Annotated in this window: 59 protein-coding genes, 1 riboswitch and 2 other annotated features (1 of these 62 cut by a window edge); of the genes, 15 read left to right on the top strand and 44 right to left on the bottom strand. The window is 37.4% G+C overall.

Annotated features, from left to right (window positions below):
- The 3 genes from alr to acpS all read right to left on the bottom strand — a co-directional run.
- On the bottom strand, positions 1 to 349 hold the 5' portion of the coding sequence (alr, locus tag MT489_RS13520; protein WP_244682094.1) for an alanine racemase. The gene continues 782 nt to the left of window position 1, outside the view; 349 of the gene's 1,131 nt are visible here — the first part of the coding sequence; the start codon lies at positions 347 to 349; its stop codon lies beyond the left edge, outside the window.
- 314 nt (positions 350 to 663) lie between these two features.
- Positions 664 to 1,680: a LolA family protein gene (locus tag MT489_RS13515; protein WP_244682093.1), complete on the bottom strand. Its 1,017-nt coding sequence runs from the start codon at positions 1,678 to 1,680 to the stop codon at positions 664 to 666.
- Between the two features lie 220 nt (positions 1,681 to 1,900).
- Positions 1,901 to 2,257 carry a holo-ACP synthase gene (acpS, locus tag MT489_RS13510; RefSeq protein ID WP_244682092.1) on the bottom strand — a complete coding sequence of 119 codons (357 nt, stop codon included), beginning with the start codon at positions 2,255 to 2,257 and terminating at the stop codon, positions 1,901 to 1,903.
- A 110-nt stretch (positions 2,258 to 2,367) separates the two neighbouring features.
- On the opposite strand from acpS, the gene MT489_RS13505 reads away from it, so the two are divergent.
- The gene (locus MT489_RS13505; protein ID WP_244682091.1) at positions 2,368 to 2,967 is read left to right on the top strand and encodes a rhomboid family intramembrane serine protease; all 600 of its coding nucleotides are present in this window, start codon (positions 2,368 to 2,370) and stop codon (positions 2,965 to 2,967) included.
- A 469-nt stretch (positions 2,968 to 3,436) separates the two neighbouring features.
- On the opposite strand, the gene MT489_RS13500 is transcribed toward MT489_RS13505, so the two are convergent.
- The 6 genes from MT489_RS13500 to MT489_RS13475 form a co-directional block, all read right to left on the bottom strand.
- Positions 3,437 to 4,921 carry a PH domain-containing protein gene (locus tag MT489_RS13500; protein ID WP_244682090.1) on the bottom strand — a complete coding sequence of 495 codons (1,485 nt, stop codon included), beginning with the start codon at positions 4,919 to 4,921 and terminating at the stop codon, positions 3,437 to 3,439.
- Entirely contained in the window at positions 4,911 to 5,393 is a 483-nt protein-coding gene (locus tag MT489_RS13495; RefSeq protein ID WP_244682089.1) for a PH domain-containing protein, read from the bottom strand. The genes MT489_RS13500 and MT489_RS13495 overlap by 11 nt, the downstream gene beginning before the upstream one ends.
- Before the next feature lie 366 nt (positions 5,394 to 5,759).
- Positions 5,760 to 7,217, bottom strand: a complete 1,458-nt coding sequence (gene cshA, locus MT489_RS13490; protein ID WP_244682088.1) for a degradosome RNA helicase CshA — start codon at positions 7,215 to 7,217, stop codon at positions 5,760 to 5,762.
- A 316-nt stretch (positions 7,218 to 7,533) separates the two neighbouring features.
- On the bottom strand, positions 7,534 to 8,913 hold the full coding sequence (locus MT489_RS13485) for a UDP-N-acetylmuramoyl-tripeptide--D-alanyl-D-alanine ligase (protein WP_244682087.1): 1,380 nt from the start codon (positions 8,911 to 8,913) through the stop codon (positions 7,534 to 7,536).
- A gap of 279 nt (positions 8,914 to 9,192) precedes the next feature.
- A complete protein-coding gene (locus MT489_RS13480; protein ID WP_244682086.1) occupies positions 9,193 to 10,266 on the bottom strand; it encodes a D-alanine--D-alanine ligase in 1,074 nt (357 codons plus the stop codon).
- A gap of 708 nt (positions 10,267 to 10,974) precedes the next feature.
- Positions 10,975 to 11,754 carry a hypothetical protein gene (locus MT489_RS13475; RefSeq protein WP_244682085.1) on the bottom strand — a complete coding sequence of 260 codons (780 nt, stop codon included), beginning with the start codon at positions 11,752 to 11,754 and terminating at the stop codon, positions 10,975 to 10,977.
- 240 nt (positions 11,755 to 11,994) lie between these two features.
- On the opposite strand from MT489_RS13475, the gene MT489_RS13470 reads away from it, so the two are divergent.
- Complete coding sequence (locus MT489_RS13470) at positions 11,995 to 13,296, top strand: hemolysin family protein (protein ID WP_244682084.1); 1,302 nt, start codon at positions 11,995 to 11,997, stop codon at positions 13,294 to 13,296.
- A 166-nt stretch (positions 13,297 to 13,462) separates the two neighbouring features.
- On the opposite strand, the gene MT489_RS22175 is transcribed toward MT489_RS13470, so the two are convergent.
- The 5 genes from MT489_RS22175 to MT489_RS13450 form a co-directional block, all read right to left on the bottom strand.
- Positions 13,463 to 13,612, bottom strand: coding sequence for an Lmo0850 family protein (locus MT489_RS22175; RefSeq protein WP_280518619.1), 150 nt, complete (start codon positions 13,610 to 13,612; stop codon positions 13,463 to 13,465).
- 228 nt (positions 13,613 to 13,840) lie between these two features.
- Positions 13,841 to 14,191, bottom strand: a complete 351-nt coding sequence (locus MT489_RS13465) for an SCP2 sterol-binding domain-containing protein (RefSeq protein WP_244682083.1) — start codon at positions 14,189 to 14,191, stop codon at positions 13,841 to 13,843.
- Between the two features lie 308 nt (positions 14,192 to 14,499).
- Entirely contained in the window at positions 14,500 to 15,000 is a 501-nt protein-coding gene (locus MT489_RS13460) for a hypothetical protein (RefSeq protein WP_244682082.1), read from the bottom strand.
- Positions 15,001 to 15,198: 198 nt separating this feature from the next.
- Positions 15,199 to 15,615, bottom strand: a complete 417-nt coding sequence (locus MT489_RS13455; RefSeq protein WP_244682081.1) for a ferritin-like domain-containing protein — start codon at positions 15,613 to 15,615, stop codon at positions 15,199 to 15,201.
- A gap of 63 nt (positions 15,616 to 15,678) precedes the next feature.
- Positions 15,679 to 16,344 (bottom strand): SOS response-associated peptidase, encoded by a 666-nt coding sequence (locus MT489_RS13450; RefSeq protein ID WP_244682080.1) that lies wholly within the window; start codon positions 16,342 to 16,344, stop codon positions 15,679 to 15,681.
- An 88-nt stretch (positions 16,345 to 16,432) separates the two neighbouring features.
- Between MT489_RS13450 and MT489_RS13445 the strand changes: the two genes are divergently transcribed.
- Positions 16,433 to 16,957 carry a GNAT family N-acetyltransferase gene (locus tag MT489_RS13445; protein ID WP_244682079.1) on the top strand — a complete coding sequence of 175 codons (525 nt, stop codon included), beginning with the start codon at positions 16,433 to 16,435 and terminating at the stop codon, positions 16,955 to 16,957.
- A gap of 79 nt (positions 16,958 to 17,036) precedes the next feature.
- Positions 17,037 to 17,675, top strand: coding sequence for an SDR family oxidoreductase (locus MT489_RS13440; protein WP_244682078.1), 639 nt, complete (start codon positions 17,037 to 17,039; stop codon positions 17,673 to 17,675).
- 49 nt (positions 17,676 to 17,724) lie between these two features.
- Here MT489_RS13440 and MT489_RS13435 read toward each other — a convergent pair whose 3' ends face one another.
- The 9 genes from MT489_RS13435 to trpD form a co-directional block, all read right to left on the bottom strand.
- Positions 17,725 to 18,084 (bottom strand): DUF2512 family protein, encoded by a 360-nt coding sequence (locus MT489_RS13435; RefSeq protein WP_244682077.1) that lies wholly within the window; start codon positions 18,082 to 18,084, stop codon positions 17,725 to 17,727.
- A 136-nt stretch (positions 18,085 to 18,220) separates the two neighbouring features.
- Positions 18,221 to 18,367, bottom strand: a complete 147-nt coding sequence (locus MT489_RS13430; RefSeq protein WP_244682076.1) for an anti-repressor SinI family protein — start codon at positions 18,365 to 18,367, stop codon at positions 18,221 to 18,223.
- 475 nt (positions 18,368 to 18,842) lie between these two features.
- Complete coding sequence (locus MT489_RS13425; protein WP_244682075.1) at positions 18,843 to 19,676, bottom strand: metallophosphoesterase; 834 nt, start codon at positions 19,674 to 19,676, stop codon at positions 18,843 to 18,845.
- A gap of 118 nt (positions 19,677 to 19,794) precedes the next feature.
- The gene (locus MT489_RS13420) at positions 19,795 to 20,073 is read right to left on the bottom strand and encodes a hypothetical protein (protein WP_244682074.1); all 279 of its coding nucleotides are present in this window, start codon (positions 20,071 to 20,073) and stop codon (positions 19,795 to 19,797) included.
- A gap of 62 nt (positions 20,074 to 20,135) precedes the next feature.
- Positions 20,136 to 20,927 (bottom strand): tryptophan synthase subunit alpha, encoded by a 792-nt coding sequence (gene trpA, locus MT489_RS13415; RefSeq protein ID WP_244682073.1) that lies wholly within the window; start codon positions 20,925 to 20,927, stop codon positions 20,136 to 20,138.
- Positions 20,920 to 22,125 (bottom strand): tryptophan synthase subunit beta, encoded by a 1,206-nt coding sequence (gene trpB / locus MT489_RS13410; protein WP_244682072.1) that lies wholly within the window; start codon positions 22,123 to 22,125, stop codon positions 20,920 to 20,922. Before trpB ends, trpA begins: the two co-directional genes overlap by 8 nt.
- Entirely contained in the window at positions 22,103 to 22,735 is a 633-nt protein-coding gene (locus MT489_RS13405; protein WP_307416285.1) for a phosphoribosylanthranilate isomerase, read from the bottom strand. Before MT489_RS13405 ends, trpB begins: the two co-directional genes overlap by 23 nt.
- Before the next feature lie 6 nt (positions 22,736 to 22,741).
- Positions 22,742 to 23,530 (bottom strand): indole-3-glycerol phosphate synthase TrpC, encoded by a 789-nt coding sequence (trpC, locus tag MT489_RS13400; protein ID WP_244682070.1) that lies wholly within the window; start codon positions 23,528 to 23,530, stop codon positions 22,742 to 22,744.
- Position 23,531: 1 nt separating this feature from the next.
- Complete coding sequence (gene trpD, locus MT489_RS13395; RefSeq protein WP_244682069.1) at positions 23,532 to 24,557, bottom strand: anthranilate phosphoribosyltransferase; 1,026 nt, start codon at positions 24,555 to 24,557, stop codon at positions 23,532 to 23,534.
- Positions 24,558 to 24,623: 66 nt separating this feature from the next.
- Positions 24,624 to 25,029, bottom strand: a binding site (T-box leader).
- A gap of 33 nt (positions 25,030 to 25,062) precedes the next feature.
- Positions 25,063 to 25,313, bottom strand: a binding site (T-box leader).
- Between the two features lie 676 nt (positions 25,314 to 25,989).
- Between trpD and MT489_RS13390 the strand changes: the two genes are divergently transcribed.
- The gene (locus MT489_RS13390; protein ID WP_244682068.1) at positions 25,990 to 26,337 is read left to right on the top strand and encodes a hypothetical protein; all 348 of its coding nucleotides are present in this window, start codon (positions 25,990 to 25,992) and stop codon (positions 26,335 to 26,337) included.
- 40 nt (positions 26,338 to 26,377) lie between these two features.
- On the opposite strand, the gene MT489_RS13385 is transcribed toward MT489_RS13390, so the two are convergent.
- The 8 genes from MT489_RS13385 to MT489_RS13350 form a co-directional block, all read right to left on the bottom strand.
- A complete protein-coding gene (locus MT489_RS13385) occupies positions 26,378 to 26,590 on the bottom strand; it encodes a hypothetical protein (RefSeq protein WP_244682067.1) in 213 nt (70 codons plus the stop codon).
- 55 nt (positions 26,591 to 26,645) lie between these two features.
- Positions 26,646 to 27,536 (bottom strand): YitT family protein, encoded by an 891-nt coding sequence (locus MT489_RS13380; protein ID WP_244682066.1) that lies wholly within the window; start codon positions 27,534 to 27,536, stop codon positions 26,646 to 26,648.
- Positions 27,537 to 27,617: 81 nt separating this feature from the next.
- Positions 27,618 to 28,391, bottom strand: coding sequence for a TatD family hydrolase (locus tag MT489_RS13375; RefSeq protein ID WP_244682065.1), 774 nt, complete (start codon positions 28,389 to 28,391; stop codon positions 27,618 to 27,620).
- Positions 28,392 to 28,393: 2 nt separating this feature from the next.
- A complete protein-coding gene (locus MT489_RS13370; RefSeq protein WP_244682064.1) occupies positions 28,394 to 29,128 on the bottom strand; it encodes an ABC transporter ATP-binding protein in 735 nt (244 codons plus the stop codon).
- A gap of 4 nt (positions 29,129 to 29,132) precedes the next feature.
- Entirely contained in the window at positions 29,133 to 29,885 is a 753-nt protein-coding gene (locus MT489_RS13365; protein WP_244682063.1) for an ABC transporter permease, read from the bottom strand.
- The gene (locus MT489_RS13360; RefSeq protein WP_244682062.1) at positions 29,885 to 30,175 is read right to left on the bottom strand and encodes an MTH1187 family thiamine-binding protein; all 291 of its coding nucleotides are present in this window, start codon (positions 30,173 to 30,175) and stop codon (positions 29,885 to 29,887) included. Before MT489_RS13360 ends, MT489_RS13365 begins: the two co-directional genes overlap by 1 nt.
- 12 nt (positions 30,176 to 30,187) lie before the next feature.
- The gene (locus tag MT489_RS13355; RefSeq protein ID WP_244682061.1) at positions 30,188 to 31,165 is read right to left on the bottom strand and encodes an ABC transporter substrate-binding protein; all 978 of its coding nucleotides are present in this window, start codon (positions 31,163 to 31,165) and stop codon (positions 30,188 to 30,190) included.
- Positions 31,166 to 31,260: 95 nt separating this feature from the next.
- Positions 31,261 to 31,370: riboswitch (TPP riboswitch) on the bottom strand.
- Between the two features lie 34 nt (positions 31,371 to 31,404).
- Complete coding sequence (locus MT489_RS13350; protein WP_244682060.1) at positions 31,405 to 32,307, bottom strand: TIGR01777 family oxidoreductase; 903 nt, start codon at positions 32,305 to 32,307, stop codon at positions 31,405 to 31,407.
- 188 nt (positions 32,308 to 32,495) lie between these two features.
- On the opposite strand from MT489_RS13350, the gene MT489_RS13345 reads away from it, so the two are divergent.
- The 4 genes from MT489_RS13345 to MT489_RS13330 are packed head-to-tail and all read left to right on the top strand — an operon-like array spanning position 32,496 to position 36,984.
- Positions 32,496 to 33,083, top strand: a complete 588-nt coding sequence (locus MT489_RS13345) for a TetR/AcrR family transcriptional regulator (RefSeq protein WP_244682059.1) — start codon at positions 32,496 to 32,498, stop codon at positions 33,081 to 33,083.
- Entirely contained in the window at positions 33,073 to 34,350 is a 1,278-nt protein-coding gene (locus MT489_RS13340) for a cytosine permease (protein ID WP_244682058.1), read from the top strand. The genes MT489_RS13345 and MT489_RS13340 overlap by 11 nt, the downstream gene beginning before the upstream one ends.
- Before the next feature lies 1 nt (position 34,351).
- A complete protein-coding gene (locus MT489_RS13335; RefSeq protein ID WP_244682057.1) occupies positions 34,352 to 35,443 on the top strand; it encodes an S-methyl thiohydantoin desulfurase family protein in 1,092 nt (363 codons plus the stop codon).
- On the top strand, positions 35,440 to 36,984 hold the full coding sequence (locus MT489_RS13330; protein ID WP_244682056.1) for a hydantoinase/oxoprolinase family protein: 1,545 nt from the start codon (positions 35,440 to 35,442) through the stop codon (positions 36,982 to 36,984). Before MT489_RS13335 ends, MT489_RS13330 begins: the two co-directional genes overlap by 4 nt.
- Before the next feature lie 55 nt (positions 36,985 to 37,039).
- Here the strand turns inward: MT489_RS13330 and MT489_RS13325 are convergent, their stop codons facing one another.
- A complete protein-coding gene (locus MT489_RS13325) occupies positions 37,040 to 37,243 on the bottom strand; it encodes a zinc ribbon domain-containing protein (protein ID WP_244682055.1) in 204 nt (67 codons plus the stop codon).
- A gap of 200 nt (positions 37,244 to 37,443) precedes the next feature.
- Here MT489_RS13325 and MT489_RS13320 point away from each other — a divergent pair, with 200 nt between their 5' ends.
- The gene (locus MT489_RS13320) at positions 37,444 to 37,875 is read left to right on the top strand and encodes a hypothetical protein (protein WP_244682054.1); all 432 of its coding nucleotides are present in this window, start codon (positions 37,444 to 37,446) and stop codon (positions 37,873 to 37,875) included.
- A gap of 57 nt (positions 37,876 to 37,932) precedes the next feature.
- Here the strand turns inward: MT489_RS13320 and MT489_RS13315 are convergent, their stop codons facing one another.
- Positions 37,933 to 38,883, bottom strand: coding sequence for a phosphotransferase enzyme family protein (locus MT489_RS13315; RefSeq protein ID WP_244682053.1), 951 nt, complete (start codon positions 38,881 to 38,883; stop codon positions 37,933 to 37,935).
- Between the two features lie 510 nt (positions 38,884 to 39,393).
- On the opposite strand from MT489_RS13315, the gene MT489_RS13310 reads away from it, so the two are divergent.
- Positions 39,394 to 40,629, top strand: a complete 1,236-nt coding sequence (locus tag MT489_RS13310) for an ATP-grasp domain-containing protein (protein ID WP_244682052.1) — start codon at positions 39,394 to 39,396, stop codon at positions 40,627 to 40,629.
- Between the two features lie 160 nt (positions 40,630 to 40,789).
- Here the strand turns inward: MT489_RS13310 and larC are convergent, their stop codons facing one another.
- From larC to MT489_RS13280, 6 genes are all read right to left on the bottom strand, one after another.
- Positions 40,790 to 42,199, bottom strand: coding sequence for a nickel pincer cofactor biosynthesis protein LarC (larC, locus tag MT489_RS13305; protein ID WP_244682051.1), 1,410 nt, complete (start codon positions 42,197 to 42,199; stop codon positions 40,790 to 40,792).
- On the bottom strand, positions 42,196 to 43,005 hold the full coding sequence (larB, locus tag MT489_RS13300) for a nickel pincer cofactor biosynthesis protein LarB (RefSeq protein WP_244682050.1): 810 nt from the start codon (positions 43,003 to 43,005) through the stop codon (positions 42,196 to 42,198). Before larB ends, larC begins: the two co-directional genes overlap by 4 nt.
- On the bottom strand, positions 43,002 to 43,826 hold the full coding sequence (gene larE / locus MT489_RS13295) for an ATP-dependent sacrificial sulfur transferase LarE (RefSeq protein ID WP_244682049.1): 825 nt from the start codon (positions 43,824 to 43,826) through the stop codon (positions 43,002 to 43,004). The genes larB and larE overlap by 4 nt, the downstream gene beginning before the upstream one ends.
- Positions 43,827 to 44,112: 286 nt before the next feature.
- The gene (locus tag MT489_RS13290) at positions 44,113 to 45,225 is read right to left on the bottom strand and encodes a DUF4362 domain-containing protein (RefSeq protein WP_244682048.1); all 1,113 of its coding nucleotides are present in this window, start codon (positions 45,223 to 45,225) and stop codon (positions 44,113 to 44,115) included.
- Positions 45,226 to 45,342: 117 nt separating this feature from the next.
- Entirely contained in the window at positions 45,343 to 45,951 is a 609-nt protein-coding gene (locus MT489_RS13285; protein ID WP_244682047.1) for a transglutaminase-like domain-containing protein, read from the bottom strand.
- Positions 45,952 to 45,986: 35 nt separating this feature from the next.
- A complete protein-coding gene (locus MT489_RS13280; protein ID WP_244682118.1) occupies positions 45,987 to 47,126 on the bottom strand; it encodes a glycerate kinase family protein in 1,140 nt (379 codons plus the stop codon).
- A gap of 226 nt (positions 47,127 to 47,352) precedes the next feature.
- Here MT489_RS13280 and MT489_RS13275 point away from each other — a divergent pair, with 226 nt between their 5' ends.
- A complete protein-coding gene (locus MT489_RS13275; protein ID WP_244682046.1) occupies positions 47,353 to 48,468 on the top strand; it encodes a CdaR family transcriptional regulator in 1,116 nt (371 codons plus the stop codon).
- Entirely contained in the window at positions 48,465 to 49,340 is an 876-nt protein-coding gene (locus MT489_RS13270) for an NAD-dependent epimerase/dehydratase family protein (RefSeq protein WP_244682045.1), read from the top strand. Before MT489_RS13275 ends, MT489_RS13270 begins: the two co-directional genes overlap by 4 nt.
- Before the next feature lie 41 nt (positions 49,341 to 49,381).
- Here the strand turns inward: MT489_RS13270 and MT489_RS13265 are convergent, their stop codons facing one another.
- Positions 49,382 to 50,293 (bottom strand): aminoglycoside phosphotransferase family protein, encoded by a 912-nt coding sequence (locus MT489_RS13265; RefSeq protein WP_244682044.1) that lies wholly within the window; start codon positions 50,291 to 50,293, stop codon positions 49,382 to 49,384.
- Between the two features lie 154 nt (positions 50,294 to 50,447).
- Here MT489_RS13265 and MT489_RS13260 point away from each other — a divergent pair, with 154 nt between their 5' ends.
- Together MT489_RS13260 and yiaA are read left to right on the top strand one after the other, a co-directional pair.
- Positions 50,448 to 50,849, top strand: coding sequence for a GNAT family N-acetyltransferase (locus MT489_RS13260; protein WP_244682043.1), 402 nt, complete (start codon positions 50,448 to 50,450; stop codon positions 50,847 to 50,849).
- Between the two features lie 287 nt (positions 50,850 to 51,136).
- Positions 51,137 to 51,607, top strand: coding sequence for an inner membrane protein YiaA (gene yiaA / locus MT489_RS13255; protein WP_244682042.1), 471 nt, complete (start codon positions 51,137 to 51,139; stop codon positions 51,605 to 51,607).
- 130 nt (positions 51,608 to 51,737) lie between these two features.
- On the opposite strand, the gene MT489_RS13250 is transcribed toward yiaA, so the two are convergent.
- From MT489_RS13250 to MT489_RS13235, 4 genes are all read right to left on the bottom strand, one after another.
- Complete coding sequence (locus MT489_RS13250; RefSeq protein ID WP_244682041.1) at positions 51,738 to 53,726, bottom strand: YjhG/YagF family D-xylonate dehydratase; 1,989 nt, start codon at positions 53,724 to 53,726, stop codon at positions 51,738 to 51,740.
- A 6-nt stretch (positions 53,727 to 53,732) separates the two neighbouring features.
- Positions 53,733 to 54,605 (bottom strand): fumarylacetoacetate hydrolase family protein, encoded by an 873-nt coding sequence (locus MT489_RS13245; RefSeq protein ID WP_244682040.1) that lies wholly within the window; start codon positions 54,603 to 54,605, stop codon positions 53,733 to 53,735.
- Between the two features lie 26 nt (positions 54,606 to 54,631).
- The gene (gene gucD / locus MT489_RS13240) at positions 54,632 to 56,077 is read right to left on the bottom strand and encodes an alpha-ketoglutaric semialdehyde dehydrogenase GucD (RefSeq protein WP_244682039.1); all 1,446 of its coding nucleotides are present in this window, start codon (positions 56,075 to 56,077) and stop codon (positions 54,632 to 54,634) included.
- A gap of 465 nt (positions 56,078 to 56,542) precedes the next feature.
- Complete coding sequence (locus MT489_RS13235) at positions 56,543 to 57,391, bottom strand: alpha/beta hydrolase (protein ID WP_244682038.1); 849 nt, start codon at positions 57,389 to 57,391, stop codon at positions 56,543 to 56,545.
- Between the last annotated feature and the right edge of the window lie 280 nt (positions 57,392 to 57,671).

Raw genomic sequence — 57,671 nt, 5'->3', positions numbered from 1 at the left:
CTGCTTCCTGAAGCCAATCTACTTGAAAGACGGTCAAAGAAATATTTTTGCGAGCAGCGATCCACGCATCGTCTGCCCTCGAAGCACCTAACACTAAAATAGGTGCGGTTATTCCAGCTTCTCTTATCGCTAATGCCTCATCCAAAAATGCTACAGCTAGCCCGTGTACACCAGCAGCTAGAACTGTTTTTGAGGTCGGGATATCGCCATGACCATAAGCATTTGCTTTCACAGCTGCAAATATTTTTGTTTCCTCCGGAAGGTATTCACGAATTTGACTAATATTAGAATAAAGTGCATCTAAGTCTATTTCTGCCCAAGTGTCTCTATAAAAAACTTTATCTTCCATGATGGTCACTTCCCGTATGATGTTCAATAATATTATTGATTATCAAACTCAACGGAAGATATGTCAATGAGAAATAATTTAGGTCTCATAGAAAAGCACAATGAGTAAATGCCACTAAGCAAATGTTCTAATCCACCAAAATTGTTCTTTGACTTTTAGTGGAGCAGGTTTCTAACCTATAGCCGATGGCGCATAGAGCTAGAGATAGAAAAAAACTACTCTTATGATATAGACCATCTAAAAAACTTATCCTTATCTCAAAACAAAAGAAAAACAGACCGATTCGGATGGAAAAGGTCTGCCGAATGCATTTATTATTTGATTGCTCCTCCTTGTACCGATTGAGCGACCATTACCATTTCATCCGGAGATAAATCAGAAGAAAGCAACACATAATGAACACCGTCTTCACTCCACGAAATGGAATCTTTTGTCATCGCTCCAATGGAAAATCCAAGGTCAACCATTTCCCCATTCATATCTACCATTTCCATAGAAATAGTTGGAATGACATCTGCCGTTTCTTGGATAAGCGTAAACGATTTTTCTCCACTATATGTTAATAATACCCTTTTCCCTGTATCTGTTTCATACGATTGTTCTTCATTAAGTGTGATTCCTGGAATTTCTGCCATAGAGTACTTTACTGTAAATTCGTTATCCGTATTATTAGACATAACCGGAACTTCCAACTGTGCACTTGTCATATTCTTTTTCGTATCGAATGCACCTTTGTCAAATTTAGCATTAAATTCTACACTAGTAAATTTAACAGTTACTACGGGGGTATGATTCGAATCCATTACTTTTACACTAACTGGCTCAAGTGATCCTTTTTTAAAAGTAATTTCCTGAGTAGGGAGCATTTTATTATTTTGGTAGCGTGTTTTTGTTGTAAACACATAATGATCCTTTGTTGCTTTAAACTTTGCCTCTTTATCCGCTTTTACATCTTTTACTAGAGATTCATACAAATAGGCTTGGCTGCTGTTTTGCGGCCACTCGCTTTGAAAGCGATAGCTCTTGTTTAATGCTGGGGTCAAAACATATACACCACTTTTATTACGAAGGATCATTTGACTTTGTTCTTTCTTTGCATTTTTTAAATGAACACGATAATTGCCCGGTTTATCATGCCAAACATCAATCTCGTAAGTTTGCGGTTCATTGCCAACCGTTAGCGTCATTTGAGCTTTAGCCTTGTACCCTTTTAATTCACCTACCTTTTTGTCCAGCCCTTTTGTCACATCCTCCTGTGACTTTGCCCCGCAAGCAGAAAGTACAGCGATGGAAGCGAGCAGCAACCAAAATAGCCGTAACCCCTTTCTCATTCCTTCAACCCCTTTTTTGTCTCATTTGACCATAAAAGAAGAGAGAAAGCCGGCTGCAGGGAAATTGTCCAGTACCATTGTTACACCCGCGATCCGTTCCGCACAACGTGGCAATCGATCCCACAGCCAAAACCTTGTCTCTCCTAACGCACTAAAAATATATGAGACAAACCTTAACAATAGACCATTCAATTATATATTGTTTTACATAGAATAATATCTAGTCTTGCGATTCGATAATAACTTGAGCTGCTGCATAGGATTTTGTATGGGTAATAGATAAATACACGCGCTCAAATACGGGACTTGTAATTATGGGCTTCCCTTTTCCATCTGTACTAATTTCTATATCTAAGAATGATAGTTCACTTCCAATACCGGTTCCACGAGCTTTAGAATATGCTTCTTTTGCAGCAAAACGTCCGGCAAGAAATTCCGTTTTTCTTTTTTCATTTAAGTTTTCATATATTTCTAATTCTGTTTTTGTTAATATCCGTCTCGGAAAACGTTCTTGCTTTATTCGCAGCTGTTCAATCCTGTCTATCTCAACTAAATCCATCCCTATTCCAATAATCATGTCTTGCTTCCCTTCTAAAAATAAATGATATGACGTACAATCTAATAGTTGTCCTAAGCGGTTCCTTGGACTAAGATTAGGGGAGTAACATCTCCTAAAGGAGCGATACCATGTTTGTAAGAACTGAAAGTTTCGGACAATTTCTTAGATCGTACCCGGTAGTATCTAGTATAATCGCTATTCATATATTGATTTTTCTTATGATGCATCTGCCTATTTTTCCGCATAACTGGATTCTAGAATTATTAGCAGGAGTAAATCTGTATATTCAACAAGGGGAATACTGGAGACTTGTCACCCCTATTTTTGTTCACGTCGCATTTGCTCATTTATTATTTAATTCATTTTCTTTAGTACTATTCGGTCCAGCACTTGAAAAAGCACTAGGAAAAATAATGTTTATCATTGTTTATTTAGCTAGCGGAATTGGAGCAAATATTGCTACTTTATATATCCACCCTCCATACTATACACATATTGGAGCAAGTGGAGCAATATTTGGATTATTTGGAGTATATTTAGCCGTTTTGTTTGTAAAAAAAGATGCCATGCCCCTTCAAGGAAGACAAGTCATACTTCCTATTGCAATTATCAGCGTCGTCTTGACATTTTTTCAACCCGGCGTTAACATTACTGGCCATATTTTCGGATTGATAAGTGGATTGCTTATAGGAAGAATCTTACTTCACTTTCGCTCAATTCGTTTTTAAGGCTTTTTTTGCAACAGCTATAACTTGGGATGCCTTCACCGTATAATCGTGGTATTTTTTAATTTCTGCTTCGTTTTAGAATCATTCGCCGCATAATCTTGGTTTTTTCTTAAGTTCTGCCGCGATTCAGACGCATTCGCTGCATTATCGTGATATTTTCTCAAGTTCTGCCGTGATTCAGACGCATTCGCCGCATTATCGTGGTATTTTCATCAAGTTCTGCCGCGATTCAGACGCATTCGCCGCATTATCGTGGTATTTTCATCAAGTTCTGCCGCGATTCAGACGCATTCGCCGCATTATCGTGGTATTTTCATCAAGTTCTGCCGCGATTCAGAGCCCTGGGCCCAGAATCTTGCTATTTAAACGGGTCTGCTATGCATCAGCCTAGTCTAAAATTTCGAATTTCTTTATTCCATATAAAAAGCCTTTGAGAGCTGTAACAAGCATTCCAAAGGCTTTTCTATTTCTATTCTTTTTTTGCTGGCCGATACCATTCATAAATCATTCTAACATCTTCCGCGTTCAAATGTTTCACATGGAAATGGGCGCCTCCACCACTCATGACCGAGGTTTCTACAGTTGCTAGATCTGCCCTTCTTTGAAACCAGTTCACAGACATATTTAGGGACTGCATTCTATTCTTTCTCATATATGTTGTTTGTTGATCTAATCCCCTATATCTTAAAGCGAGTTGTGTGTCAGTCATATTCCACCCCGCCGATTTATACTGCAGAAGACCTAAGATCCAAGCAGCTATTACCAAAAAAATGGCGATTAAGCTATATGGCCAAAGCCAAATTGAAAGTAGGATAGTTAAGATTGCTGCCACAAACATTTTTATGAAAAAGAAACGTCTCATAGCTCTCTTAGGTGCTCCAATAAAATCGATATCGAATGTATAATCAGATAATGTTTCTTCTAGTATTTGCCCTATTTTCTTTTTCTTCACTACAGGTATTAGAAGGCCCTCCGTATTTTCATCCAATATAGAACCCCCTGCATACTCAACGGATACACTTGCATACCCAAATGGCTGCCTAAAAAGACTTTCTTGTATTGTTACAGCTTGGACCTTTTTAATAGGAATGGTCGTCGTACGTTTTTCCAATAACCCTCTTGTAATAACAAGATCACCTTCAACTTTTTCCAATGTAAAATCATTATATTTTAAATAAGCCATAAAAACAGACACAAGCCAAGCTAGGAACATACCTATTGCAACAAGAATTGCGATAAGGGTATAACCCACTTTTGCAATATGCTCCATCTCTTTAAAAATTTTATCAAAAGGAATGAGTTCATCAAACTGACTTCCAAAACCTAGAACTGCAAGTACGACAACACCAGCACGCCCTGAAGTAGATGCAAAAAACAAGAGTTGTTTAGGTGAGATCTTATATAAAATCGATTGTTTAGGAGTCACACCAACAGTTTCAATGATGTCTTCAGATTCTTTTTCTCTATTCTTTGATTCTGTAATTAGACGTCTTAGGGCTAGTGCATCCTCTTTTTTGATTGCACTCATTTCGGCTTCTGATTTTTGATGATCCCCACCAGCCGTCTCTACTTTTACTTTCACAAGACCAAATGGACGATGGAGGATTCCTTCAGAAAAATCAAGACTTTGAATCCGGTCAAATGGAATATAACGTTTCTTTTTTACAAATAGGCCGTATTCAATCCGCAACTCCTTATCTTCAATTCGAAACGTATAGCGATACCATTTTATAATTCCGCTCAAAACCATTATGAAAAATATTAATATAAGTATGAGGTACGGTACGAAATTTACCCACGGACCAAACCCTTCAAATTGAATTTGGTCTTTCGCATCCTCACGAACAATAAAAACGATGAAGTAAAAAAAGATTGGAACGATTGTTTCTTTTATATTTTTTATGACAGAAAAAACAATTGTAATAGGGTGAAGTCGATTGGGTTCAGACATCATCTTCAGCCACCCTTGCCAATTTTGAAATGGCACGCCTTAGTTCTTCCGCTTCCTCTAATTCTATCGCAGGAATTTCATGATTAGTCGCAGCAGTTGAAATTTGAATACTTGCTAATTTATATTTTCGTAGTATCGGCCCTTGCACTGTATCAACATGCTGTACCCTGACCATTGGTACAAGCGTACGAGTAATGATAAAAACACCATGTTGCAACTCTATTTCTTGCTCTCTTACTTCGTATCTCCATCTACTCCATCTTATAGAAGGAATGATGAAAATGCTCATGATCGTGAAGATAAAAACGAGCATAGCGGCAATGGATGTAATCCACATGGACCAGTCAAATACATATACGAGTACGCCAATACTAATCGCAATGCCCCATAATATTAAGGAAGAAATTACACCTGTAATTCTCCATACCTTTAATCCCAGCTTTGATATTTGTTTTGCAGGTTGATTGATATTCATAAGATGCCCCCTTGCCCTCATATTTACGTCTAAACTCGGATATTAGTTTCATCGTCTAGCAAAATATGGACGTAAAAGTGTTTCTCTAACGTTTCTCAAATTTCATAATAACTTAAAAATCGAGCACCTGCTACCTTGTTCTGAATTGTAAAAGTCTGTACTCTACCTTTTAGATGCGTTATTTTTTGCCCATTAGCTCTGTCGTTAGAAGCTAGAAAGCAAAAATCTAATGAAAAATATATATTTCCCATATACAAAAAAAAGCAATCGGTATATTCCGTTAGCACCGATTGCTTTTTTGACTCTATAACTCAAGGACCTACTATTGATCGCTTACACTTTTTTAGCAGTTCTAATTACTATATTTTATGGTCTTCTTCCAGTAGGTCTACGTTGTGGCTTGCGATTCCCTTTATATGGTTGTTGGCCAGACTTTCCACGTCTATTTCGATTTTCGCCGCCTCGACCGCTACCGCCGCCTTTAAATGACTCACGTTTTTGTGGAAGTGGCTTTTCTTCTGTAATATGAACCGGTGTTTTATCCGGCTCTTTTGTTAATACTTTTAACGCAGCTGCAATAACAGTAATCGCATCATCATATTCTGTAAGCAAATCTTTCGCCACAGATTTGTATTCATCCAGATTGCCTTCCTTGATGCTCTCTTCAAGTTTCTCCATCGTAATACGTTGTTGTCCCTCAAGAGCTTCATCCCAAGTTGGCGGACGCATAGGCTGCATTCGTTTTTTAGTAGTTTGTTCCACAATTCGAAGATAGCCCATTTCACGAGGACTGACAAACGTGATGGCCATTCCTTCTTTTCCAGCACGACCTGTTCTTCCAATTCTGTGTACATAGCTTTCAGGATCCTGTGGAATATCGTAATTATAAACGTGCGTTACTCCAGAAATATCCAAACCTCTAGCCGCAACATCGGTCGCTACAAGGACATCCACTTTTCCTTCCTTGAATTTCTTTAAGACGGATAACCTTTTTGCTTGGCTTAGGTCCCCGTGAATTCCTTCAGCAGTATATCCTCTTACAGTAAGAGCATTTGAAAGCTCGTCAACCCTACGCTTCGTTCTACCGAACACAATCGCAAGCTCAGGTGATTGTACATCAATAAGTCTTGCAAGAACATCAAATTTTTCTTTTTCAGGAACTTTAACAAAAAATTGTTCAATTAATGGCACTGTCATTTCTTTCGCTTGAACGCGCACTGTTTCAGGAGATTTCATGAAACGTTCTGCAATTCTGCGGATTGGCTCTGGCATTGTTGCAGAAAACAGAAGCGTTTGTCTTTCTTCAGGAACAGTTTCCAAAATCGCTTCAATATCATCAATGAATCCCATATTAAGCATTTCATCCGCTTCATCAAGAATAAGCGTATGAACGTTTCCTAATTTTAACGTACGTCGATTAATATGGTCTAAAATTCGACCTGGAGTTCCAACGATAATATGTGGTCCTTTTTTCAAAGACCTAATTTGACGTTGGATATCTGAGCCTCCATATACGGCCAATACTTTTACTCGGGCATCCACGCCAATTTTATATAATTCTTCAGAAACTTGAATGGCTAATTCCCTCGTTGGTGCAATAATAATTCCTTGCACATGTTGGGATTTCACATCTATCTTTTCGATTAACGGAATCCCAAAGGCTGCTGTTTTTCCTGTACCTGTTTGAGCTTGGCCAATCAGGTCTTTTCCTGCCATGCTTAGGGGTATCGTTTTCGCTTGTATTGGTGTAGCTTCTTCAAAGCCCATTCTGTTAACTGCTTTTAGCAGAGCAGGGCTTAAATTTAAATCTGCAAACTTCGTCAATGCTACTCATTCTCCTTTTAAAACTTCAAATTGAGATCTGTGTCTCTCCTAGAATATCTAGGTTCTATGCAAACATGCATCAAGAACTGCCATGAAAAAAAACTGTAAACGATGTTGATAATTCTATCATTAAACGATTTTGAATACAATTGAAGTCACAATGCTAAAGTAAATTTAAATTACTTTTTTTCTTGTTTGGAAAAGTATTGTGATTTCAGGTTCTCGCTTTAGAACGGATGACAGGTGAGATGGAGCACTCCTCCAAGATCTATTATCTTTAACTTCAATCTAAGCATTGCATGATTTGCCATGCCTTTTATCTAACTAGCATCGCATTTACTACTTCTTCCAGCTTTACTCCTCTTGATGCTTTGAAGAGGATAAGTTCGTTTCCTTCTACTTTTTCATTTAAGACGTTTATTAGTTTTTCTTTATCGTTAAACTCAAAAATTCGCTCATCTGGAAAATGCAGTCTTGCACCTGATGCTATATGTTTAGCTAAGGGGCCATACGTAAATACGTATTTGATTTTATCTGGATTAAGTTCCTCACCTATTTGCTCGTGAAATTCTACTTCCTTTTCTCCAAGCTCCAACATATCACCTAGAACAACAATCTTTTCACGTTCATCAGCCAGTTTTTCAACCATTGAAATGACAGCGCGCATAGCTGTAGGACTCGCGTTATATGCATCATTTAAAATACGAGTTCCTTTTATTCCGTCATGCCATTCCATTCTCATATTTGACAACTTTACCGATTTCAAACCAGCTCGAATCGAAGTTGGAGAAATTAAAAACTCTTTTGCGGCTAATATAGCAGCCAATGCATTCATAATATTATGTTTCCCCGAAATCGGAAGAAATAACGGTTCATCGGAAAGACCAGGAACAATAAAATTACTTCCATTCTCTTCAATAGTGATATCTATAGCATATATATCATTTTCGGATGTTTCCCCAAACGTACATGTATTAAATTGCTTTAAACTGCTTACTTTTTTCACTAATAATGGTTCATTTCCTGGATAAATTAATAAACCATTCTTAGGAAGTCCTTCAACAATCTCAAGCTTTGCATCGGCAATTGCTTCACGTGATCCTAAATCCTGTAAATGTGCTTCACCAATATTTGTAATGATGGCAGCGTCTGGCTCTGCAATTCTAGTCAGTAATGCAATTTCACCTTTTCCACTCATACCCATTTCTAAAATGGCAATTTCTGTTGTTTCCTCCATTGCAAGAATCGTTAATGGAAGTCCAATATGGTTATTAAAGTTTCCGTCTGTTTTATGTACTTTATAGTCTTCGGAAAAAACAGCAGCTACAATATCTTTTGTAGTTGTTTTACCATTACTGCCTGTGATGGCAATTACTTTTGCTGAATTTTGTTTTCGATAGGAATGAGCTAGATCCTGAAGGGCGCGAAGTGTATCTTCAACTTGTAAAACAGGTTTATTTTTCGGGGGATTTGGCACATCTTTTTGCCAAAGTACCGCAGCTGCACCTTTTTCAAATGCAATATCTACATATTTATGGCCATCATTCGCGTCCCCGATCAATGCTACGAATAAATTCCCAGGCTCGATTAGTCTTGTATCAAATGACACTCCTGCGATTTCAATATTTTGAAATTCCATTACATCATTTTCCACATTTATCATTTTCGCCAACTGACCTAATGTACACTTTATCATAATTGTCCCCCTAACGTTTTCAGCTGTCTCAATAATCAATTATGATTTTGGGACAGCTTTTAGATTCTTTTTATTGGATAGCGCCGGCCGATTGAAGTCATAAACTAACTTCAACAAATCAAAATACGGATCTTTTTGAATCTGGATATTAATTTGTCGGAGTTCAGCTTGGATACTGATCAGGAAGAAGGCAAAGCGAAAAGACCAGCTGCTAGAGTCAGCAACAGGAAATTGCGTTCTTAGCCTCCTTCATTTATCAGGCGCCCTCAGTACTTCTTTTTAAAAAGTATGAATAATTGATTGTTTTTCCTCGTGTCTTTTCATAGCGAGTTGAACTAAGCGTTCAATTAAATCTGGGTATTCGACCCCTGTATGCTTCCATAAAAGAGGGAACATGCTGAAAGGGGTGAATCCTGGCATCGTATTTACTTCGTTAATGATAATACGTCCTTCCTTAGTTACAAAGAAGTCAGCTCTTGCAAGTCCTGAACAATCAAGTGCCTTAAAAGCTTTGACTGCCATTCTCGCTAATTCATTGTATTGATCATCCGAAATATCGGCAGGGATAATTAATGCAGTATCTCCATCCGAATATTTCGATTCGTAATCATAAAACCCTTTTTTCGGTACAATTTCTCCGGCAACAGAGCACTCTGGAAAATCATTACCCAGAACTCCTACTTCTATTTCTCTTGCTGTGACCCCTTCCTCGATGATCACTTTACGATCGTATTGAAAGGCTTCAACAAATGCATCAGCAAGCTCCTCACGATTTTCGCATTTACTAATTCCTACACTGGATCCAAGATTAGCAGGTTTTACAAAACAAGGATAGCTTATTTCAGATTCGACTTGATGGTATGCTCTTTCTGGATCACTAACCCACGTACTTCGAATAAAGGATACGTACTTCACTTGGTCGAGTCCAGCTTGTGCGAATAAATTTTTCATAATGACTTTATCCATGCCTGCAGATGAAGCAAGGACGCCATTTCCAACATAAGGAATATTCAATAATTCAAGCATTCCTTGCACCGTACCATCCTCACCATTTGGACCATGCAAAAGAGGAAATACCACATCGTAACTTCCTTTTTGCTCTGGGGTTAAATTTGTACTTAGAGCATTCGGTCCAACCTCTACTCCTCCATTTTGAAATTCCAATTCTTTTACATTTTCAATTGGCCCCAATAGTTCTGGACCTTTAATCCACTTTCCTTCATTAGATATAAAAATAGGATGAATAGCAAATTTATTTGTATCCAAAGCTTTAATGACCGCCTTGGCTGTTTGTAAAGAAACTTCATGCTCTGCCGATTTTCCACCGTATAATAAACAAATATTAATCTTCATATTAATCCTCCATGATGTGCAGATGTCTTTTATTTTACCACGAAGATAGGAGATAACTAAAGGCTCGTTTCAAAGAGTTTTTCTAAAAGCCCAAATGCCGGCTTTTACACCTAATAAGGGCGTTTAGCGGTACGAATGATGCTAGTAGCTCGTTTCTCTTTTGAATAATTATATTAGGAATAAATAACATTTCCTTTTTCTTTTATAAAAAATAGCAACAAGCTGTGAGAAAAGAGCGTAACTAAAGGCTCGTTTCAAAGAGTTTTTGTAAAAGCCCAAATGCCGGCTTTTACACCTAATAAGGAAGTTTAGCGGTACTTATAAAGGTACCAGCTCTTTTCTCAGCTGAATATTAAGATTAGGGTTCAAATACATTTCCCTTTATTATTATTCATATAAAATAACAATAAAGTTTGAGAAAAGAGCGTAACTAAAGGCTCGTTTCAAAGTTTGTTGTTTTTGTAAAAGCCTATAGCCGGCTTTTACACTTAATAAGGGTGTTTAGCGGTACTTATGAAGTTAGCAGCTCTTTTCTCGGTTGGATATTAATATTAGTGTTCGAAAATACATTTCCCTGAGAAAAGAGCTAATAATCAATTCCCTTTATTTCTTTTCAATAATATATGGGCGAATGTTCATAAGTGTTATTGAACAGATAAAAAACGTGGTTTCACTATTAAGTGAGCCCACGCTTCTATGTTTTATTTACTAAGAAGAATATGCTGCGAATGCTTGCCATTCCCCTGTTTTCCGATCAAATACAAGTTTCCCATCCGCTTTTCTTCCACCAAGTCCCTCATATTCTTCATACATTTCATCCATATCAAAGAAATCTCCGATTACCCATACAGGAACCTCGATTGTAAGTCTTGTACGAACTGCTTTTTCTATAGAAATTACAATCCCTTCTTTCATTAGGTCGGAAAAAGGGTTGAGGATTTCTTTTGGAATTGCTGGAGTATTTTTCTTTTTTACTCTAAATAAGAGTGACTTCTCTTTTTGATTGTTCATCTTAATAGCAATTGTTGAGCCTAACATTGTAAAAAAGAGGTCCCAATTCTTATAGTAGGTTTTATTAAACCATCCATCATCATTAGAAAGATAAGCATAATAATTTTTAAGTTTTCCATAAAAAGGAATACGTAAATGTTCTTTAATATGCCCTAAATAAAGTATTTCAGCAATTTCCTGACCACTTAAAAGGTTTAGATGTTCCTCTTCTTTAAAATCAATCCAACAAAAGTCACCAAAGCTATTGATATCTTCTTGAACTAATTTTTCAATCATCTCTTGATCAACGTATTCTAACATCGTGTGCATATTAAAGTGGCTATCCTTTAATTTATGACGAATTAATAGTGCGTTTTGGATTGGATGAGGAATTCCCGAAATAAATTCAGTGAATTCAATTCCATACGATAAAACGAAATGATCAGTTTGATTCATATGTACATAGATCAGTTCACGATCCGAGACATGTTTTTTCAAGAAAAGCCCTCCAATGCTAATCTTAAGGTTGTTTATGGCTTCCATCATTGAAGATATTTCTATCATAACAGATTCGTACTATTATTTAAGGTTTTTCAACATTGTTTTGATAAATTTTAGAATAAGACGATAATTGTTGTTGCTTTGTGGGTAAAGTAAGTGTATCATATTGGTTTTTTCAATTAGAAATACTGAGGAGGTGAAGTCACGCTTCATATAAATAGAAGTTGTGACGCTCCATTGCTTGCGATCAATATATTACTCGTTATTCTATTAATTGCTTTAACAGCTTTTTTTGTAGCCTCGGAATTCGCTATCGTAAAAGTTCGGGGATCCCGGATTGATCAACTCATCGCACAAGGAAATAAAAAAGCCGTGAATGCCAAACGGCTGCTCTCTAATTTAGACGGATACTTATCTGCTACGCAACTAGGAATAACCGTAACTGCTTTAGGATTAGGTTGGTTAGGGGAACCTACAGTTCAAGTCATACTTACACCTATTTTTGAAAAGTTTGATGTACCTGAGTCATTAGTCAGCATTCTTTCTTTCATTATTGCATTTAGTACGATTACGTTTATTCACGTAGTCGCTGGGGAGTTAGCTCCTAAAACATTCGCTATCCATAAAGCGGAAGAAATTACCCTTTCTGTTGCAGCCCCCCTAATTATATTTTATAAAATCATGTACCCTTTTATTTGGGCATTGAATGGTACAGCTCGTTCTATTGTGAGCATGTTTGGATTAAAACCTGCATCCGAGGGAGAATTAGCTCACTCTGAAGAGGAATTACGAATCATTTTATCGGAAAGCTTAAAGAGCGGTGAAATCAACCAATCTGAATATCGATATGTCAATAGAATTTTTGAATTCGACAATCGGATTGCGAAGGAAATTATGGTACCGCGTGTCGAAGTGTATAGTATAGATAAATCAGCTTCCATAGAAGAAATAATTGGAACAATTAGGGCTGAAAGATTTACTCGTTACCCTGTAACAGATGGTGATAAGGATACAATTATTGGTGTTGTCAATGTTAAAGAGTTTCTTTCTGATTGTATTGGTGGAAACTGCATGGGCACCGAGCCGATCATGCCTTATGTAAAACCCGTGATTAGGGTGATCGAAACAATTCCGATTCAAAGCTTACTCGTCAAAATGCAAAAAGAGCGAATGCATATGGCGGTTTTATTTGATGAATATGGGGGTACTGCAGGTCTCATTACAGTTGAGGACATTCTGGAAGAAATTGTTGGAGACATTAGAGATGAGTTTGACACGGATGAAATACCGAATGTACGCAAACTGTCAGATGATCACTATTTACTTGATGCAAAAATGCTAATTGAAGAAGTAAATTCATTGTTGGGAGTCCACCTTTCTGGAGAGGAAGTAGATACTATAGGAGGCTGGTTACTCACACAAAAGTATGATTTGCAAGAAGGGGATACTCTTACCGCGGATAATTATCATTTCCACGTTCACACGATGGAAGGCTCACATATTAGCGTAGTAGAAGTAGAAAAGGAGAAGAAAAAGTAAAAAACACTTTCTGTTTTTTCGAAAGTGTTTTTTCGACTTTTCCCAACATTATTTCCCAAGAAATAATGTTAGAGAATAGGAAACATTTTAGTGTAGCCGGAAAAAATTTCTAAACATAAAAAACAAGCCAAGTATGCATTCGTGTACACACCTGACTTGTTTGCCTTTAAGAGTGAAGTTCCGAATAACTTTGGATTGACTTGACATCCTCAATCACCTTGCTAATCTCAAGTCTCGATTTCGTCTTGGAAATCTTAACTCCAATCTCTGTCAGACTGCTTATTACTTTTTGAAGTTGGTCATGATCTCTTTGCAAGAAAGATCACCTCTTTAAGATTTGACATCTTAATCATATTTTACCTTAAATTTCATAGCCTGTATATTGTTTTTGAAGAAAGTAATCAATTTGTCAACCTTTTTGCTCATTCTAGTATTTACTATACCCAGCGATTAAAAGAATAATCCTTTAAAATAAAATTTTCTCACAAAAAATAGAATCCATTTTCATCAATTTAAGATGAGTGCAAGATTCTATCTAAAAAGATTAGCGATATTGTTTTAATAGTTTTTCAAGTCTAAGAGCCAAACCGAGACTACCATTTACTCTTAATTTGCCCATCATATAAGCGGTTGTACTATTTAATTTCCCCGCCAATAATTCTTTGAAATCGTTAAAATTTAGTATGATCGTACACTCTGATTCATCGTTAACACCTGTATTAACAATTGCAATTCCATCTTTTAAAATAAGCTGATTAACACCACTCTGCTCACCAAATATTTCAAATTGATATACTGTATTAACATGCTTGAAAGGTTCAGGACGGCTATTCATAATCTTGATAATCTGTTGCCAAATTTCCTGCAGATTTTGTTGGTCAACTGAAATTTGCATTTTATACCTCCAGAAGTCCGCCATTTCTACTAATTATATCATTTTTAAAAATTCTGACAACTGGAGAGTTGCAAATTTTGTTGTTTTTTTAGATAAAGCTTGCCTCGGGAATAATTCTTGAAAAAACTATGAGGTTTTGGTGAATGCTGTAATCCACGACGAAATACTGATTTTTCTAATTGGTCGCGAATGCTGACTGAAATCGTAAAGTCATTCCCGACTCTCTTTGTTCGATGATCTAGTGTGAATTATCTATGGAGTCTGGAAGCTTCTAGTTTAATATCGTTAACAAAATAATAAGCAAAATATTACTTTTTTCCAGATAAGGCTGTAAGAGGGCGGAATATCGCGATTCCTTTCCTCTTCTTTTTATTCCTCGAGTCCTCTACCATTCTAAATAACTGTTGGTCCCTTTCCCTTTCTTCTATTTTTTGGGTTAATTGTTCAACTTGTTTTGCCAGTGCAAGATTCATTTCGGTTAGAGAAGCTTGCTGCAATTCTAAACCTTTTATTTGTGCAATAAAGTCCTGTAGATCTTTGTTTATTTCTTTTATATTGTTTTCTCTTTTAACAGGGATATGTCCAACCGCTTTTTCAGCTGCAAGTTCAATGGCTAAACCGTCTTTACTCATCATTTCCATCATATTGGAAATTACCGTTAAATCCTCATTTTTAAAAATCCGTCCGTTATTAGCCCCTCGTTCGAACTCGTATCCATTGGCCTCTAGCAGTGCTGCATACTTTCTAACCGTACTTGCCCCTATACCTAGTGTTTTTGCCGCATCGGAAGAAAAAATGTGCTGTTCCACGATATCCCTCCTGGTTTAAATGGTACTTATACATTTCAACAGGTAAAGTTGTATGTCCTTTCACTAAACATGTAGATTGGAAAGATGTTTTGTCATTCCTCCCAAATAAATTTCGAGCCGAATTTTAAGGATACAAAATTTTGTAGTATTTAAAAAAAGAAAACGAAATACATTTGCATTTCGTCGAATAATAGTACTTTACTTCATATGTTTTTGTAAAAATGATAAAAACCATACGGCATGATTTTGCTCGTCAGCTGCTGCACTACGGAATCTTTCTCTAATAAATGGATCCCTAGCATCTTCTGCAATGTCTAAATAAAAATCAACCGTATGCTGTTCATCTTCAAACGCAAATTCAAGAAGGTCCACATATTGATCTGGACAATTTCCTAAATGAGGTTGTGGCTGCTTATTTGTAAGTAGCGTATAAATAGCACAGAATGTATTGAAGTGGCGGATTTCGTCGTTTCGAATTTCATTAATCCGTTCTTTTTCCTTTTCTGTCGGTGCCATATTGATTAATTTCGCATAACAGTGAATTGCCGTATATTCTCCATAAATTGCAGTAGCAACCTTCTCAATCAAACTTTTATCTTCATGAAAATGACTCATTGCATACACCAGCCTAAACATTATTATTTCATTCTAGGCTATGATGAATTTTAAAAAGTGTACCTAAAGTGAGTTAACAATCTGTTTAACATCATTTTTCGGACTATTTACTAATGGAGAAACGGTGTATGCTTGCATTTTCTCCGCCGCAAAAGGAACAAGAAGACTCTTTAGTTCATTTTCGTCTTGATTTGTACGATCTAGCCATTTATTCTCGGACTCTTTTGTTAAAATCACTGGCATTCGATCGTGAACATCTTTTACAAGAGCGTTCGCTTCTGTTGTGATTATTGTACACGATTGAATAATTGATCCATTTTGCTCCCACCTGTCCCATAGGCCCGCAAACGCAAATGGCTCTTTTGATTCAAGTTGAAAACGATACGGAATTTTTTTTGTACCTTCTTTTTTCCATTCGTAAAACCCATCTGCAGGTATGATGCATCTTCTTCTTTTCAAAAGCATTTTAAAACTTGGTTTCTGATCGATGGTTTCAGCTCGAGCATTAATCATTTTGTAACCAATTTTTGGGTCGGATGCCCAGGAAGGGATTAATCCCCACTTTAGCATACCCATCTTGTTCCCAACCTCTGATCTTACAATGGCTAGCACATTCTGGCTTGGAGCTATATTATATCGTTCTACCCATTCAAATTCCTCAAAATCGACTAGCCCAAATCTCACAGCGAAATCTTCCCTAGCAGTAAATAAACTATACCGTCCACACATTTGTATCACTCCAATCTTATTCTAACTATTGACATTCATGAAAAAGTGCTCTTATTATATTGGAAATATCTTCTTGGGGGTAAATGGGATGAGTCAAATTAAACTAGTAGAACCATCAATGAAATATAGAGAATCCTATCTAGATATGATTGCAGAATGGCATGAAGCAAATGAAAATGTAGTTCCCTTTGTTTTAAAAATGGAGACAGATAACTTTGAAAAAATGGTTCAGGAACTAAAAGGTTTTTCACAAGGAATGGGTATTCCAGAGACATTCGTACCCCACACCACATATTGGTTAATGAATGAACATGAAAATATCATAGGGGTCATAAATATTCGACACTACTTAAACGAAAGATTGATTCATATTGGCGGACATATTGGTTATGGAGTCCGCCCTAGTGAAAGAAAAAAAGGTTACGCAACTATGATGCTTAGATTGGCACTTGAAAAGGCCAAAGACATGGATATGAAAGAAGTTCTCATCACGTGCGACAAAGAAAACATCGGTTCAGCGAAAACAATCATTAGTAACGGCGGTCAATTAGAGTCTGAAGTCGAAACAGAAGATGGCCGGATTGCTCAAAGATTTTGGATCCGTTTCGATTGAATAAAACTTGTTTATAATTCGCTATTTGAGGAAATTATACAATATTAGGTCTTATAAGTGAAAAGGAGCGATCATTGAAATGAAGGTATTAGTTGTCGGTGCAAATGGACATACCGGACGGTTGCTCGTAGAATATTTGGCTAACAACAGTGACCATCATCCTTATGCAATGGTGAGAAACGAAAATCAGGAAAAAGATCTGATGGAAATAGGTGCGGTTGAAGTAGTTGTATCGGATCTGGAAGAAGACATTGGCCGTGTTACTAACGGCATGGATGCCATAATATTTGCAGCAGGTTCAGGATCCAAAACAGGACCAGAAAAAACGATTGCTGTTGACCAAGAAGGGGCCATTAAGCTTATTGATGCAGCAAAATCAAGTGGAGTTCAACATTTTGTAATGCTAAGCTCAATTGGCGCAGATGACCCACAAGGACCTATTGAGCATTATTTAAAAGCAAAAAAAATCGCAGATGATCACTTACAAAACAGTGGATTAACGTATACAATCGTTAGACCTGGACGATTAACACATGATAGAGCTACAGGGAAAGTGGAGCTAGCAGAAAAAATAGAACTAATGGATGAACGTTCCATCCCACGTGGCGATGTTGCTCATGTACTGGCTGCTTCCCTTGAAATTGATAATGCTAAAAATAAAGTTATGGAGCTTTTATCAGGTGATAAGGAAATAGAGCTCGCATTAAAAATGCTGTAAATGAAAATCCCTCACTGAATAAAGCTTGTGAGGGATTTTCCTGTTCTTCTTATATTGTGGGTTCTTTTCTCGCTCTTCCAGAACGAATCAGCCATAAATGTACAAAAAACTCTACAACAGTTAAAAGTGCAGCTGTCAATAAGGCACCACCAACTGTTACGTCCGCACCAACAAAGAAATACGAAACAAAATAGATTGTAAGCGCAGAAATAACAAAATCTACGGTATTACTAATCCAAAAGGTCCCCTTATTTAGTATAGCTATTTCCATCATATAACCTATAATGGCCAATGTAAAACCAATAATAATAGGCTGATATACATACGAAAAATTTACATTTGTTAAAAAGTTAGCTGCGATAAGAACAATAATTGGGCAAATGATTAATTTCATAATAAGATTAAGCATTCCGAAGGTCCTCCTTGATGTTTATTGCTTAATGAAAGGATGCCAATTATCGTTAGAAAATATACAAATTGGAATATTAATGAAAAAGAAAAAACATTTCTTTTAAGAACGTCTTGTTCTTAGAAATGCTTTTAATTTAGCGCTTAGTATGTAATTTCTTTTTATGTTTTTCCTTAAAAAAATTCTTTATATCCTCTTTGCCAATTCCCATCTTTTTAGCTTCAAGTATTAAGGTTATCCAATCGCGATCCATTTCTATTATGTAACCTTTCCCTTTTCCCAAATCCATACCCCCTAATGAATTTAATTCCTCCCAATACACTATGACTTTTTACCTTTTCTCTTTATCGAATAGGAATTGATACTTAATTAATAATATCGATATCTATCTATATAAAGTGTTACTTTTTGCCTATCAAAAAAATAAATGAACGTGCCTTTTCTATAATAGTTACCACATTTCCTCAAAAAGACAGATAAAAAAGTTTCTATATTTTAATTTTCAAAGTATTCATAGAAGGATTTTAAAGCTTTTTATAATATTGTGTCGAAAATAACATCCGTTCTTTTTAAAGAATCATTTCTATTGGAATAGAACAAAAGTAGTTAAAATTGTTTTTTTGCGCTTTCTTTAATAAGAATTAATACCCACTCTAACTCTTTTTATCTTAAATTTAATTTTGGTTAATATAAATTCCAGTTCATAAAAATCAACAAAAAAAGTTGCCTATATGTTCATAAGCAACTCTAATTTCCTATTAAGAATTCTTTAATGTTACCATCACGATTTCAGGTCTATTTAAAATCCTATATGGAATAATACTGTTTCCTAATCCACGGCTTACAACCATCTTAGTCGTCCCTTGTTCATGCATTCCAGCAGTGTATTTTGGAAACCAGCCTTGTCCCGGGGCAATTAGGCCACCAACTCCTGGAATTCGGACCTGGCCGCCATGAGCATGACCAGTAAAAACGATATCAATTTCTTTTTCCGCATATACATCGAAAACTTCTGGTCTATGAGATAGCAGAAGTTTAAAAGAATCTTTCTGCTTATCTATTGCGTGATCTATTTCTTCTGCAACGACCTCCTCTGGCGGGTAGATCGCTTTTATCAATGGATCCTGGACTCCAGCAATAAGGAGTGATTCTCCCGCCTTCTCAATTTCCGCAGACTCATCCATAAGAACGTGAACCCCTAATTCCTTCAATGCCTGAGTAATTTCGTCAATTTTATTAACAGCAACTTCGTGATTACCAGTTACATAGAATACATCTGTAAATGGAGTAATTTGCTTTACAAAGTTCAAACTGTTTTGTAAATCATATCGATTACTATCAATGAAATCCCCCGTTAAAAACACAAAATCAGGATCTAAATTTTTTACATTCTCAACTAGCCTGGATTGTTTTTCACCGAAAGTTGCATCATGTAAATCTGATATTTGTACAATTTTTACGCCATCAAATGCCTTTGGGATGCGTTCAGAAACTACTTCATACTTTGAAGTTTGTAACCAAGAATTGTTTATGTATAAAAAAGCCCATATAAAAGCGATAAATAAGATTAGTTTTAATAGTTTCCGTTTCATCTTTGTGTTCCTCTCGAATATGTGAATACAGTTATATCATAACACTATATTTCTATGAAAAAATATTTATGACAAAAAAAACAAGCCCTTCTCTTTAGAAAAGAGAAAGGCCATTCTTTTATTCCTGTTGTTCTTCCTTATTATAATAATCAACTGCATACATGGCACCTTCGCCAACCATTCGCGTATCGCCTAAATCGTGAGGATTAGGGTTCCCTGCTTTTTCTAAAAGATCTTGGCAAGCACTAGGATTTTGTTCACATAAAAAGTCTACCACTTTTCCCTTTACCGATTGATAAAGCTCCATCACTTTCTCCCTATTTTCTGTTTTTGATAAATAGGAAGCCCCGGCAATTCCTAGTCCTAACCATAATAGCGGGTTAATATTTTTAGACATTAGAATTTGCCTCCTTTTTTTGACTTTGAGTAATATTTACCCACTATTTCGGAAGAAAAACATCACGATTGGACTGTACTTTTTTTAGAAGCAGCAATAAGATTCTTTATTTCTCCTCTTTCCCCTCTAAATAGGAGGTCAACGATTTTACTTCCAACAATCACTCCATCACAATAATCACCCAATTCCCTTACTGCTTCGGGCGATGATACACCGAAGCCAGCTAAAACCGGAACAGATGAATATGTTTTTAATTGTTGTAAATATGAAGCTAGTCCATCTTCATATTCATTTCTGACTCCTGTTGTACCTTTAACGGTTACAGCATAAAGGAAGCCTTCCGTTTGTTTTGCGATTTGTTCTATTCTACTTTGCGGACTAGTAGGTGCGACAAGGTGAATTAACGCAAGCTCATACTCGGAAAATATAGGAGCAACCATTTCGTCCTCTTCATAAGGTAAGTCAGGAATTATTAAGCCATCCACTCCTACCTCTTGACAACGCTGCGCAAATCGTTCAACTCCATATGAATAAATTAAATTGAAGTATGTCATCAAAACGATTGGAATCGTTCTTTCTTCTTTCCATTTAAGTAAACTCTCGAGTACTCCATCCAATGTCGTTCCACTTGCAAGTGATCTTATTCCCGCTTCCTGGATGACGGGACCATCCGCAACTGGATCTGAAAAAGGAATACCGAGCTCCACTACGGTAGCACCGCTTTTTTCTAAAAATAGAATTTGTTCTTGTAATTGTTCGACCCCGCCATCACCGGCCATAATATATGGAACAAATGCTTTGTCACCTTTATCCAACACTGCTTTAAAAGCTGAAGCGATTTTTGATTTACCCATTGATTGCACCTCCTATTGCATCTCTAACCGTATCTACATCCTTGTCTCCTCGACCTGATAAACAAACAACAAGGGTTTCGGATTCCTTCATTTCTTTCGCGAGCTTTAATGCATATGCAACTGCATGGGAGCTTTCTAAAGCAGGGATGATTCCTTCTTTTTTAGCGAGCAGTTGAAAAGCTTCCAATGCTTCTTTATCTGTTGCTGATGTATATGTTACTCGTCCTATATCTTTTAAATAAGAATGTTCTGGTCCCACTCCTGGATAATCAAGCCCTGCTGAAATGGAATGGGCACTTTGAATTTGACCATGCTCGTCTTGCAAAAGATACGTAAGCGTTCCGTGCAAAACTCCTGCTTTTCCATCCGTCAAGACCGCTGCGTGCTTACCAGTTTCAATTCCAGAACCTGCCGCTTCCACTCCATATATTTTTACTTCCTCATCTTCAATGAATGGATAAAACATCCCCATTGCATTACTTCCGCCACCAATACAAGCGACAACGGCATCAGGTAGCTTCCCTTCTTGCTCTAACATTTGTTTCTTCGTTTCACTTCCGATAACACTCTGAAAATCGCGTACAATCCTTGGAAAAGGATGAGGTCCTACAACAGAACCCAAAATATAGTGGGTATCTTCTACATTTGTAACCCAATAACGAAGAGCCTCATTTACAGCATCCTTTAATGTCCCGCTTCCTTGCGAAACACTTCTTACTTCAGCACCTAAAAGCTCCATTCTAAACACATTCAATTGTTGGCGGCGAATATCTTCTTCACCCATGAAAACGATGCATTCCAAACCAAGAAGAGCACAGACAGTCGCTGTTGCCACACCATGTTGGCCTGCTCCTGTTTCAGCGACAACCTTCTTTTTCCCCATGCGGAGTGTCAAAAGTGCCTGACCAATCGTATTGTTAATCTTGTGAGCTCCAGTATGATTTAAATCCTCACGTTTCAAATAAATTTTCGGTCCACCGACTAGCTTCGTTAAATTTTCGGCATAGTATAATGGAGTTTCTCTACCAATATATTGTTTTAAATAATGATCCATTTCTTTCTGAAATTCTGTATCAGCGATTGCTTTTTCATATTCTTGTTCTAATTCCAATACGGCTGTCATTAATGTTTCCGGAACAAATTTACCTCCGAATTGACCATATCTTCCTTTTATATCAGGTGATGTGTAAACTGCCAATGTCTTCACGCTCCTCTATTTTCGCTGTTGCTAAAAATTCTTGAATTTTTCTTAAGTCTTTTACTCCGTTTGTTTCTACGCCACTAGATACATCAACAATAGCTGGTTTTACTGTTGTTATAGCTTTTTTTACATTTTCGCTATCAAGTCCGCCAGCTAAAATGATTTTTTCTCGTGGTATGTCTAAATGTTCAAGAAGACTCCAATCAAATGGAATTCCGCTTCCTCCACGGTATTTCACTCCCGGACTATCTACTAAAAAATACTCGCAATCATATTTCGCTAGTTGTTTAATATCATCTTGTTCCTTAATAGAAAATGCCTTTATAACGGGATAGGGCAAACTCTTGCAAAATTCTGGTGACTCGTCCCCGTGCAGCTGAATATAATCAAGTTTGGCAATCCCGGCAATTCTGATAATATTTTCATATGATTCATTGACGAAAACTCCAACGGATTTTACGTTCTGTTGCACTCTTTGAATAATAAGTGCTGCACTTTCTGGAGTGATTTTTCTTTTACTCTCTGCAAAAACAAATCCTAGAAAATCGGCACCGGCTTCACTTGCAGCAAGAGCAGCTTCTTCTGACATAATGCCGCAAATTTTCACTTTCAATTACTTCACCGCCTTAGTAAGGGGAATACGGATTTCATTCATCGTGTCAGTGATATTCGGTGATCTCATCAACGTTTCTCCGACTAAAATTGCTTTTGCCCCGGCTTGTGATACTTGTTCTACATCTTCCTTTGTGCGGATCCCACTTTCGCTAACAAGCAAGCAATTTGCATCTTTTAATATGGATGCAACACGCTCTGTCACTCCCAAATCAACTTCAAATGTTTTTAAATTTCGATTATTGATCCCTATTATGCGGGCGCCAATTCGAAGTGCCATTTCCGCTTCTTCTTCATCATGGACTTCGAATAAAACATCTAATTCTTTAGATCTAGCATATTGGTATAGCTCACGAAGCCTTTCTTCTGGAAGGGCTGCAGCGATAAGGAGAATGACACTGGCCCCATGGTCTTTCGCAACATCAATTTGCACTTCATCAATCATGAAATCCTTGCAAAGTAATGGAAGATTCACTGCTTCTGAAACCGCAGAAAGATCAGCCATAGACCCTTTGAAAAATTGTCGGTCTGTTAAAACAGATATTGCTCCAGCACCAGCTTTTTCATAAGCTATTGCCTGTGCAACTGGATTTACCTCATCATTAATGACACCTTTTGAAGGAGAAGCACGCTTTACTTCTGCAATCACGCCTATATTCTCTAAATTCTTGAAACTCTCATATAATGAAGGTCGTTTTTTTGCGTTTTCCGATTGTTGAACACTATAGATTACCTTCAATTCTTGGACTTCTACTTTTTTCTGTTCAATAATTTTATCTAAAATCGTCAATTTATAGCACTCCTTGCTTCGTATGTTGGCTTCTTTCAATGAGGTATTCTAATTTTGCTAAAGCAGATCCAGAATCAATACTTTCTTTCGCCTTTTCGATTCCTTCTTGGATGGAATTCACTTTTCCATTCGCATAAATACCAATTCCGGCATTTAGTAGAACTGTGTCACGGAATGGCCCATCATCTCCACGAAGAACACTCATCATAATATGTGCATTTCGTTCTGCATCTCCACCCATAATTTCTTCATTTGAATACATTGGGAGACCTACATGTTCCGGTTTTAATGTTATAGAGTTTAACTCTCCATTCTCAAGAATAACTAGATGATTTTCTCCAGAAAGTGAACCTTCATCAAGATAACCTGCTCCATTGATGACAACCGCTCGTTTTCTTCCAAGCTGTTTTAAAACTTCACCCATTAGACTTAATTTGTCGCGACGATAAATTCCTAATAACTGCGTATCCAACTCAACTGGATTTGTCAATGGTCCGATCAAATTGAAAATCGTTGGAACTCTAAGATCACGCCTTACTTTCATGACAGCTTTCATAGCCGGATGTACATGTGGTGCAAATAAAAAGGCAATTCCATTTTCAGAAAGTAGTTCTTCTGTTTCCTCAGGTCTGTTGTCAAGTGTGACTCCTAAATATTCAAGTACATCCGCACTTCCAGTTTGACTAGAAACACTTCGATTTCCGTGCTTCGCTACCTTAATCCCAGCACCTGCCAAGACAAATGCCGAGGTCGTACTAATGTTGAAACTACTAGAACCATCCCCACCAGTACCACAGTTATCCATTACACTATCTTTCATCGATAAAATGGCAGGTGACTTTTCACGTAACGCATGAACCAATCCCGCTATTTCATCTGCGGTCTCACCTTTTAATGCAAGTAAACCAAGTAATGCTCCTGCTTCACTTTCGGAAGTTTCTCCAGAAAATAGCATTCTTGCTGCTTCTATCATTTCAGTCATCGTTAAATGTTCGCCGCTCATCAACTTTTGTAAATATAGTTTCATGTTTATACTCCTCTCAAATTTTGAATATAAAAAAGCCCTCTGCAAACACATGTTAGTTTTGTGTTTACAGAGGGCGATAAGTCCGCGGTGCCACCTCTATTGAAGATTGATTTTATCTTCATCTCATCAAGTACGGGACACGGAAAAGCAGAAGCGCCTTGCTCATCGACGTACAAACTTCAGGACCTTTGACTGAGATAAAGGAAACACGATGAGCCTGTCAAGGCGAATCGATGTTGACTTATCGTAGGGAAAAGGACAAGAAGTTTGCTAGTCGACGGCTGCTTGCGCTAGACAGCGAAAAATAGTCCGATACTCTATCCTGTTAACGGAGGAATCCGGATTTCCCTACTTTTGAATTCAGGAACTCTCTCTTAAGCCCATTCCACAAGGTCGTTTGTACCGGATTTCCACCATCACCGGCTCTCTTTTACAACATTCCAAGTGTACTCCTCTTAATCGACGATTTACATTTATTTTAAAAAAATACAAAAAGGGCCCTCATCCAAAGGACGAGGAACCCGTGGTACCACCTTTATTAGCCAAAAAATTAGCTCACTTTATCAGCAACAAGCGTTATGCTTATTACCTGTCTTACTAACGCGAAGACCTATGCGCCAAAGCCTACTGCTTTCTTGAAAAGTTTCGGTTTGGAGGCTCAGAAGCCCATTCACCATTTCTGCACACTGGTTTGCACCTACCACCAGCTCTCTATAGTGCGAAAAAACAGCTACTATTCTTCGTCAATGCCTGAAATATTCATTAAGTTTGAATTATTTATCATCTTATCCGTTTGAAAATAGAATGTCAAGATATTATTTAAATTTTATTTTTGTTTTTGAAATAAAGTTGTGAATAGAATTTATTATAGGCGATCCAAACTGCGAGACTATATCAAAGTGACTGTGGCGTATCTTTTGATAATTAAAGGCACGATGAAATGTATTATCGTGACTGTGCGCACCCTTTTTAAGGATTGAAATCACGATTACCTATTTAAAATAACCTGGCAATCACCTTTTCACAATTGTTGTAAAATGGGACTTTCAATCGGACAAAGTGCTCTCCTTTTCATGGTGTTTGTCCCTTTGAAGCGTTTAATCGGACAAAGTGCACTCCTTTTTCATGGTGTTTGTCCCTTTGAAGCGTTCAATCGGACAAAGTGCACTCCTTTTTCATGGTATTTGTCCCTTTGAAGCGTTCAATCGGACAAAGTGCACTCTTTTTTCATGGTGTTTGTCCCTTTGAAGCATTCAATCGGACAAAGTGCACACCTCTTTTACGATGTTTATCCCTTTGAAGTGTTCAAAGCTACATTTTTTACTATATATATCCCCCGCTACTTGTTCATTTAATTTAAAAATTCAAACTTTTATGGATAATTGTGGTAAAATCGTAAGAAACAGAAATCCTAAAAAAGGGGAGATATGAAATGGGTTATTTTATTAGTTTTGTCTTATCAATTCTACTAACTTCACTCTCCTATTTTTTAGGGAGCCACTTACTTAAAAATGGAATCATTTTTTGGCAAGCTCTTCTCATTGGAGCTTCTGTCGTTTCCTTAGGCGCCATTACTGAAGCTTTACGTGCGCCTATATGGCTTATTGTGCTAGTACCTTTTCCTGTTGGGATGTTTTTGCTATTTCTGTTTTTACAAAAACCTATCCATGTTTGGTTTCTTACGTATGTAACAATACTTGCGATCTACACAGGTATTCACGTGATAATGAGTTACTTTTTTAAGTTTCACTCATTAATTCCTGCCTGGAAAATATCATAAAGCAAAAGGACCCGGTTTTGGGTCCTTCAGTAAGACATTCTCATAATTCTTTCGATGACTTCGATTCTCTTTTTTCCTGCTCATTTTTTTCTCGCTCTTCGACAAGCTCATTCGATATATCATCGACCGGCATAAGCAATTGATCACGCTGGGCCTGCTTTTCTGAATCTTCCTTGAATGCCTTGTCTTTATCATTCCGTTCATCCAGGGTCTTCGCTCTATCGATCTTGTTTTGAGTTGGCTCGTGACTCATCTTCATCCCTCCACTTTTACTCTTTCTTTTTCCTTCATGAGGGGGATTGAAACATTTACTTCTGAGGTGATTCTGCATCGATGTCGCCGCCAAACAATTTTTCTTTTGAAAAGCCCCTTCCAAGTATTTCAGATGCGTTTAGGAAAATTACAAAAGAGGTCGGTTCTTGTTCTTGAAGAACTTTCTTTAAATATACGGCTTCCGATTGCTCAACGACACATAAAATCATCGTTCTTTCTTTATTCGTGTATCCACCAAGAGATTTCACTTTTGTCAGGCCACGATCTATCTCTTCGCGAATAATGCGTTGAATCATTTCTTCTTTTTCAGTAATGATCAGTACGAGTTTTGTAGGAGAGGTTTGCAATTGAACAAAATCGATTACTTTACTAGTTACATAAATGGAAATCATCGCAAACAAGGCCAGTTCTAGATTGAAAATAAAAGCCGATGCCGTGACAACAATCCCATCTACGAGCAACTGAGAAAAACCACTTGATAAACCCGTGTATTTTTTTAACAATTGTGCAATCATCGCGGTTCCTCCTGTTGAACCACCTCCTCGATATACGATCCCGAGGCCGACTCCTAGGACGATTCCACCATAAATTGCACCTAACATTGGTTCCTTAATATGTAGGTCCATCCCTTGTGTTAGCCAGATGGAGAAAGGAACAAATACTGTACCGACTAATGTTTTGGCACTGAAATCTTTACCTAATATAAGAAGACCAATGATAAATAACGGTAAATTAATGCTAATTTGTACAAGGGCCGGGTTCCAGCGAAATACTTCAAATAGTAGGGTACTAATACCAGAAACACCACCAGCTGCAAGCTTAGATGGCAGTAAAAACATATTATATGAAAGACCGACGAGGGTTGCCCCAAACATGATCTGAACATATTCCCAAACTCTCATCAATTGAGATTTTCTTTTCATCATCAATACACCTCTCTCTTAAATAGCCATTATTATTTTAGCAAAAAAGAGAGGATTTACCCTTTTTCAAAAAAGCAAGATATTTTATAATCGATAAAACATTTTCGTATTTTCATATAATCTTTTATACACGAAGGATAGGTCTTCATTTTTAAGCTTTGAAATCGCCTTAACTGACTCGTGAATCATAGACGGGTGTGTCATCTTTCCTGCAAATTCCCCTTCGAAAAGCCATGGCCCATCTGTTTCTACCATCATTTGATTTAATGGATATTTTAGAACAAGCCGCTTGATTTCCTCTTCATATAAAACATCCGGAGTAATTGAAATAAAATAGCCATTTTTGATCATGCGTTCAATCGTAATTGAATCTCCTTTGAACCAATGAAAATGAGCATGTTTTATATTATACTTTTCTAAAAGGTCACACACGATAGCGGCATCTTCATATACAGCATGAAGCACGACAGGCTTGTCCCATTTCTTTGCAAATTTCAAGAAATCATCTAGTAAATGTATATATGGATCTATTGAAATCTTTGGATTTTCACTGCGTAAATAATATGGCAAACCTACTTCTCCAACAGCTACCATCTCATCTTGATGTACATTCATCCAGTCTAAAAGTTCAGCTATTTCACGATCAGAAGGTATTTCCTGTTCTGGGTGAAAACCAAATGCTGGCTTCACTTGAGAATATTGTTTCGCCAACTTCAAATTTTTCTTACAAGACTCCAAGTCAAAAGATACAGAGATCAAATTAGTACAATAACTTTGGTCTAATTCATCCATAATCAAACGGATTTCATCTTGAGCATAATGGTCTAAATGAATATGTGCATCTGCAATCTTCTCCATCCTCATGCCCTCCCCATTGCCTGATAAAGTTCTTTTTTCAGTTCTAAAAATTCGTCCTTTAACAATAATTCATTCTCTCTTGGACGTTTGAATGGAACTTTTACCTCATGAATGATTTTAGCTGGATTGCTCGATAAGACGATGATACGGTCTGAAAGAAACATGGCCTCATCAATGTTGTGAGTCACGAATAAAATCGTCCTTTTAAATTCTTCCCAAATGGATAAGAGCCATTGATGCATTTCAAGTCGAGTAAAATCATCTAATGCGGAGAATGGTTCATCAAGACAAATCAGCGATTGAGGGCTTAACAATGCTCTAATAAACGCCACCCTTTGTTTCATTCCGCCCGATAATTCACTTGGCAAGGCTTCTTCATATCCGCTTAGCCCTGCTTTTGCTATCATCGCAGCTGCCTTTTCAACATCTTTTTTTTCATGTAATTCCTGCCCCAGCAATACATTTTCCAATACGCTTCTCCACGGAAATAAAGCGGTTTGCTGCGGCATATAGCTAATAAACCCACGTTTTCCAGTTATATTTTTCTCGTCAAGCATAATCGAGCCTTCATCGGGAACGGATAAGCCGCCAATTAAGTGAAATAATGTACTTTTTCCACTACCAGAAGGACCTAATATCGTGACAAACTCACCTTCTTGAACTTTTATACTAATATTATCGAGCACTTTGCGTCCGTTAAAGCTTTTGGATACGTGATTAAGTTCTAGAATTCCCACAATATCACGCCTCTCTTCTCCACTTGACAAGCCATTTTTCACATAAAGAGATAAGACCAAAAAACATCAAACTTAAAATCATGATGATAAAAATAGCAACAAATACACGGTCTGTGTGAAATGATGAGGATGCAAGTGTCATATAAACGCCAATTCCTTTCTTCGCTCCAAGCCATTCCGAAATTACAGCTCCCATCACACTATAGGTAGCGGATATCTTCAAGCCCGAAAATAAAGAAGGAAGTGAATTCGGCCATTCCAATTTTGTAAACATCTGTGTTTTGGAAGCACCTGCCATCAACAAATAATGTTTCATTTCAGGTGGCGTGTTTCGAAAACCGCCGAGTGCGGCTATCGTAACAGGGAAAAAACATACGAGCGTAATGACGATGATTTTTGGCAAAATTCCAAAGCCAAACCAAATCACAAGCAAAGGTGCCAATACGATAACCGGTACATTTTGCGAAAGAATTAATAGTGGATAAACAGCTTCCTGAACTTTAGGCAGTAAGTGTAATAGAATTGCAACGAGCAACCCTACTGAACACCCGATAATAAATCCTCCTACCGAAAGTACGATAGTAGATAGTAAATGCTCAGAAAAACGGTCGAAACCACTAATCATTTCTTTCAATATTGCTGTAGGTGCAGGCAATAGCCAACCTGGGATATCGGCTATTTTAACAACCATTTCCCAAATAAAAAGTAAAAAAAGGAGGACCAACGCTGGCCTCCATCCTTTTATAAAAACTCTCATCAGCTGTATTTCTCCGTCAGCTGATTCATTGTAATGCCGGATGGCTGATATAAAATTTTCACTTGGGAAATGACATTGCTGCTGCCCATTTCAATCATTCGCGCATTCATTTTCTCAATAATATTCATTAACTCAGTCAATTCGCCTTCCATCGTCGTTTCAAGAGGATGCACTTCGTATTTCACACCTGACTCATCTATTACTTTGATAGCCTCATCTACATATGGAATTACACTTTCCCCGTTTTTTGTTTTAGGGATGATTTGTATACTGATTAGTGAGTTTGCCATTTGCAATTCCTCCTATTTAGGTAAAAATTCATTCGTATATGCTTTTTCTACATCAATTTCTTTTTCAAGAAGTCCCTTTTCGAGCATCCAGTCCATATAATTTTTCCAGACTTCTTGTTTCTGCTCTCCCCAGCGAGGTGCATCATCCTGATACTTTGAAGCAAGCCATTCTTGACTTTTCTTCACGAGCTCAGGATCAAGATCTGGAACAGCTTTTATTAAAATATCAGCAGATTCGCTAGGATTTTCGATCGAAAACTTATATCCTTTTGAAGCAGCAGCCATAAAAGCTTTTACCGTTTCTGGATTTTTCTCAATCATCTTCTCATTCGTAGAAATAACCGGTGTATAATAATCCAGTTTATCCGAGTAATCCGTCAAATAAATCATATTGATTTTTTCTCCGCGTAGTTCAGCTTCGACTCCGGTCCATGCAAAATAAATCCATGCAAAATCAATATCTCTTTTAACTGCTGTGAAAAAGTCAGTATCACCCATATTCACGATTTCAAGCTTGTTAATATCAGCATTATCTACATTCATGAGAGAAGCGAGCACAGCCTGTTCAACAGGGGCACCCCATCCACCATATGTCTTCCCTTCAAAGTCTTTCGGGGAAGTAATCTTCTTCTCAACCGGTGAAGCAAACCCAGATGTATTATGCTGGATGATTGCCCCGATTGACACGATTGGAACATCCTGAACGCGGGCTTCCGTAATACTTTCCTGATAGCTTATCCCAAATTCTGATTTTCCAGAGGCAACAAGATTATCGGCACCTGCTTCTCCCGGCATTATAATATCCACATCTAGACCTTCATCTTTAAAATATCCTTTTTCCTTTGCTACATATAAACCTGTATGGTTCGTATTCGGCGTCCAGTCCAACACGACAGTTACCTTTTTCAAACCGTCACTCTCTTCCTTTTTTACACCACTACAACCCGTAAGTAATAATAAAACAAGTAAACTAGCCAACCATTTTTTCATTCTACTTTTTCCCTCCGTTACTGGAAAGCGAACCTCAAAAACGAAAAAGATGCCCGAGGTTTAGAACCCGGACATCTGAAAGAACATTCATTATGTATGAATGAATTCATGTTCCCTTCGCTGGTATGAGCCAGAGCAGGTTCAAAGGGTCAGCATCTAAAGGATGCACTCTCAACCGGCCACACCGGTACCCCCACATTCCATATGATTTTTCATTACTAGTATAGCAGAGTTAGGGATTATCGTAAAATATTTTCCAAAGCTTGTTCCAGCTCAGGATAATGATATGTATATCCAGAATGAAGTGCTCTTCTCGGAATTACACACTGTCCACTTAAAAGCATCTCACTCATTTCACCAAGCAACATTTTCATCGTAAAGCTAGGGACAGGCATCCAATGCGGTCTATGAAGAACGCGTCCAATTGTCTTACCGAATTCATTATTTTTCACAGGATTCGGTGCTGTCACATTTAGAGGACCAGAAATGGAGTCATTTTCAATAGCTAAAAGCAATAAATCCGCTACGTCATCTTGATGAACCCAAGGCACCCATTGATTTCCCGAGCCAACAGGACCACCTACCCCGATTTTATAAGGGAGTGCCATGAGTGGAAGAGCTCCTCCTTTTCCGAGAACAACGCCCAAGCGCGCATAAACTGTCCGAACACCAAACTTTTCAGCTTGTTTAGCTTCTTCTTCCCATTTCCTAACAACTGTAGCTAAAAAATCATTTGCTTCTGTCTTTGATTCCTCAGTAAACGTATCTTCATCAGACATGCCGTAATAACCAACCGCTGATCCATTAACGAGCACCTTTGGTTTTGGATCCATCTCACCTATTATTCTTACAATTTCTCTTGTTGTGCGGATACGACTTTCAATGATTTGTTTCTTTTTAGTCTTTGTCCATCTAAAGCCATTAATCGACTCACCCGCTATGTTTATAATGGCATCGACATTCCCAAGATACTTTTCCGGATTGCTATTTGGATTCAACCATTCCACCGCTCGTAAACGATTTTTCTCAGCAACCTTTTCTTTATTTCTTGTTAGGATTGTTACTTCATGACCATCCTTTAAGAGTCTTTCTTGCAGTGCTTTCCCAACAAAACCACTTCCTCCTGCAATGACTATGTGCATCTTTTAGGAACCTCCCGCATCTCTTTGTCTACCAAAATCATACAGTATGTATGCGCATTCAACAAGATGATATATGGAACGAAAGAAATTAATGATTATAAATATACCTTTCCATGAATAAAAATGTACTTGATTTAGAAAAGAACATGTTTTATCATTTACCTAATGATCATTAGGTGGTGAATTTTTTGACTAAAGACAAAATTTTGGAAGCGGCGATTCATCAGTATTCGCTTCATAACTATCATGGTGCAACGATGCAAAAAATCGCGAAAGAGGTTGGAATTAAACCCGCCTCCATTTATTTTTTTTATAAAAATAAAGAGTCGTTATTCGTCGCTGCGTTTCAAAAATTATTGGAAGACCATTTCAAACGTATGCAATCGATATTGGAGGAAGTTCACGAAAAACCAATCTTGGATATTTTTGCGACATTGATAAAAGGGACAGTCGAGTATCATAAAAACAATATGAACGAAACGAATGCGTATATTTCCCTTGTCACTTCCCCACCAGCAGAAATTAAGAAGTTCCTTCATGATCATATGAATAAGTTTGACAAGTGGATGATTGATTCTTTGCATCACCTAATCAAACGCGACCATCCCAAAATTTCTGATGAAGAAGCGGTAAATCTAACTCGAAAATTCATCTTATTATTGGACGGGATTTTTTGGGAAATTAATTTATACGATGACGATGAATTATCTGTACAAATCGAACAAGCGGTACACATCTTAGAAGTTCTATTAGGGGGAAACTACAATGCAAAATGATTACGCTAGAGAAGCAGTCCCAGAGAGTGAAAGAAAAAAATGGTTATCTATAAGCCTCGTTTGGATTGCAGTTGGTATCGACTTATCAGCAATGCTTTTTGGAGCAGAGCTTGGTAAAGGAATGAACTTTAATGACGCATTGCTTTCTGTAATTATCGGTTCAGCTATTTTAGGGGTGCTTGCTGCATTTTGTGCTTATGTAGGAGCAGTAACTGGCCTTTCCACATCTATGATATCAAGATTTACCTTTGGGATTTCCGGAGCCAAATTTGTCTCCTTATTTATTGCCATTTCACTGCTTGGCTGGTTCGGTGTACAAACTGGATTTTTCGCGGAGAACGCTTTTGCAGCAGTAAAAGGAGCCGTGGGCTTGGAGCTTCCAATGCCACTTCTTGCTGGAATTGGCGGAATCTTAATGATGACAACTGCTATTTTTGGATATCGTGCGATTGAGAAACTTAGTTCTTGGTCAGTACCTTTATTATTAATTCTGGTCATTTTAGCCGTTATTTTAGCTATTAAGCAATTTGGCCTTAGTGAACTTAAAGCACCTGTAGAAAATGTATTTTCTTTTGGTATGGCTATTTCTCTAGTTATTAGTATTTTCGTAACAGGAGCCGTCATTTCACCAGACGTATCAAGGTGGGCAAAAACAAAAAAAGATGCCGTTTTAGCTTCCTTCTTTGGCTTTTTCTTCGGAAATAGCTTCATGATTGTTGTAGCAATGATTTTATCAAGAATTATGGACGAAAGCAGCTTAACGACGATTATGATTACTGTTGGACTTGGAATTCCAGGAATATTAGTGCTAATTCTTGCACAATGGACAACAAATACGAGCAATGCATATTCATCTGGATTAAGTCTTTCTGTCATTTTTACACGTACAAACAAAGCAGTCCTTACTTTAGTTGCTGGAATCCTAGGAACACTTCTAGCAGTTCTTGGTATTTATGATTATTTTATTAATTTCTTGAGCATCATGACATTGTTCATCGCTCCAATTGGTGGAGTTTATACTGCTTATTACTATATTGGTGGACCAAAGCTTTTTGATACCTTAAATGATAAAGCATTTAAATTCCTTCCACTAACAGCTTGGGCTCTTGGAACATTGATCAGCTGGTTTACAACAGAAGCCCCAATTGGACTGGAGCTTTTCACTTTTACAACGATTCCATCCTTGGACAGTTTTGTGATCGCGTTTATTTCCCAGGCGATTTTCTTACTTATCTTTAAACAACGTGGTCAAAAAGGAGCGATCTAACATGATATGGTTAAACGAAGAAGATATCGAAAATATTGCGATTGGCGCAGCGGTTCTTGGAACTGGCGGAGGCGGAGATCCGTATATCGGAAAAATGATGGCTCTTTCTGCCATTAAAAAGTATGGTCCCGTTCAAGTTATTACTGTAGACGAATTAACGGATGAACAATGGGTGCTTCCGGCATCAGGCATGGGTTCCCCAAGTGTTTTAGTTGAAAAAATTCCTTCATTTGAACAATTGGCCGCTCCTTTAAAAGCTTTTGAAAAAGTAACAGGGAAGAAAACGGATGTGGTTATGCCGATAGAAATTGGAGGAGTTAACTCCCTTATCCCTGTTGCGGTTGCTGCAATGAACGGAATTCCCATTTTAGACGGAGATGCGATGGGACGAGCTTTTCCTGAAGCACAAATGGTTACCTTTCATTTAGATGGATTAAAACCTGATTTCGTGACCATTGCGGATGAACAAGGAAATACAGTAACAATCGAACCGGCTGATGGATACTGGAGTGAAAAATTATCTAGGAATGTAACGATTTCTATGGGTGGATCCTCCATCGTTTGTGACTATGGGATTACCGGTGAACAAGCCAAAAAAAGTGTCATCCCTGGAACGTTATCATTAGCTAGTCAAATTGGAGCACTTTTGAAAGAACAACGAACAGCTGCTGTTCACCCTATCGTTCAGATGTTGGATATTCTTGGCGGTTTCAAGCTTTTCAAAGGGAAGGCCATGCATATACAGCGTGGAATACAAGGCGGTTTTACACGTGGTGAAGCTCATTTTGAAGGTATTGACGAAAATGCAAATCAATCCTGTACGCTTTTCTTCCAAAACGAACATCTACTTGCAGAAGTGAACGGAAAACCGATTGCAATGGCACCGGATTTAATTGCAGTGTTGGATGAGGAAACGGGAATGCCTATTACGACGGAAGGATTAAAGTATGGTGCAAGGGCGGTCATTGTCGCTTTTCCTGCTCATGAAAAATGGCGTACTCCGATTGGGATTGAAACGGCAGGGCCGCGTTATTTCAAATACCCATACGATTATATTCCTCTAGAAACGTTAGTAAAGGAGCATTCCAAATGATTAGACTCGGAATAGATGTAGGTGGAACAAATACAGATGGCGTCATATTAAATAGCGAAAATAAAGTACTTGGAAGTTCCAAAACTGCTACGACAAAAGATATTTTTACAGGAATCCAGAAAACAATCAAGACACTTTTAGAAGCCACAAACATCAATGCGGATAAAATAAAAGTAGCAACACTCGGAACAACTCATTGTACAAATGCGATTGTAGAAAGAAAAGCTTTAAACAAAGTAGGGATAGTCCGAATTTGTCTACCTTCCGGATCAACAGTCCCTCCATTATTAGGCTGGCCAGACGATCTAGTTAAGAAACTTGAAGCCGAGACAGTTCTTGTCCATGGAGGATATGAATTTAACGGTTCACCGATTTCTCAGCTTAACTTTGATGAATTAAAGCAAGTCGCAGAACAATTTCGCGGAAAAGTTGATTCCATTGCGATTTCCGGTGTATTTTCTCCCGTTTTAGGAGATCAAGAAAAAGAAGTTGCTTCCTTTTTAGAAAAAGAATTACCTGGCATCCCTGTTTCATTATCGAGTGAAATTGGTACTATTGGACTGATTGAAAGAGAAAATGCAACGATTTTGAATGCAGCATTAATGTCGACAATTAGCCATGTAACAAAAGGTTTTGAACGTGCGTTAAAAGACGAGGGGATTAATGCAAGCATATATCTCGGACAAAACGACGGTACTTTAATGACGAATAGTTTTGCCCAGAAGTATCCTATTTTCACAATCGCTTGTGGTCCTACGAATTCGATAAGAGGTGCCGCACACTTATCCCAAGAACCGAATGCAATTGTTGTAGATATCGGTGGTACAACAACAGATATCGGTGTTTTATCTAACAGTTTTCCACGTCAAACATCATTAGCTGTGGAAGTTGGCGGAGTAAGAACTAACTACAGGATGCCAGATATTTACTCCATCGGTTTCGGGGGCGGAACTCGTGTATATCTTGAAGGAGATTCTTGGAAAATTGGACCTGAAAGTGTCGGTTATCAATTGACTGAAAAAGCGCTTGTGTTTGGCGGAGATGAATTGACAACTACTGATGTCGCGATTGGTGCAGGGTATATGGAGATTGAAAACACGGACGTTTCGCGAGTAGCTTCCGTCCCATGCGATAATATCTATCCCGATTTCGTAACGATGGTGGAAAACGCAATAGACCGGATGAAGACGAGTGCCGAAGATCTTCCGGTTGTGTTAGTTGGAGGCGGTGCTTCACTCATGCCTGAAACATTAAAAGGCGCTAGTCGAGTTATCCGTCCTGAACATGCAAGTGTCGCAAATGCGATTGGTGCTGCGCTCGGTGATATTAGCGGAACGGTAGAAAGAATTTACACTCTTGAAAACCGCAGCCATCAAGAAATTTTAGAAGAAGCAAAAGCTGAAGCAATTCAAACTGCGATTGAAGCAGGAGCAAACCCAGATAAAATTGACATTATCCAATTAGAAGATTTCCCTCTCGCTTACTTACCAGGAAACGCAATCCTTGTAAGAGTGAAAGCTGCGGGACCACTATTTTTATAGAATTTACGGGGCGTAGTAGTTACGCCCCGTTTTTTTTATAATTATATTTTGTTAATTAACCAAAGAATAAATCGAGGATATTTGATCCGGTAGATGATTGCTTATTATAGAATTCGGAATAACCACCTTTCTTACAAAAAACAACAGTGAACTGATTATGTTGAATATCAAACATTTTAGATAATCCTGTTCCAGTCATTGCAACATCCTTTGTTCCTGCATCCTTGTTTCCACATTTAATACAACCTTTTTCAGACATATATGTTCCCCTTTCTAATAAACTATATTTTGTTTTGTACTTTAATACGGAAACAATTTGAAAAGGTTTCAGCAGATAAGTAAAAGAATAAACATAAATACATCACGATATAACTAGTGTATGGCTACTTTAAAAAGGGTTAAAAGAGTCAGTATCGAATATATATTAAACGAGTAATGAAATTATCGGGGGCTCTTAATATGAAAAAAAATATATTCGGATTATCAATATTTACTGTATTCTTAATAACTCTTATTGGATGCTCAAATGAAGCGCCTAAAGTTTTTGATTTAAACCAGTTAACTAGAGTTGATGTTCAAATATTCTCAGAAGAAAATAGTGACAATGAAATTATAATTGCAGAGAAAGAAAAGATTAAGACATTAAGAGAAGTATTTGCAAGAATTGTTTGGGAACAGAACGCAAAAGTGGAAATGGCTCGAGAAGAAGATGCAAAAACCACTTTATTCTTCACGTTTGATAAAAATATGCCTGAAAGATTATTTGAATATTTCATATGGTTTAATACGGGAGATGCGTCAGCAACAATTATTGATAGAGAAAAAAATGCTCTAGGAAAATTTGACAAAGAAGATACTCAAACACTGAAGGAAATTCTGTTAAATAACTAAAGAGTCGGTTTCCCCGCTCTTTAGTTTTATAGATATTTTTTCAAAATGGATAATTTGTCAACGGTTTATCCGCTTCAATCCCTCTTTAAGACGCAACCATCTTATCTTACGCTCGCTGTCTACCGTATCCCAATTATAGCGTTGATGTAAAAAATTATAATCTAGCAACCTGCGATAATTTAGTAATTTCGGCATCGCTTTTAGCCACCAATCTTCGAAACTGTGGACCTCTTGATAGCCTTTTAGAAACGAGTCAAGGAACCATGCTACATTATCATCCAGAGTATTACTCTTGTTATCTTGTCGGTTATATCTAAGGATGACCGAATAAAGGATTATCGCGATATCATAAGCGAACCAATGATAGCAGCAATCATCAAAATCAAAAGCTGTAATTGTACCATCTAACGTTGCGAAAATGTTGTGTGCATGAAGGTCACAGTGGACAAGACCGTAGTTTTTCTTATCTTTTGGAAGAGTCTCTAACCAGTTCAACATCTCTCTAGCTTTTTGCCGAGCAATCGGCTCTTCACTTGGTAAGTGTCGCATCATATCCATCCAAGGTTCCTCTATCCAATCACGTCTTTTGGTTTCATTTAGAGGGATATAGGATTTGGTAAGTAAATGCATCTGTCCAACTATTCTTCCCCAATTAATAAACATCTTCTCATTCCAGTCTTCTTCAGTTGGAATTCTACCGGGAGCTTTGCTAAAAACAGAAACATGATAATGATCAGTTACCTTTTCAACCAATTTCCCTGCTTTAGATGGGAAAATTTTAGGAACCGACACGCCGTTATCAAACAAATATTCTATGAAGTGCAGCTCCGCTAATGCTTCTTTTTCATTACGCCAATTCTGATTTGACAAACGTAATATCCTTGAAGGTTGACCATTTTCTGCCGGGTATTGATACACATGATTTACATTACCACCAACATATGTAAGAAGTTTCCAATTAAGTTCATATGCATTTGCTGCTTTTTTTAAAACCTTATCTTCTGGCATTCGATCCACTCTTTCAAATTTTTAATCTAGTATTCTCCAGGTCTTATAAATCATTATTCTGCAATACTCCAATAATCCTGTAGTGCTTTTCAAAATATACTTACAAAAAATATCAGTTTAATTTAGTGAAGAAAGGGAAACTGTATTACGAATCGATTTATATCAAAGTACTTATTAATAGGTTGGATAGCAAGTGTGGCTATCATAGTATTTGGCGAAGGTGGGGCCAAATACTTTTTTACATTTTACAGTCTTTATTAAGGCCTTAATGAAGACAAACAATTATAGAACTAGGTTTGCTCATTCTCTCGCAATAAAACTTCCTCAAATAAACTCATGTTTTGCAGTAAGGTTTCGAATATATTGTCATTACCATGGTTTGACAACCTTAGAAACAGGATATAGTACTTGCACTAAAATCTCTCACTTTTTGTGAGATTTTTCTAACGAGGGCGTATTAGTCACGCCCTCCTAATAATGTTTTTCTACACATATCAAGGAGGGGCAGTTATGGCAGATATGGCAATTCCAATTACATCAAGAAATAAAAAACAAGTGTCACCACTCCGTCCATCCATTTCCATGCAAAATATTTACGGAAACGGATTTATTTATAATTCTAAAATATATTCAGAAGACTATCAGCACTTTTCAGGAGATATACTGAGTCTAGAGGCGTTGACTGGAAGGGAATTGACCGTTGTCGGAGACACTCCGGTAATCTGTCATGCAGCTGCAGCAACAGAACCAGCATTGGGTCTCCTAAAAAAAGCTGGGCTTCACATTCCCAACAAACTTTATACCTACCAAACGGATAATGAATACCTAGCATTACTTTCTCATCTGCATAAAAACAATCACACATTGATTTTCCAGTACCCTCATCCTAATCATATCGTATCACCAGATCTATTTTGGGTTAATCAAGCGGTTCTTGCATTTTTGTCCGATAAACGAAACATACCAAAATTAGTTCCAGCAGAGCATGTACCGCAGAGAAAAATGATGAGTCTCAAGGAAATTATACAAAACAAACCTAAGCTACCTTTCGTCTTGAAAACAGGTGATGGACGTCCTACATCAGGAGGATGCGGCGTTTTGCTTGTTAAAGAGGAGAAACAGCTTCATGAGCTTGGGAATGAATTCGGAGATTTATCAAGCCTTATCGTCGAAGAATTCATTCCTTATGATCAAAACGTTTCTGTCCATTATTCCGTGGACAAGCATGGAAAAATCAGCTTCCTTGGTAAGTCAGAACAAATCGTAAATCAAAATGGATGCTTTCGTGGAAGCTGGATTACGATTGAGATGGAAGACTATATGACTCCTATCGTCGAAACGGGATATAAGATCATGGAAAAAGTTGCAGAGAAAGGCTACATTGGCGTTGCGGGTTTCGATGTACTAATATGTGGTGAAGACTATTATTTCATCGATTTGAATATCCGCTTTAATGCTTCCACATGCGGGCTCTTCCTCTGCAAGGATATCTATCAAAAGTACGGAAAGAAAACAGTACGTCTTACCAATCTTGAATGGAACGGAGAATTTGAACGACTAATTCCTATCATGGAAAAATACCTGCTACGAGAGCAATTTATCCCGTTAAGTCTACTGGATGCTTCTTATTTTCCATTAGAAAAAAAGACTTCTAAGGTAATAGGGCTTAACATTGGTCATTCTGTATTAGAAGTAGAAAAGGTTATTAAGCAAATGGAAAGGGATAACCTTTTTCTAAGGGAGTAGTCGGAAAAGCCAACGAGATGGTTTAAAGCTTGTTCAAATTTATGACTTTTTCGACATACAGTATCTGAAGCTAAAAACGTTAGGTGTCTTTAGCTTCAGCCATTCCTTTATCTATATTTGTTTAAATGAATTCCTCAAAAAATCGGTAATAGGAGTACCATTAGATACTTTTTAGTGCAGCATGGTACACTTCCTGAAACGATACTGCATGTTCTGAAGCTGCTTTTTTCACATCTTCGTATTCTGGAACGGCTCTAATAACTTGGCCATTTTTTATAGCTTGTTTAATCTTTATTAGTCCAAATGCAGTTTCAACATGAATCATTTGACGATCTAAAATACTACGAGCCCATGTATTTTTCCGTACACCTAGCGTGGTCGTTTCCTTAAATAATATATCAGTTAATATCGCTTCACGGTGTTCCGGAGCAAGGACAGTGACTAACGTACCCGGGCGATTTTTTTTCATAAAAATCGGTGTGTAATACACATCAAGAGCCCCTTCATTCAGTAACTTTTCCATTAAATATCCGAAGGCTTCACCCGTCATATCATCCATATGGCATTCTAGTACAGTGATGGTTTCTTGCTTTCCAACGATATGCTCATTTCCTTCTAATAGTTCGCCGACCATAACTCTTAATACATTCGGACGTCCTGGAATATTACGTGTTCCCGCACCGTAACCTATAGAAGATATTTTCATCGCTGGCAGCGTTCCGTAAGAATCGGATTGGCTAACGACAATCCCCGCTCCCGTAGGCGTTGTCAATTCATACGGTAAATCACTCGGAGCAATAGGGACATTTTTCATCATATCCAGTGTTGCGGGTGCTGGCACAGGATAAATTCCATGTGAAATACGAATTTTACCAGAACCTAATGGAACATGTGACGTAATGATTTTTTCAATTTCAAGTTCTTCCAAAGCAATGGCAGTTGCAATAATATCGACAATGGAATCGATAGCTCCAACTTCATGAAAATGCACATCTTCAATCGACATATTATGTATTTTCGACTCTGACTTCGCAATTGGTGCAAAAATTTGCTTACTCCGTTCCTTCACCTTTGAGCTAAGCTCCGAATCATCAATAAGCTTAACAATATCTGCATAGCGGCTGTGATGGTGATGATGGTGCCCATCGTGTGAATGATCATGCTCATGGTGATGATTACTTCCGTGATGAGTAGGATTATGTTCATGGTAATGGTGACTTTGATCATGATTGTGCTCTTGATGGTGATGCTCGTGATTCGAATGGTCATGATCGTGGTGATGATGCGTGTGCCCATCATGAGTATGATCATGTTCTCCATGTGAATGTCCATGTGTTCCATGGTGATGATGGTCGTGCACGTGAGAATGTTCTTCGTCTAAGATTACATCAAATTTTATCGAACTAATTCCTTCTTTAACGACTCTTGTACACTTAATTTCATAGCCAGTTACATTTATCTTCTTTAATTCACTTTTAATTTTTTCAGGTGAGGCCCCCGCATCGATTAAAGCACCTACCATCATATCGCCGCTAATTCCTGAAAAACAATCAATATATAAAGCCTTCATTCACTTTCTCCCTTTCCTGCTAATGCCTTTTCTAAGGCTTTATCTATCGTATTCGTCAAAGTAGCGGCAAAGTAGCCCGCGCCGAAACCGTTATCAATGTTCACTACTGACACTCCACTTGCACAGCTGCTTAGCATAGCTAAAAGTGCTGCGATCCCATTCATACTAGCTCCGTATCCAACACTTGTTGGAACTGCAATGACAGGTTTAGAAACAAGCCCACCAACAACACTAGCTAAAGCTCCTTCCATTCCCGCTACAACAATAACAACGTTTGCATCTTCAATTAAACGAGCTTTATTTAACAGGCGATGAATGCCTGCTACTCCGATATCATAAATTCGTTCTACTTTATTTCCCATTAATTCAGCAGTAATGGCTGCTTCCTCAGCAACAGGAAGATCGGATGTACCTGCGCACACAACAGCGACATAACCTTTTTTCCATTTTTCTTGAAATGTGGAATTAATCCAATAGAGGGTACGGGCTGATTCGTGATAATAAAAGGTTTGTGTTGGGTGATTCGCGCGCAATTTTTCCAAAACATGTTTAGCTTTTTCAATACTTACTCTTGTTGCCAATACTTTGTCATGGTGTTCCATAAGCTTAATAAAAATCCCAAATATTTGTTCACTAGTTTTGCCTTCGCCATATATTACTTCTGGGAACCCAGTTCGTACCTCTCTTTGTAAGTCCAATGTGGCATAGCCAAGTTCTTCTTGAGGCTTTAATTTTTCCATAGCATCTTCTACAGAAAGCTCCCCTTTTTGAACCGACTCTAAAATATGTTCCATTGAATGCTTCATATTGATGCCTTCTCTTTCAATACTTCATTCATACTCCCCGAGCGGTATCCTTGTAAATCAAGGGTTACATATGAAAAACCAAATGATTTTAATGCGTGAACAATTTTTTCATGTTGATCAATCACTTTTTTCATATCTTCTTGATCGACTTCTATTCTAGCAATTTTATCGTGATGGCGAACACGAACTTGGTATAATCCAAGGCCAAGTAAGAAATCCTCCGCTAAATCCAACTGATTGATTTTTTCTTTCGTGATTTCCGTCCCATAAGGAATTCTTGAGGAAAGACACGCAAAAGATGGTTTATTCCAGGTTCTTAAACCCATTTCTTTTGAAAGCGTTCTTATTTCTTCTTTATAAAAATTAGCTTCTTGAAGTGGACTGCGCACACCCAATGCTCTTGCTGCTTGCATGCCTGGCCTATGCTCGCCAAGATCGTCCATGATTGACCCGTCGACAATCGTGTAACGATCTCCGTATTCTGTTACTAATTCAAGAAGATGATTATATAATCCATTTTTACAATGGAAGCAACGATTTGAATCATTTTTAACAAATTCAGCGTCTGCCAGTTCATTGACTCTTGTTTCAATATGTTGAACTTGAAGCTCTGCGGCTAGACTTTTAGCCAATTGAAACTCCCTATCTGGAAATGTTTCTGAAGCAGCTGTGATTGATAACACTTTATCCCCAAGGGCTTCTTTGGCAATTGCTAAAAGAAAAGTGCTATCTACTCCTCCTGAAAAAGCAACTAACACATTATCAATATCTTGAAGAATCTTGATAAGATTTTGCTTTTTTTCTATTAAGATTAGATCCACAAACATCCTCCCTCTCCGTAACCTAAAGATAACACATTTGCATAAAGGTGAATATCTTTCTTCGACAATTTGATTTTAAAGTAATGTTTGAAAAGAAACCATGATAAAAAAAGTAAATATATTACATTTTAGAGAAACGTTGAATGTATTTAAAGCTACATGTCCTTAAGTAAAGCATCACTTAAAAAGCCTTATAATTAATAGTATTGAAATTTAAAAGCTCTTTTTGATTGGATAGGATATACTTGTCTACTCTTTTTCCCCTAGTATTTATTACTCTTCCTACTTAGTTTGAGTTGGTGGAAAAGTCCAATTTCTTAATATCCTTCACTTTAGCTCGTCCTGGTTTAGAGCCTTCTATAGTTGCCTGAATTTTATCGCCTGTTTGAAAATCCACTGTATTTACACCTTCTAGGATGGTAAAGTCAAAGATATATGCATCTAGGTCAATCTGATTGATTTCATCTTTAAGCCATTCATAGTCTAACATATTTAAGTCTTCACCGATTAACAATGTATCGTCCTTTACTTGAAGCACATAACCTAGAACTGTAATTTGAGGATTTTCACTATGTTTCTTTTCAGATTGCTCAATTATATAATCTGCTATTTTAGTGAATTTTTCACCATCGGGACTTTGATCACAAGCCGTCCATGATAATTCTCGCTCTCCTCCGTTTATAAAAACCTTTAAGAAATAATTTATCGATTCATTAGACTTACAAGTTGTTTCCAAGTCTTTTTCAGCTAAGTAATTCGCGTAAACTAATCTTTTGTATACTTCTTGTTTTATACTTGCTGGCAGGACAAGTTTATTACTATTTGATTCCTTTGTTACCGTGTTTGTTTTCGTATTAATTTCGTTCTCATTGTTAGTTCCGTACTTTAGTTCGAACTCAAATAGGTCCTGTTGACTCATGTTGTAGTTTATTTGTAAGATCTCATCCATTCCATTGGGGCCATTTGTACAATCGACCGCGATATAAGAGGTATTGGTTGGATTCACTTCCTCAACAATATTGCCACAACGATTGGTTGTTATTTCCCCGCTTCCAAAGGCATCTCGGGTACTATCATATTTCACATCCAGCGATTCACCGTTATATGTTAGATCTGTAACAATCGGGTCTCCTTCGATTGTGTAGTGAACAATTCGTAAATCAGATGGAACAGCATTTTGCATATTATCATAAAAAATCTTCATTCTTTCCAATCCCTCAATGCTTCCGTGGCTATTCAGGACATCCACATTCTTTACTCCTTTGACAGATAGCTTGGTACTATCTCTAAATCCACTCGCTGTACCAGCACTATTCATTTCACCTTTGCCCGTATTACAAGCAGCTAAAGTGAAAATTACTATAATTAGTAGAGTTATAAATATCACTTTCTTTAACATATTCTCACGACCATTCTGTGGATATGTACTCTCAACTCTTGAGACCCTTATATAAAACAAAAAATTAGCAGTCTCTTTTTCATTATTTTTTTTAGATTACTTAGGAACATGTTCAATTTATAAAACATCAGGAAGACTATACTTATACATTTCTATAGCATTTATATTTTCTTCTAAAACAGCAATCGTATTTGCATTGGGTTCAATATATATAATTGGATAATCTTTTTCGTCAAAATATTCTTGGATTGAAAATGCTAAAGTTTCTTCATCTATTGAAAATTCTGCTTGAACTCCTGGCTTATTTCCACGAGCATCTAAACGAATCCAACTGTTTAATGAACTAAGAAATACTCCGTTTAAAGCATGGAGCGAATATCCCTTATCTGGTGTATCGAATATCATTAGACGTTGATAACAAAAACCTGTAGGAATCCCTTGAGACCTTAGTAAAGCAGCCAATAATATTGATTTTGCATAACATATACCTTCTTTGTATTTAAGTACATCTGAGGCTTTACAGGTAATTCTTGTACTTTGAATATCCCAGGAATGTGCTATTTGGTCTCTTACAAATGTATAAGCAATCTTAGCTTTTTCAATTTCTGACTGTTTCTCGTTAAACAATTCAGTAACTTTTTCCTTAATAAATGGATGAGAAAAATTAACAACATCTGTTTCTTTTAAATAATCATTTAAATCTGTAGACTCACTTATAAACTCCAATAAATGTCCCTCCTCACTCATTTTTTACTACGTATTTACTGGAATCCGTTCCAAAAATACGTCCTGCATATTTGTTCAACTGATTTTTCTAGTAAATTTTCCGCTTCTTTCATTGCATTTTCAAGAGACATTGGTTGATTAATAATACTAAAAATGCCAACGACCCCATTTTTATAAAGGTTCCGAATGTTCTCCCCGACTGCTCCAGCAAGTATGATAGTCGGTACCCCTTTCCTTTGGGCTGCCTGAGCTACTCCCATTGGGGTTTTTCCATATGCCGTTTGAAAGTCCACTTTTCCTTCTCCCGTAATGACTAAATCAGCACCATTAAGGGCTTCGTCAAAACTAGCATACTCTAAGACCACTTCAATTCCTCTTTTCATGTTGGACGGAAAAAATGCTAAAAAAGCTCCGCCAATGCCTCCTGCTGCTCCTGCACCTGGCATGTCATGAAGCCTTACTCCAGTATTTTTTTCCACATGATTTGCAAAGTGTAAAAGGTTCTGATCTAAAATTTCTACCATCTCGTCCGTTGCCCCTTTTTGAGGACCAAAAACATGAGATGCGCCTTTTTCTCCTACAAAAGGATTTTCAACATCTGAAGCGATTAAAAATGTACTTTCTTTTATTCTTTTATCGAAGTTTTCTGTGGAAATGTAATGAATTTTTCCTAACTCTCCACCACCATATCCAATTTCTTTTCCCTCTTTATCAATAAGCTGCATTCCAAGCGCTTGAAGCATGCCTGCGCCCCCATCATTCGTTGCCGACCCACCAATCGCAAGAACAAAATTGCGATATCCTTTATCCAGTGCCTCTTTAATCAATTCCCCTGTCCCATATGTGGTGGTCAACATTGGATTTCTTTCATCTTCCTCGATTAAATTCAGACCAGAGGCAACCGCCATTTCTATAACACAGGTAGAACGGTCTCCAAGTACACCGAAATGAGCATTAACCTCTTTTCCAAGGGGACCATTTACTTTTTCGTAAACTTTCTCCCCGTTAGTAGCCGACACTAAAGTTTCCAATGTACCTTCTCCACCGTCTGCTACTGGAAGCAACACTGTTTTGGCATTAGAAAAAGCATTTTTCACCCCTTTTTCAATGGCTATAGCTGCTTCCATAGCAGATACGCTTCCTTTAAATGAATCGGGTGCTATGACGATTTTTATGATGATCATCTCCTATTTATTAAAAGTGATTTTGCATTTTATCCATTATTTTGTTATGTAATATCGTTCCATTATAATCGTATTGATAAAAAAATGCTTTATAAGTAAAATACAATTTAACAAGCTTAAATTATCAAAATTTTGTACTTAGTGACCAAAAATAATCCCATTCATCCAGGAAGATAAGTCGAAAAATGTCATTTTTGCACAAAAAGGAGAATCTAGAATGATTACCCGTGAGATTGCTGAAATGCTAGTAAAAGAGACTTCGAATGTCCTAGATTTAAATATTAATGTAATGAACGAAAAAGGAATTATTCTTGCATCAGGGGATTCGTCACGATTATACGCTATACATGAAGGGGCCTTAGAGGTCATCAGAAGTGGACAGATAGTAGAAATTACTGAAAAGAACAAAAATAAATTAAGAGGAACAAAGGCAGGTATTAATTTACCTATAAATCTTCAAAATCAAATCGTGGGTGTCATTGGCATAACAGGAAACCCGAAATCAATAGGGAACCGTGCTGGCTTGGTTAAAATGATGGCTGAATTAATGATTAAGCAAACTTATTTAGCAACTCAAGCAGAATGGAAACAGAGAATGAAGGAAATGGCAATTGAAGAGTTTTTAAAAGATTATCCTAATTTTAATAATGTGAAACGTTGGCTCGGTTTATTAAATATTCAATTGGAAGGTCCTTTTGTAATCGCACTCATAATAATTTCGGATCATTCCTTTTCAAGACAATCATTAATAACAAGTACAGAAAATTTCATCGGAAAAGGAAATGGAATCGCTGGTCTAATACACGTAAATAAGATGATGCTGATTTTAAAAGAGGATACTCTTTCCCAAGCTAAAAAAAAATTTAGTAAGCTTTATCAACATTTAAACAGTATAAATACAAATATAAAATTAGGATACAGTTCAATAATTCCAGATTGGAATTGTATAAGAAATGCCTATCGTGAATGTGAAATTGCTCTTGCCATAAGTGATGCTGAAACCAATATCATTTCTTATACAGATATTGAACCCAAAGCACTAATTCATCAAATTGATCGAAAGATTGCAGGAGCTTTTTACAATAGAATCATACTAGGAAGTATTGAAACTCATCAAGAAACATTACAAGCTTTTTTCGATTGCAATTTTAATATAAAAGAAACTGCCGAAAAGCTATTTATTCACCGTAATACATTAATCTATAGATTAAATAAAATAAAAGAGGAAAGTGGCTATGATCCACAAAACTTTAAGGATGCTTTTGCATTACAGATGGGTATTTGGTTAAAAAATATCCATGAGCAATATACAGAAAGGGAGGAAAAACAATGAAAACAGCATTAGTACTTGGAGGGACACGATTTTTCGGAAAGGAGCTCGTCCGCAGCTTGCTATCAAGAGGAGTAGATGTGACAGTCGCTACTCGAGGGAAAAGTGGTAATCCATTTGGTGAGGAAGTTAAGCAGCTTATTGCTGACAGGTATGACATTGACTCATTGAAAACAGCTTGTGGCGGATTCCACTTCGATGTCGTTTATGATCAAATTGGATACTCTTCGGAAGATATTAATATTGCTTATGAAGCTTTGAAAGATCAAGTAGGTAAATATGTTTTCACTTCTACAATGTCTGTTTATGAATATGGGAATCTCCTTAATGAAGAGGAATTTAATCCATTTACATATCCTCTACAAATTGTGAAAAGCCAAGAAGTATCATATGGGGAAGGGAAAAAGCTTGCTGAAACTGCATTATTCTCTAAAACAGGATTACCCGCAGTATCAGTCCGTATTCCAATTGTTTTAGGAGAAGAAGATTATACCGAGCGACTGCTCTTCCATGTGAAGAAAATAAAGAACGGTGAAGATATCGGAATGCCAAATCCAGAAGCACGACTTAATTTTATTTCGGCCAGTGAAGCTGGAGAATTTCTTGCATGGATTGGGACACAAGATTTCACAGGACCAGTTAATGCATGTGCAAATGGTGACATTCAATTATCGGAGCTAATAAATTTAATTGAATCGAAACTTGAAAAAAGTGCAATATTGACCACAGATATAACAGATGAAAACCGCTCGCCTTATGGAATAAAAGAAACTTGGACAATGGATAACTCAAAAGCAAAGAATCTAGGTTACGAATTCAGCAACTTGAAAGATTGGCTGCCGGGTTTGATTGATTACTATAACGAAATAATTTAATCGAAAAATACCGCTTTTACACTAAAGCGGTATTTTTCCACTTAATTATTCAGAATGTCTTCCGCAAAAGCAACAGTTTTAACTAGTTCCGAATATTCCTCAGGAACTGCGCCATCTTCTACGCACCAACATATCCCCATTGCTGTCTCCACAAATAAGCATTTTTTTATAACCTCATTTGGAATATCCAAGCTTTTTTCTAGGACATTGATAATATAGTTTATTTTCTCGTATAACTCAGGAGTTATTTCATCTCCAAATTCATTTAATATAAAACGCGGCACATCAAAGATAGGATCGCCCACCACGCCCTTTGGATCGATGATTTTATATTCCCCATCTGTATTTAGCAATATATTATCATGATGAAAATCCCCGTGAAGTAGCATCTTTTGCGAGTGAATACTAGATAACGAATGGCATATATCTTGTGCTTTTTTCATATACAAATATAATTCCTTACAATCTTGACGCTTGCTCATGTACTCTGCTATCTTATCTACCCACTCAATATAAGTCGGATATATTTCTGTATTCCCAGGCGTTTTATGTAGGTCTTTAAAAAGAGATGAAAAAACGGATAATCTTTTATCAAGAGAATCCTCATCCCTTAATGGATTTCCCGGCTTTATCCATTCCTCTAATATTACGCCGTTTTCAATTTCAGCATTAAAAACTCTACAAAATCTTCTTCCTTTATATTCGTTTAAAGTATTAAATTCAGTAGAAATTTCTCTCGAATTTGATTTTCCAATTTTCAATACAGCATTACCAAATTTCTCAGAAATACATGTAAAAACAATATTCGCAGAATAGGAAGGTATAAATTGTAGAGAAGTTAACGACCACTGTTCGGGATACACTGTAATGTCTCTCAAAACTTTTTCATAAAAATCTTTTCCAAAATGTTTAATGATTTTTTCAATTTCGTTTTGCTTGAAAGAATAGATCAACTTTTGGTTCCTCCTAAAAGATTAATCAACTCGAATTTCTATTACTTTATTCATATAGGATTTCTTCATATAATGCTCTTCTCCTCTTTTCTTACAAGGTATTTTTCTCGGAAGTGTCATTATGATAAATTAATATTATTTAAGGAGGAAAAGTATGGTGAATATTATTTATAAAGAAGGCACAAATATTAATGCGGAGGAACTCTCCCAATTATTTATATCTTCAGGTATTAAAAGACCATCTAATGATTTAAATCGGCTACAGCGAATGATAGAAAACTCGGATATTATTTTTACCGCTTGGTATCAAGAAAAACTAGTAGGCATTGCTAGAGCAATTACCGATTTTAGCTATTGTTGTTACCTGTCGGATTTAGCTGTAAGTCTTGAATATCAAAAAAGCGGGATAGGGAGTGAACTTGTAAGATTACTGCAAGAACATATAGGTGAAGAAGTATCATTGTTACTTTTAGCCTCACCTACTGCAATGGATTACTATCCTAGAATCGGCTTTGAAGCCATAGATAATGGTTTCAAAATTTCTAGAAAGAGATAGAACATCTGATGCATCACTTTTCACAATTATGACATTGAGGATTATCTTGGGAAAAGTCACTATTTTTCAGGGCATCGGATGGAAAGGCGGTACAGCCTTTATTATAAAATTAATCAATTTTGTTTGAAAGAACATAAAAAAAACAGCTATTCTATAATACACTTGATTATCGTTAAAATTATCTACTATTTGTAAGAAATTTCTATATAATGAATTTATATACGGGTACTACAGCGGACTTGGGTGCCCTATGTTTATAAGTAAAAAAGATGGAGGAGAAGCAATTAATGTCTAATGATCCTGAGGTTTTAGTAAATAAGGAAAAAGAAGAGGTTCCAAAAATAAAAATAGAACGAAAAGAGGGAGAACCAACTTCAGCATTCAAAGGGGCTTCCTGGGCGGCGTTGATGGCAGGTGTTACCGCTTACCTCATTGGGTTGTTTAATGCCTCAATGCAACTGAACGAAAAAGGATATTACTTTGCCGTTTTAATTTTTGGACTTTATTCAGCAGTATCTTTACAAAAAGCAGTAAGGGATAAAGATGAGGGAATACCAGTTACAAGTATTTACTATGGAATTAGTTGGGTAGCACTTATTGTATCTGTTTCATTAATGGCGATTGGTTTATACAATGCTGGAAGTATCGTTTTAAGCGAAAAGGGATTTTATGCAATGTCCTTTGTTCTTAGTTTATTTGCGGCAATAACCGTCCAGAAAAATATTAGAGATACACAGAGAGCAAGAGAAAGGGATTAAGCATAGAATCTAAAGATAAAACCGCTTTATCACAAATTCTTAAAATTAAACGCAATTATTTTAACCCCGTCCATAGAGGAACGGGGTTTAATATGAATTGTAAACTATTTATTAAATAAACGTCGTTTGACTATAGAACTTCTACCTCGTTCTCACTCTTCCCCAAAGCCTTTTCACCAGCTTCAAGCACTTCTATGATTCGATCTACATCATACACACTTCCACGCCAAGTACCGCCACTCACCTTTTGCAATGCTGCCCATAACCTCGTATCATCTGGCAAACCATCTGCAGGCTTAATATTATTTTGTTGTCGTTGGCGTAAAATTTGAGTTCCTTCCTCTGGAGAAACCGGTGTATCTTTTGTACCTAAAAAGTTTACTCGTCCCTCCAAATTCACCGTATCAATCTTTACTTCAACTACATCTCCATCTCGTAGTTTTCCAATCGGACCATCTGCCAATCCTTCTGGGCCCACATGCCCAATGCACGCACCTGTTGAAACTCCAGAGAACCTAGCATCAGTAATCAATGTCACATGTTTTCCGAACGAAAGATGCTTTAACGCAGATGTTAATTGATAGGTTTCTTCCATGCCCGTTCCAAGTGGACCGCAACCGGAGACAATCATGATATCACCCGCTGCAATTCTCCCCTGTCTAATGGCTCGTATTCCATCCCTTTCACTCGTAAATACTTTTACTTCAGCTTTATGATAAAATATTCCGTTCTCATCAATTTTTTCTTTGTCGATGGAAGTTGATTTGATAACTGAGCCTTCGGGAGCAATGTTTCCAGTTGGGAATGTGATAGTTGATGTCATCCCTTTCTTTTTTGCTTGTTCCTTTGACATAATTACTTCAGACGCATCAATACCATCAGCCATTTTTAAGCGGTTTTTCATCTGTTTTCGACGTTCAGATTGCTCCCACCAATCCAAATTCTCGCGAAGCGTTTTTCCTGTTACGGTCATAACATCTTCGTTTAATAATCCTAAGTTTCTTAAATGAAGCATCACTTCTGGAACTCCACCAGCTAAATAAGCACGAATAGTTGGATGGTATTCTGGGCCATTTGGAAGTACACTTACTAGCCTTGGAGTTTGTCTGTTTACTTTTATCCAATCATCTACAGTTGGGATTGTGCATCCTGCGGCATGAGCGATTGCTGGGATATGTAAAAGTAAATTGGTCGAGCCTCCGAACGCCGCATGGACAACCATTGCATTATGGATGGAGGCATCCGTTAAAATATCCTTCGTTGTAACTCGCATTTTTTCCATTTCAATAACTGCTCTTGCTGAATTTCTGGCCATTTCCCTCCAAATATCTTGTCCAGAGGGCGCTAATGCAGAATGCGGTAACGATAATCCAAGCGCTTCACTTATTACTTGGGCTGTTGCGGCCGTTCCTAAAAATTGACATCCCCCACCAGGAGTTGCGCATGCTCTACATCCAAGTTCTGCCGCTTCTTCAAGTGTAATTTCGTTAGCAGAATAACGTGCACCGATTGTTTGAATTTTCCCGGCATCTTCCCCATATTCAGGTGGAAGCGTGACTCCTCCTGGTATGATTACAGTCGGTAGATCATGCATGGAAGCAAGGGCTAGCATCATGGCAGGCAAGCCTTTATCACATGTCGCGATTCCCACAACTGCCTTCCGCGTCGGGAGTGAACGAATCAACCTGCGGTATACAATCGCAGCATCGTTTCTGTATGGAAAAGAATCAAACATCCCTCTCGTTCCTTGGGACCTTCCATCACATGGATCGCTAACGTATGCCGCAAAAGGAATCCCTCCAGCACGATTGATTTCTATCGCCGCTTCCTTCATCAATTGATCGACTTCCCAATGGCCGGTATGGTAACCCAACGCAATGGGAAATCCGTTACTATCTTTCATGCCGCCTTGTGTACTGAGGAGTAATATTTCTTTTCCTCGTAAATTATTCGGTGACCAGCCCATACCAACATTTTGAGACAATCCAAATAAGTCGCCACTAGGGGAGTTACGCAACATTGCATCCGTTAATGGAAGCTTACCTTCTGGTCCTTTTGCTTTTGTTTGAATATGATCGATGGTTTCAGAGGATGTCGATAATAAATGATCCATTTCCATACCTCCTTATTGCGCTGCCACTGGATTTCGTAATAAACCAATGCTCGAAATCTCAATTTCGACTACATCACCATCGTTTAATGTAAAGTCATTTGGAGGTACGATACAGGTGCCTGTTAATAGAACGGTACCAGGGAATAATTCATTATCTCTCTTTAAAAATTCGACTAATTCTTCGTATCGTCTTTTTAATTGGGAAGTACTGGCTGCATCTTCAAACACCTTTTCACCATTGCGGAAGATTCTACAATTTATATCAAAGGCATAAGGATCCTCAACCGTATCTGCCAGTAAAATAGCAGGTCCAATAGAACACGAATGCTTCCACATTTTCGCTTGTGGTAAATAAAGTGGATTCTCACCCTCAATATCCCGGCAGCTCATATCATTACCAATTGTATATCCGACAATATTTCCGGCACCATCTAAGACAAGCCCTAACTCTGGTTCGGGAATTTGCCATGTTGAATCAGAACGTAAGTAAAGAGGATCATTTGGACCTATCGTTCTTTTATCCGTCGATTTTAGAAATAGTTCTGGCCTCTCCGCCACATATACCTTGTCGTAGTACGAAACGGAGGGCACACTTCCCTGAGATTCATAGTTTCTTGCATCTTTACTTCTTAAATACGTAACCCCACTTGCCCAAACTTCCTGGGCATTGATTGGGAGTTTAAGGTCTAATTCATCTATTGATTTTTGAATAGGATCTATTCCATCTAACACTTCTTTAATCAATGTTAGACAGCTCTTTTGTTGTTGATCACATGTATTCAATAGTTCTTGAAAGTTTTGATAAGGCAATGGATAAATCTTTGAATCTTCTTTTACTGCAGCCAATTGTGCCCTATCTGATTCCGCATAACGAATGATTCTCATGATCTAATCTCCTGTTCTTTATAAAATTAACCTTTCACAAACACTGTTTTAATAGATGTGTAAAATTCAATTGCAGCTTCTCCTTGCTCGCGTGAGTGAGAACTTGAACTTTTCATTCCTCCAAAAGGAGCTTGAAGTTCGACGCCTGCTGTCTCGGCATTGATTCTAACTAGACCGGCATCGACACGATCAATAAATTTCAACATGGCACCAACATTTTCTGTGTAAATAGAAGCACTTAGCCCAAACTGTGTATCATTTGCCAATTCAAAAGCTTCTTCCAAATTATCAAACGGGATAACCGCAATGACAGGTCCGAATATTTCTTCTTGAGCAATTTGCATCTTGCTGTCTACTTCATCAAAAATCGTTGGCTCCACGTAAAATCCTTGATCAAACTCTGAACCTCTCAATCTATTACCACCAAAAAGAAGTTTCGCCCCTTCTTTCTTTCCCTTTTCGATATAAGAAAGGACGGTTTCCATTTGTGACTCGGAGGAACATGGTCCCATCCATACTCCATCTTCCAATCCATTTCCGATTTTAATGGATTGTGATGCTGTAAGAAGTTTGTCCACAAAGGCCTGTTTTATATTTCTATGTACGAGCACTCGACTTGTTGCAGTACATTTTTGTCCTGTTGAACGGAATGCGCCACTAATCGTACCTTCGACTGCTTTATCCAGGTCCGCGTCTTCTGCGATAATGACCGGATTTTTCCCGCCCATTTCAAGTTGGAATTTCGCTCCTCTTTCTACGGCACCCATCGCAATTTGTTTTCCAACTACGTCCGAACCCGTAAATGATATTCCCGCAATTCCACGGTGGTTCACCATTCCATCTCCTATAACACTGCCAGAACCAGTAACCATGTTGACGACTCCTTTTGGAAGTCCTGCTTCGTGAAAACAATCGATTACTTTCGCAGCGGTTATAGCTGTTTCAGATGCCGGCTTAATAACAACCGTATTTCCGTAAATAAGGGCAGGAGCCATTTTCCAAATTGGAATCGCTACAGGGAAGTTCCACGGAGTAATAATTCCCACGACACCAAGCGGCACACGTTTAGTAAACATCAAAGCCTCACTATCTGAAGAAGGTATTACATCTCCCACTTTCCGCATTCCTTCCCCCGCATAATAACGCAAAATAGCGACGCCCCTCGCTGTTTCACCTTTCGCTTCTGGCAATGTTTTTCCCATTTCCCTCGTCATTGTTTCTGCAATTTCTTCTAATCTTGCTTCAATAATATTAGCGACCTTGTAAAGATAATCCCCTCTTGCCGCTCCTGCGAGTTGGCTCCAGCCAAATTTAGCTTCAGATGCTGCTTGCACTGCTCTATTAAGATCCTCCGCAGTTGAGACAGAAGATTTCCCTACAACCTCACTTGTCGCCGGGTTAATGATTTCCCTTGTTTCTCCGGCAATAGAGTCTTTCCATTCTCCTGCAATGTAATTTGAATACGTTTTCATCTCAATGATTCCTCCTAATCATTTTCAAGGATGTATTGGTTCTTTCTTTACATTCTACCATGTTAGTACAATTATACCTAATTTTCAGTTATTTACGGAAGAATTATTCCCACTTTTGTGAAAAGTATATTTTCCACAGTTAATTACTTTTTCATGGTTGAACCTAATGTCACTGATATTATTTCAATTTCTACAAGCTCTTGGATACTTTGGAATAATTACAATTCTCTTCCTGCGAAAGTTGAGTTAATAAAAAAATTAGAACTTAAATAAATTTACCCAGAGACATTGCTAAGCTGGAAGTTCTTCTAATAATATTTGAAATATAAATTTTGAATTATTTAAGCTGTATTATGAAATGCAACTATTTAGAAGGAAAGGAGATACAGTAAATTAAAAAGTCACAGCACAACTAGTGCATTGCGTAGTTGTGCTGGTTAAGGCTTGAGTGCTCAGTATCCTCTTTTACTTTTTAAAAAGAAGCTGCGAAAAGTGAAATAGTCCACTGCTCCATACGCTAGGTACATGCCCACCCTCATCCAAATACCAAATATGCGGAATTTTCTTATCGGTCAAATAGTGATGGAAGTTTTCACTAATTGGTGTTAGGTTGTCTGCATCTCCGCTTGAAAGCCAAAGTACTTTAAGTCTTTGAGTAACTTTTTGGGGATTCGTAATCAATACTTCTGGACTTTTTGTATTGGGAGCAGACGAAAAACCGCCGACATAAGAAAAAGTATCAAGGTGTTTTAAACCAAAATTTAAAGCTTGTCCTCCACCCATTGAAAGTCCAGCAAGTGCTCGATGATGTCTATTTTTCCATACAGGATACCTAGATTCGATCGCTGGAATGAGATCGTTTAATAAGTCATATTCAAATGTTTCAAAGGCTGCAATTTTCTCTGGGTCGAAAATATTTCCTTCTGGCCTATCGTTCTTCATTGCACGTCCATTTGGAAAAACGACAATCATTGGCTCAAGTTTATTTTCAGCATATAGATTGTCCAAAATATGATGGGGGTTCATTTGTTCGTACCATTCCTTCTCATCCCCCCCAATTCCGTGTAAAAGATAGAGTACATTATATTTTTTCTTTTTTGAATAACCTGGTGGAGTATACACCATTGCTTTTCTTTCTGTTCCAACAGTACCAGAATAATAGGTAACCGTTTCCATTTCACCATGAGCAATATCATCCCGATAGGTATCATATCCAGGAGGAGCAGGCTCGATGTTTGAGGATGCGGAGGTGGATTGGAATGGAATTGTTACTAATAAACCAAGGAATACTGCCAAAGATATACATCTTTTCATTTGTACACTCCCAATCTTTTATAATTGATCATCCGATAAATAACACAGAATATAGAGCTTTCAATACCTCTTTTTTTCTTCCATCTGCTCTTTACTTTATCAATACTACTATTATTAACTTTAACATTCTCGAAAACTCTTCGTGTTTTTATGAGCTCATCGGCTAATAGAGTAATATACTTTCTTTTCCGTTGTTTCAAAATATATTCCTCAAGTGATAAGCTACTCTATCAATGACCCGTGTTAATTCTAATTTGGCAATGCTTGTAACGTAGTATAA

Origin of the sequence: Lederbergia wuyishanensis, assembly GCF_022900255.1 — a bacterium.
GTDB classification, from domain to species: domain Bacteria; phylum Bacillota; class Bacilli; order Bacillales; family Bacillaceae_C; genus Lederbergia; species Lederbergia wuyishanensis.
Note: the sequence above shows the minus strand (reverse complement) of the source record. Positions and strands in the feature narration are given on the sequence as shown.

What these genes read in the sequence shown, in the direction of transcription:
- MT489_RS13515 (WP_244682093.1), bottom strand. Translation starts at nt 1,680, where the DNA reads ATGAGAAAGGGGTTACGGCTATTTTGGTTGCTGCTCGCTTCCATCGCT.
- acpS (WP_244682092.1), bottom strand. Translation starts at nt 2,257, where the DNA reads ATGATTATTGGAATAGGGATGGATTTAGTTGAGATAGACAGGATTGAA.
- MT489_RS13505 (WP_244682091.1), top strand. Translation starts at nt 2,368, where the DNA reads ATGTTTGTAAGAACTGAAAGTTTCGGACAATTTCTTAGATCGTACCCG.
- MT489_RS13500 (WP_244682090.1), bottom strand. Translation starts at nt 4,921, where the DNA reads ATGATGTCTGAACCCAATCGACTTCACCCTATTACAATTGTTTTTTCT.
- MT489_RS13495 (WP_244682089.1), bottom strand. Translation starts at nt 5,393, where the DNA reads ATGAATATCAATCAACCTGCAAAACAAATATCAAAGCTGGGATTAAAG.
- MT489_RS13485 (WP_244682087.1), bottom strand. Translation starts at nt 8,913, where the DNA reads ATGATAAAGTGTACATTAGGTCAGTTGGCGAAAATGATAAATGTGGAA.
- MT489_RS13480 (WP_244682086.1), bottom strand. Translation starts at nt 10,266, where the DNA reads ATGAAGATTAATATTTGTTTATTATACGGTGGAAAATCGGCAGAGCAT.
- MT489_RS13465 (WP_244682083.1), bottom strand. Translation starts at nt 14,191, where the DNA reads ATGCAAATTTCAGTTGACCAACAAAATCTGCAGGAAATTTGGCAACAG.
- MT489_RS13455 (WP_244682081.1), bottom strand. Translation starts at nt 15,615, where the DNA reads ATGAGTCATTTTCATGAAGATAAAAGTTTGATTGAGAAGGTTGCTACT.
- MT489_RS13450 (WP_244682080.1), bottom strand. Translation starts at nt 16,344, where the DNA reads ATGTGTGGACGGTATAGTTTATTTACTGCTAGGGAAGATTTCGCTGTG.
- MT489_RS13445 (WP_244682079.1), top strand. Translation starts at nt 16,433, where the DNA reads ATGAGTCAAATTAAACTAGTAGAACCATCAATGAAATATAGAGAATCC.
- MT489_RS13440 (WP_244682078.1), top strand. Translation starts at nt 17,037, where the DNA reads ATGAAGGTATTAGTTGTCGGTGCAAATGGACATACCGGACGGTTGCTC.
- MT489_RS13435 (WP_244682077.1), bottom strand. Translation starts at nt 18,084, where the DNA reads ATGCTTAATCTTATTATGAAATTAATCATTTGCCCAATTATTGTTCTT.
- MT489_RS13425 (WP_244682075.1), bottom strand. Translation starts at nt 19,676, where the DNA reads ATGAAACGGAAACTATTAAAACTAATCTTATTTATCGCTTTTATATGG.
- MT489_RS13420 (WP_244682074.1), bottom strand. Translation starts at nt 20,073, where the DNA reads ATGTCTAAAAATATTAACCCGCTATTATGGTTAGGACTAGGAATTGCC.
- trpA (WP_244682073.1), bottom strand. Translation starts at nt 20,927, where the DNA reads ATGGGTAAATCAAAAATCGCTTCAGCTTTTAAAGCAGTGTTGGATAAA.
- trpD (WP_244682069.1), bottom strand. Translation starts at nt 24,557, where the DNA reads ATGAAACTATATTTACAAAAGTTGATGAGCGGCGAACATTTAACGATG.
- MT489_RS13390 (WP_244682068.1), top strand. Translation starts at nt 25,990, where the DNA reads ATGGGTTATTTTATTAGTTTTGTCTTATCAATTCTACTAACTTCACTC.
- MT489_RS13385 (WP_244682067.1), bottom strand. Translation starts at nt 26,590, where the DNA reads ATGAGTCACGAGCCAACTCAAAACAAGATCGATAGAGCGAAGACCCTG.
- MT489_RS13380 (WP_244682066.1), bottom strand. Translation starts at nt 27,536, where the DNA reads ATGATGAAAAGAAAATCTCAATTGATGAGAGTTTGGGAATATGTTCAG.
- MT489_RS13375 (WP_244682065.1), bottom strand. Translation starts at nt 28,391, where the DNA reads ATGGAGAAGATTGCAGATGCACATATTCATTTAGACCATTATGCTCAA.
- MT489_RS13365 (WP_244682063.1), bottom strand. Translation starts at nt 29,885, where the DNA reads ATGAGAGTTTTTATAAAAGGATGGAGGCCAGCGTTGGTCCTCCTTTTT.
- MT489_RS13360 (WP_244682062.1), bottom strand. Translation starts at nt 30,175, where the DNA reads ATGGCAAACTCACTAATCAGTATACAAATCATCCCTAAAACAAAAAAC.
- MT489_RS13355 (WP_244682061.1), bottom strand. Translation starts at nt 31,165, where the DNA reads ATGAAAAAATGGTTGGCTAGTTTACTTGTTTTATTATTACTTACGGGT.
- MT489_RS13350 (WP_244682060.1), bottom strand. Translation starts at nt 32,307, where the DNA reads ATGCACATAGTCATTGCAGGAGGAAGTGGTTTTGTTGGGAAAGCACTG.
- MT489_RS13340 (WP_244682058.1), top strand. Translation starts at nt 33,073, where the DNA reads ATGCAAAATGATTACGCTAGAGAAGCAGTCCCAGAGAGTGAAAGAAAA.
- MT489_RS13335 (WP_244682057.1), top strand. Translation starts at nt 34,352, where the DNA reads ATGATATGGTTAAACGAAGAAGATATCGAAAATATTGCGATTGGCGCA.
- MT489_RS13330 (WP_244682056.1), top strand. Translation starts at nt 35,440, where the DNA reads ATGATTAGACTCGGAATAGATGTAGGTGGAACAAATACAGATGGCGTC.
- MT489_RS13325 (WP_244682055.1), bottom strand. Translation starts at nt 37,243, where the DNA reads ATGTCTGAAAAAGGTTGTATTAAATGTGGAAACAAGGATGCAGGAACA.
- MT489_RS13320 (WP_244682054.1), top strand. Translation starts at nt 37,444, where the DNA reads ATGAAAAAAAATATATTCGGATTATCAATATTTACTGTATTCTTAATA.
- MT489_RS13315 (WP_244682053.1), bottom strand. Translation starts at nt 38,883, where the DNA reads ATGCCAGAAGATAAGGTTTTAAAAAAAGCAGCAAATGCATATGAACTT.
- MT489_RS13310 (WP_244682052.1), top strand. Translation starts at nt 39,394, where the DNA reads ATGGCAGATATGGCAATTCCAATTACATCAAGAAATAAAAAACAAGTG.
- larC (WP_244682051.1), bottom strand. Translation starts at nt 42,199, where the DNA reads ATGAAGGCTTTATATATTGATTGTTTTTCAGGAATTAGCGGCGATATG.
- larB (WP_244682050.1), bottom strand. Translation starts at nt 43,005, where the DNA reads ATGAAGCATTCAATGGAACATATTTTAGAGTCGGTTCAAAAAGGGGAG.
- MT489_RS13290 (WP_244682048.1), bottom strand. Translation starts at nt 45,225, where the DNA reads ATGTTAAAGAAAGTGATATTTATAACTCTACTAATTATAGTAATTTTC.
- MT489_RS13275 (WP_244682046.1), top strand. Translation starts at nt 47,353, where the DNA reads ATGATTACCCGTGAGATTGCTGAAATGCTAGTAAAAGAGACTTCGAAT.
- MT489_RS13270 (WP_244682045.1), top strand. Translation starts at nt 48,465, where the DNA reads ATGAAAACAGCATTAGTACTTGGAGGGACACGATTTTTCGGAAAGGAG.
- MT489_RS13260 (WP_244682043.1), top strand. Translation starts at nt 50,448, where the DNA reads ATGGTGAATATTATTTATAAAGAAGGCACAAATATTAATGCGGAGGAA.
- yiaA (WP_244682042.1), top strand. Translation starts at nt 51,137, where the DNA reads ATGTCTAATGATCCTGAGGTTTTAGTAAATAAGGAAAAAGAAGAGGTT.
- MT489_RS13250 (WP_244682041.1), bottom strand. Translation starts at nt 53,726, where the DNA reads ATGGAAATGGATCATTTATTATCGACATCCTCTGAAACCATCGATCAT.
- MT489_RS13245 (WP_244682040.1), bottom strand. Translation starts at nt 54,605, where the DNA reads ATGAGAATCATTCGTTATGCGGAATCAGATAGGGCACAATTGGCTGCA.
- gucD (WP_244682039.1), bottom strand. Translation starts at nt 56,077, where the DNA reads ATGAAAACGTATTCAAATTACATTGCAGGAGAATGGAAAGACTCTATT.
- MT489_RS13235 (WP_244682038.1), bottom strand. Translation starts at nt 57,391, where the DNA reads ATGAAAAGATGTATATCTTTGGCAGTATTCCTTGGTTTATTAGTAACA.